Source organism: Paenalcaligenes sp. DL 463 (genome assembly GCF_057475185.1).
In genome coordinates, this window is sequence record NZ_JBYBKX010000001.1 from 1,549,451 (window position 1) to 1,607,121 (window position 57,671).

Below are 57,671 nucleotides of genomic sequence, written 5' to 3' on the forward strand. Positions count from 1 at the left end.
GTTGCGGACTTGTTTTGCGGTTTGGGTAATTTCACATTGCCGATCGCCAGAACAGCAGCGACTGTAGTGGGTGTAGAAGGTAGTGCAAGTTTATGTGATCGAGCCCGTGAAGCAGCGTTGGCGCACGGCTTGCAGGATAAGGCGAGTTTCAGTACGTTAAATTTATTTGAAGTGGATGCCGATTGGCTACGCTCGTTAGGTCATTTTGATCGTATCCTGATCGACCCACCACGAGATGGTGCTGCAGCCGTGTGTCAGGCGTTAGTGCAGTTAACGCCAGCTGAACGTCCTAAGCGCATTGTGTATGTGTCATGTAATCCGGCTAGCTTAGCTCGTGATGCAGGCTACTTGGTGACCGACGGTGGTTACAAACTGACTAGCGCAGGGGTCGTTAACATGTTTCCCCATACGGGTCATGTAGAGTCTATTGCCGTATTTGATACGCCTTGAGTGATTTCTTGCGCGGGTTGGCCTGTGCGAGTAAATCGCTGAGTTGATACCATACGCCGGAACGGTGCAGCATCACCGTTCCGGCGTTATTGATGTAATAGGTGCCTAGTTCTTGCTGTCTAATAGGCGTTGGGCTTCAATGCGCACTCGTTCAGGAGCCGTACCCCCAATGTGTTTGCGCGCGCTGACAGAACCCTCAAGCGTCAAGACATCGTAAATGTCGTCGTCTATCGCCGGATGAAAAGCTTGCAATTCGGACAGCGTAAGGCCCGCTAAGTCACAACCTTTCTCTTCGCAGCGTCTGACGGCTAAGGCTACTGTTTCATGGGCGTCGCGGAACGGCAAACCTTTCTTGACTAGGTAGTCTGCAAGGTCTGTGGCCGTAGCGAAGCCTTGTAATGCGGCCTCTCGCATGGCTTCAGCATTCACACGTATGCCCGATACCATATCGACAAAGATCGTTAACGTGTCGCGAATGGTGTCAGCGGCATCGAAAAGACCTTCCTTATCTTCTTGGTTGTCTTTGTTGTAGGCAAGAGGCTGGCCCTTCATCAACGTTAATAGAGCAATAAGATGGCCATTGACTCGGCCTGTTTTACCTCTGGCTAACTCAGGAACATCGGGATTCTTCTTTTGCGGCATGATTGAGCTACCAGTGCAAAAACGATCGGCGATGTCGATGAAGCCGATGCGAGGACTTACCCATAGCACCAGCTCTTCGGAGAGCCGTGAAATATGCGTCATAATTAATGCTGAGGCGGCGCAGAACTCGATGGCAAAGTCGCGGTCTGACACGGCATCTAACGAGTTACGGCATACTTCATCGAACTCAAGTAGCGTTGCCACTTGCTCACGATCAATGGGAAAGCTTGTGCCCGCCAGAGCGGCAGCGCCTAAAGGTAAGCGGTTCACACGTTTGCGACAGTCGACCAAACGCTCTGCGTCTCGTCCGAACATTTCGGCGTAGGCAAGCAAGTGGTGCCCGAAAGTAACAGGCTGAGCAACTTGCAGGTGAGTGAATCCCGGCATGATGGTATCGGCATGTTCAAGCGCCAACGTGGCAAGAGCACGGCGTAATTGATTCAGCAATTCAATTACATTGTCGATTTCTGCTCGTAACCAAAGGCGGATATCAGTCGCTACCTGATCATTGCGCGATCGGCCGGTGTGAAGGCGTTTGCCTGCATCACCAATGATTTCGACAAGTCGTTTCTCGATGTTAAGGTGCACATCTTCTAAGTCTAATAGCCATTCAAAGCTACCTTCTTGGATTTCGTCGGCAACTTGGGTTAGGCCTCGATGAATATCGGCGGCATCAGTATCGCTAATAACGCCTACGGTTGCCAACATGGTGGCGTGCGCTAACGATCCCTGAATGTCGAAAAGAGCAAGGCGTTTATCAAAATTGACGGAGGCGGTATATCGTTTTACCAACTCGGACACGGGTTCTGAAAAACGGGCAGACCATGCTTGCGATTTATTCGCGAATTGATCTTGGTTGGCTGTATTGGAGTTATTAGACATAAATTAGATGAGAAATGGAAAGTAGTGACATTGGGCTGCGTGCGGCGCATTCTATACGCTATATTAGACGGTTGTTTTAACGCTAATGGCAAGCACAGCCGTGTAATCGTGAATAAAATAACGATGCGGGCTACATACGATGAAGAAAATGGATAACACAACGTTATTGGGCGACTGGTTCGCTACTAAATTATTTGCACAATACTTACCTGAAATCTGGATGCAGATTGTTGCTGGGGTCGTTGTGCTGTTGTTGCTGTATCGTCTAACCAGTTGGCTGGCGTCATATGGCTTCAGCGGTATGGCCAGACGTACGTTACAAGCGAGCGGTAAAGAGCATTGGCTCGCGCCCATCAAAAAGCACAAAGTCACTCATTATATAAGCAATGCCTTACCGCTGTTTGTTATTGCAGGTAATTTGGGGCTGTTGCCTATCAGCGCCGAGTTAAGTGATGCGATCAGTCGAATTATTGCGGTTGTTGCGCTGATTTATCTGGTTTTAGCCATCAACGCTGTGATGGCGAGTTTACAAGACATTTTTGCGTTAAGTGCTAGAGGCCGAACCAAGTCGATTAAAGGCTATGTAGAAGTTGCACGCATTTGTCTGTGGGCGCTGGCTTTAGTTGTGATGATTTCGTTGGTCTTTAACCGTTCACCTTTCTTGATGCTGTCGGGGTTGGGGGCGATATCAGCGGTATTGTTGTTAGTATTTAAAGACACTCTTTTATCGATGGTTGCTAGTACGCAGATGAATAGTAATGACATGCTGCGTATCGGTGATTGGGTAGAAATGCCGCAAGCCAATGCAGATGGCTTTGTCGTTGATATTGCACTGCACACCGTAAAAATTCAGAATTTTGATAAAACGATTACTACGGTTCCGACTTATAAGCTCTTTTCAGAAAGCTATAAAAACTGGCGTCATATGTTCGAATCGGGTGGTCGACGTATTAAACGCACCCTGCGCATTGATGCGGCATCAGTACGGTTTCTGACAGGACGAGAAATTGAGCATCTACGACGCTTCGCGTTATTGCATGATTATCTGGACGAGAAGCAAGAAGAGCTGGACATTAGCAATCGAGCCTTAGGCAATCAGGCGAATGAAGTCGTCAATCAACGTCGACTGAGTAATATTGGTACCTTTAGGGCTTATGCCATACGTTACCTTAAGCAGAAGAAGGGCATCCACCAAGATATGTTGATGATGGTGCGGATGATGGAGCCTTCTAGCGAGGGCATTCCCATCGAGATTTACTGCTTCACGGATGACACCGCTTGGGTTAATTACGAACAAGTGCAAGGCGACGTTTTCGACCATTTCCTGTCGATTTTGCCTGAAATGGGTTTACGCTTGTATCAGGCCCCCTCAGGAAGCGATTTGCATGCGGCGTTTAGTCACGACGCTGTTTCCTTGCCTGCCGTACTTGAGCAGGAAGGAACAAGGTTAAATCCTAAGGCTGCCTACGTTGGCGACAGATCTGGTCAGGGGCCTCGTATTTCCTAAAACTCTTAATCACAATACCTCAATATTTTTATAGTTAAGAACGATGAAAAAAATTACTGCAATTATCAAACCTTTTAAACTCGACGAAGTGCGTGAGGTTTTAGGTGAGCTTGATGTAAACGGACTTACTGTTACCGAGGTAAAGGGCTTTGGTCGCCAAAAGGGCCACACAGAGCTTTATAGAGGGGCGGAGTACGTGGTGGATTTTCTACCCAAAATACGTGTTGATGTGGTGGTCCCTGCGGAACGATGTGATAGCGTAGTTGAAGCGATTGTGAATGCAGCGCGCACAGGAAAAATTGGAGACGGTAAGATTTTTGTCACGAATGTTGAACAGGTTGTCCGTATTCGCACGGGTGAAACTGGTCATTCGGCTTTATAAGTAAAAAGTAGCAGAGGAGATGTTATGCATGCACGCCAGTTCGTAGATTATGAGCGTCCTGTCTCAGCGGTAGGGCAAGGAACTTGGTATCTTGACGAAGCATCCGATAGAAAGCAGGTGGTTTATGCATTACAAAAAGGGATAGAAGCGGGCCTAGAGCATATTGACACGGCGGAGATGTATGGTGATGGTGAAGCGGAAAGGGTGGTAGCAGAAGCCATACAGGGACGACGATCTCAGGTTTTCTTGGTTTCTAAAGTCCTTCCCTATAACGCGAGTTATGAAGGGACGCTAGCAGCCTGTAATGCCAGCTTACGTCGCTTAGGAACCGATTACTTAGACTCGTACTTATTGCATTGGCGTGGTTCTGTCCCCTTAGCGGAAACGATTGAAGCGCTTGAGCATCTATGCCAAGTTGGAAAAATTAAAACATGGGGCCTCAGTAATTTCGACCTAAAAGACTTGCAACAGGCTTATGCCATAGCAGGGGCAAACCGTATCGCCTGCAACCAAGTGCTTTACCACTTAGAAGAGCGAACGATTGAACATGAAATACTTCCGTGGTGCATAGAGCACGATGTTAAGTTAGTCGCCTATAGCCCATTCGGACATGGTCAGTTTCCGTGGGAGGGTAGTGATGAGGGGGGCGTACTGATTGATATTGCACAGCGCCATGGGGTTTCGGCAAGACAGGTCGCGCTGGCCTTTTTATGCAGGCATCCGCAGGTGCTGGCGATCCCTAAGTCTTCTCGCGTCGAGCACACTTTAGATAACGCAGCCGCCTTAACACTACGCTTAAGTGAAGAGGACATCATGTTTATTGATGCTGCCTTTCCATTGTTAGCGCACCCTGGCTATTTACCCATGATTTAGGCTAGTAGAGAGAGCCAGCGCTTCTCTGCTGGCTAAAAAAGGGTTAACGATAAAAATGCAACTAACGGAAGTTAACGTCATATTATAAACCTATCGTCACCATCAGAAGAGGCGGGGATTTGCGTAGCTTTATTGAGACGAACGAAGCCAAGCCACAGCGATTTTCGAATGGTTTACGCTTCAGGCAGTATTTTTGCGAATTGCTGCCAAAAAGCAGGGGTAAAACACTCCATAACGACTAAGGCTTCCCCCCCTCGTAAAAACTGAGAAGCACGAACCAAATATTCTGAACTTATTGAAGGCTTAACGTTAAAAGCGGTGAGGCACAGGGTAGCCAAATGTTGGCTGTCCCGAGCATCAACATAGCAAAAATGCGACCGACTAATGCGAGGATCGGTATACAGCAAATCCGCTAAGGGGCGATTTGATAAACCACGTATGGCTTCCCACTCAGCATGAGAGGCGGTGTATTGACACAAACTACGCGCTGCGACAACAGGAATGCCATTCAGGCTCATAACAATTTCACGCACCCACAGTGGAGTCATGGTCTTGCTGCCAACCATCCACGCCTCTGACGTGTCGGAATTTACTTCGTACTCATTCAGCACAGATAACTGCAATGTTCCTAACGCCCGAAGACCATCAGTGAGTGCATTAGGCTTAGCTAGCCACCACTTTTGTACAGAATTTAGATCAACTAACGGGGTGCTAGACCAAGGGGAGTTTAAGGGGGGAATGAATTCCATAGTGTGTTGCTCAAGGAAGCCGTAAAATAACGCTTATGGATACTATACGAATTTCTAAATTGATGTCAGAACGTGGCATGTGCTCACGACGAGAAGCCGATGCCTTTATTGAACGAGGGTGGGTTCGAGTGGATGGCCAAGTCGCTACTCTAGGGCAAAAGGCAAAGCCTAGCGCAAAAATTGTACTGGATAAAGTAGCACAAAAGCGACAAACCGAACGCGTAACGATCATTCTGCATAAACCCATTGGTTATGTTTCAGGTCAAGCAGAGAAAGGCTATCGAAACGCGGCGTCGCTTATTCAAGCGTCAACTCAGTATCGAGCTGGGCTTTCAGGTCAACCACGCTTTAATCCAGCCCACTTAAGAGGGTTGGCCCCTGCGGGTCGTTTGGACATTGACTCTCAAGGTCTGCTGGTATTAACGCAAGATGGCCGCATCGCACGAAAATTAATTGGTGAAGACTCAGATCTGGATAAAGAGTATTTGGTTAGAGTAGAAGGTAATTTAGAAGATCGTGGTTTAGCCTTATTACGACATGGTCTCAGCTTAGACGGAAAAGCGTTACTTCCCGCTGAGGTTCGATGGCAAAACAATGATCAATTGCATTTTGTGCTTCGTGAAGGAAAGAAGCGTCAGATACGTCGGATGTGTGAGGCGGTAGGCCTTAAAGTCATAGGCTTAAAACGGGTGCGTATGGGAAATGTTGTGTTGGGGGATCTTCCCCAAGGTAAATGGCGTTACCTGAGGCCTGACGAGCAGTTTTGATCTTCGATAAGTAAAGCTTTTAGCCCCAAGTGTCTATCAGTGCATTTGGGGCTTTTTAGTTTTAGGGTTGGCGCTCTTTCAAACGATAGCTAGCATGGTCGTCTTGAGCTAACTGACTTTTAAGCCAAGGCATTGTCGTTTTTAGCTCGGCACTGAGCGTCCAAGGTGGATTGATAATAAACAGTGCACTCCCATGTAAACCAAAGCCATCTGCGGCAGGCTTTTTCACTTGCAGTGATACGTGAAGCCACGGAAGAGTTTGTTTTTCTAATTGTCGTTGTAGAGCCTTAATTTCTTGCCGTTGTACTAAGGGATACCAAAGGATAAAACAGCATTGAGCGAAGCGCTTCAGACTGGACTCGATGGTGTTAAGTGCTTTTTTGTAATCGGTCTTCGCTTCGTAAGAAGGGTCCATCATGACGATACCGCGTCTTGATATGGGAGGAAGCAGGCGCAAACTGTTTTGAAATCCATCCGTATTGTAGATTTTTACCCGTCTATTTGGACGTGGGAAGAGTTGCTCGATATTTTGCGTTAATGCGGGAAATTCAGTGGGGTGTAATTCAAAGCCATGAAAACTGTCTTGCGGTCTAATGGTTGTTAGGGCGAGCCATGGAGAACCGGGGTAGTAACGTGCTATGCCATCCGGGTTCAATTCCGAGACGGCCTCTAGGTAGCGTGTTATTAATGGAGGAGAACGTTCGGCAGCGATCACTAAATCTAGGCCTTGCTCACATTCACTTTTGGTTTGAGCCCATTCGCCTTCAAGGTCATATAAGCCCGCACCAGAGTGGGTGTCAATCACGGTGTAAGCGGTGTCTTTTGTGCCGTAATAATCCAAAATATGCAGGTAGACCGAATGCTTGAGTACATCGGCATGGTTTGCTGCATGAAAGGCGTGTCGATAACTGAACAAAATAACTTCCTTCTTACGTATAAGTTACTGACGAGGTGAGGTCAGGAGGGATCTCGTGAACGGCGTCTGTGATGACGCTGTTGCAACCCCAGCCTAAAAGCTCTCGAGCTCGCTCAATGGTGTTGACTGTCCAAACACAAACGGCGTAGCTGTCGCCTTGAATGCTTTGTATGTGTTCTGCTGTTACGTGCTTATCGTTTAAATTAAGGCCAATAACCTGCAGCTCGGACGCGGTATTTCGCCAGTTTGAAGGCAGTTCGTCGTCGATAAGCCAGGCCAATGGCAAGTCTGGAGCGGCTAAACGCGCTGCTTTTAATGCGGTAATCGAGAACGATGATAATAGAGGGGTTTCTGGAGCACCTTGCCAAAGCGAGGCGGCTAAGCGTGCTACAGCGGCGCCAGTTTCTGCCTCCAATCCTGCAGATGGCTTTATTTCGATGTTGCTATGTAGGTGATTAGGAAGGCAGAAACTGGCGATTCCACCCAATGTAAGTAGTGGTTCTCCGATAAATGGCGGGCTGTGCCATGAACCAAAATCCAGCTCCATCAACGAGGCAAGGCTTAAGTGTTTTGCTAGCCCGTCTCCGTTAGAGGTTCGGTTAACCGTGTCGTCATGCAGTAAAATTGGAACGCCGTCTTTGCTAAGTTTGACGTCATACTCAAACATGCGGTAGCCCGCTTTAGCCCCCTCTCTAAAGGCTGATAAGGTATTTTCAGGAGCATGCAGGCCTGCTCCGCGATGTGCGATTAAATGCGGGTATGGCCAAGTAGGGAAAACGGTGTGCATGAATGGTAATAGCGCAAAAAATGAAAGACGAGTAAAACTCCAGTAGAATTGCTTATTTTAGCTGGTTACTAGTGCTACTGTGACACACATCCTAAAGCGTGGTGTTACACTGCCTGAGATTTTAGGTCTTAATGGGTTTCGTATTGGTTATAAGCCACTCACGCCGTTTATTCTTAATTATTAACCTTTAAACCATCGAAAACACGCGAAAGTAGGTGTTTAATGTTCAATTTAATCCGCTCGCATCAACGCATTATGCAGTTGGTGCTACTTATTTTAATCTTGCCTTCTTTTGTATTAATAGGCGTAAGTAGCTATACCAACTTTAGCTCTAGTAACGACGAGTTAGTCAAAGTCGGTGATACAGCGTTAACCGAGCAAGAGTTTGATCGCGCTCGTCGCAATCAGCTTGATAGCTTGCAGCGTCAATACGGTAATTCATTTGATCCTTCCGTTGTTAATACGCCAGAAGCCCGTAAAGCCTTGATCGACTCATTAATTGATCGCTTAGTTATCATTCAAATCGCGTCTAAAGAGCAGTTCAGCGTTTCAGATAATGCTTTACGCAACCAAATCGCTGCGATGCCAGAACTACAAGATAATGGCGTTTTTTCAGCTGAACGTTATAACCAAGTGTTAACTGCGTCAGGGTTATCTGTTAAGGATTTTGAGCAGTCTCAACGTGCTGAGCTGGCCATATCACGCGTCTTAGAGCCGGTAGTCAGCACCGTTCAGCTTCCTGCTCCCGTGCTAAGCGACCTAGAACAAGCATTAACAACGACTCGCACTGTGCAGTTGCTCGACTTTAATACCGTTGAATACGCAGCAGATATTCAAATTGAGGCAGCGGATATTCAGGCTTGGTACGACGGACACCATGACGAGCTTCGTTTGCCACAATATGTGGATGTCGATTACATCGTACTCGATGAAGCCGCCGCTATCGCCAGCGTACCGACCATCGACGAGGCGCAGCTTCAGCAATATTATGATCAGAACCGGGCACGGTTCGTTGCTCCAGCGCGCGTGCAATTGCGACATATTCTTCTTGCTACTAAAGGTGGCATGTCAGAAGACGAGCGTTTGGCCATCCGTAGTAAAGCCGTAGCGCTACATAGTCAGCTACGTGATGATCCCGACAGTTTTGCTGACATTGCACAAGCAGAGTCTGATGACTTGGGTAGCTCCCGAAATGGTGGCGAGTTGGGTTGGATTACTAAGGGAACTTGGCCTGCCGTGCTTGAAGATCAAATTTTCGAGTTAAGCACCGGAGAGATATCTGAGGTAGTGGACGGGCCCGATGGTTTTCATATCTTCAAGGCCGACGAGCATGTCGCTGAAGAGGGCCCCACTTTTGCTGAAGTGAGGGATGAGGTTGAGGCCGAGGTTCGTCAACAATTAGCGGCAGAGCGTTTCGCTGATATGGCCACACAATTAACTAATTTAGTCTATGAGAACGGCGATTCACTGAATGCAGCCGCCGACACACTGGGCTTGCCGCTTCAGCATGCTAAAGGCATCTCTCGTGCAGGCGTGATGCCCAGCGAAGAAGTTAATGACGATCAAGCCGCCGCGCTGTCTGAGCATGCCACGGAATTAAATGAGGCTAGCATTAGACGGGCTTTGTTTAGCTCCCAATCTCTGGTACAACGACAGAATGCGGGTGTTATCGAGCTAGCGTCCGACAAGTTGGTTGCGATTCGTGCTGCCGAGATTCACGAGCCTAAACTTCCAGAGCTTGAGCAGGTAAGAGACCGTATCGAAGCGGTATTGGTTCGAGAGGCTGCAGTTAAGAAAGCCGAAGAGCAGGGCGAAGCCGTATTAGCCGCCCTACGTGAGGGCTCGGACGATAATCTAGAGTTCTCAGACATTCAAGCTGTGAATCGTCTTGATAGTGCCGACTTAGATAAGACTGCCATCGATCGTATTATGAATCTCGACCTAGAAGCTTTGCCTGCGTATGTCGGTTTTGAAACCGAACGTGGGTATTCTATCGCTAAGGTTGTGGGCGAGGAAAACGCGCAGTTAGATCCGGCATTAATGCAGTTTATTACGCAACAACTGCAGCAGCTTTGGGCCACCGCAGAGCAAAAGGCGACATTGCAGGCCATGCGTGATGCCCTTAAGGTTGAAGAGCTACCGGCGTTAAAACAAGTTATTGAACGAGACGATAGCGCAGAACTGTAAGTTTCACGCTTAACTCAACAAGCCTCACTTTCTGTCCTCAGGAAGTGAGGCTTTTTAAATTGCCAATAAGCTACGTAAAATACGCTTGTTTTGGCGCGTAGCCTTAGGGCTTCTTAGCTTCATTGGGCCTTTTCAACCTTAGTATGGCGGCAAGATGGCAATTCACGGTTTTTTTTATGGTTTAAAAGATAGCCTTTCCATAGCGCTTGGTTATGTCCCCGTTGCTATATCTTTTGGTCTTACTGCCGTCCATTTAGATATTCCACCTTATATTGCTATCGTATTCTCCCTACTTATTTATGCAGGCGCTAGCCAGTTTCTACTGATTGCCTTGATCGCACAGCAAACTGGGTTATTCAGTATTGTCGCTATTATTTGGTTGATCAATCTTCGGCATCTTTTTTACGGGCCGGCACTGATGAAATCGGCAGAACCCATCGATAGAAAACGGCCTCTCGCATTGTGGGCCGCTGGACTAACTGATGAGGTATTTGCTGCAGCGATAGGACGTTTTTCGCAGCAAGCTGCTCAGAACAAAGAAGGGTGGTACCTAGGGCTTCAGTTGGGTGCCTACAGTGCTTGGGTTGGTGGAACTGCAGTTGGAGCCTATTTTGGTGCTGACTGGGTAGGCCATTCCGTCGTCTTGGATAAAAGCTTAGGTTTCGTCCTTCCTGCGTTATTCTTTGCGTTGCTGCTCGATATCGCTAAAGCAGTGCCTCGGTTGATTGTTTTTGGCGCTACGGTTTCCACCGCGGTCGCTTTACTTTGGTTACCGAATTACGTTGCTATTATGGTCGGAATGCTAGCAGGTGGAGTGATTGCTGCAGGAGTAGCGAAAAAATGAGTACGTTTCAATTATTGATAATTGCAGTTTTGTCCGGCGCAGGTACATTTTTAGTTCGATTTTTACCTTTGATTTTGACGAAAAAGCAGAAATCAACGTCGACATATAGTCGTTTGTTACATCAAGCTCTTGCTGCGATTGGGCCGTCTGCGATTGTCGCCTTGCTGGTGGTTTCAGTCGCTGCTGAGTTAAGTCCAACTCAGTTTTCTGAAACCGCCACGCCAATAATATTTGGGTTGTTTGGCGTCTGGATTGGCCATAAGCTAAGCAAGGGAAACGTAGCCGTCGCTACGTTAAGCGGTGTGGGTGCGTATGCAGTGGCGACTTATATGGTGATTTCATAGCACAGATTTTGCCCAAGACAAAAAATGTGTGAACTGAGCCTGAGTGCTTTTAGCTGGTTCCCTTAATACGCACTATTTTTTGCACTTGAGGAACGTGTCGCAGTGCTCGAATAACTTTAGCCAAGTGGGTACGACTATCTACTTGCACAGTTAAATGCAGAATGCCGGTAGCTGAGACTTCGTCTGGCATGCTTAGATGAAGAATGTTTGAGTCTGCATCGTTGACGGCAGCAGCCATGCGTCCAAGTACGCCGCGCTCGTTCAACACCGTGACGTCAAGACGAGTTGATAAGTGTCTGGCCGTATTACTATCCCAAACCACAGGAATCCAGCGCTCGGGCTCTTTAGCTTGTTGTCGTTGCGCTATGGCGCATTCTGTCATGTGAACGACTAAACCATGTCCCAGACGTATACCACCTATGATGCCGTCGCCAGGTAGGGGGCCACAACAAGGGGCAAGCTGCACTGCTTGACCTTCGTTACCATGAATAACGATTGGGGCAGAGCCATTTGAGGTGAATTCGTCGACTTGGGCTGCGGTCGTTGCAAGAATGGCGTGCTCGGGAGCAAAACGTCTGGCCACGACAGCAGCTAAGCGTTTCCCTAATCCGATGTCTGCGAGAATCTCGTCTCTGGAGCTGGCCCCAGAGCTTTTGGCTAGCTTTTCCCAAACGGGGTCTGTCTCGTCAGGGAAGGGGATGTTTAAGGGCTCAAAGGCCTGCTTAAGAAGGCGGCGCCCGAAGGCAACGGACTCTTCGTACTTAACGGTGCGAAGATAGTGACGTATTTCAGATCGTGCCCGGCCAGTACGCACGTAATTAAGCCACTGTGCGCTGGGTCGTGCAGCCGGAGAGGTAACGATTTCCACCGAGTCTCCGCTTTTTAGTTCAGTGCGCAACGCGGCGAACTCGCCATTGATCTTAGCTGCTACGGCGTGATTACCAATATCTGTATGAATGGTGTAGGCGAAATCGACGGGACTTGCGCCTCGTGGTAAGGAAATGATTTTGCCACGAGGGGTGTAAACATAGACGGCGTCAGGGAATAAATCAACTTTAACGTGATCTAAAAATTCACTAGAGTCACCTGTCTGGCTTTGTATGTCTAAGAGAGACTGTAGCCAGTGGTGAGTACGTTTCTGTAGCTCATTGAGGGAAACGTTTTCGTCTTTATATAACCAATGAGAGGCAACACCTTCTTCGGCGACATGGTCCATTTCTTGAGTGCGGAACTGGAACTCGACAGGTGTGCCGTAGGGCCCGATCAACGTAGTATGCAAAGATTGATAGCCATTTATTTTAGGAATGGCGATATAGTCTTTGAACTTACCGGGGACGGGGCGATATAGCTGATGCAAGGTGCCAAGCGCTAGGTAACATTCGGGCAAGGTGTGGACGATGACTCTAAACCCGTAAATATCGAGTACGTCTGAGAACGATTTTTTTTGTTCCTGCATCTTACAGAAGATGCTGTAGAGCGATTTTTCTCTACCGCTAACATCGGCTTCAATGCCTGCGGCCGGTAGCGCAATCTTAACGGCTTCGGTGATTTTTCCTAACACCTCGCGGCGATTGCCCCGGGCAGCCATCAAGGCTTTATGTAATACGCGATAACGATTAGGGTGTATAGCTTGAAAACACCGATCTTGCAACTCGCGGAAGAGGGCGTTTAGGCCAAGACGGTGAGCGATGGGCGCGTAGATATCGAGTGTTTCTTGCGCCACTCGACGCCGTTTCTCGGGGCTAACCGCCTCGAGTGTGCGCATATTATGCAGACGGTCAGCCAGCTTAATGAGGATGACGCGCACATCACGCGACATGGCCAACAACATTTTCCTGAAGCTTTCTGCTTGCTGCTGGCTTTTTGTCTGAAACTCTAGCCGTTCTAGTTTGGATACGCCATCAACAATATCGGCAACATCCGTACCAAATTTTTCAGCGAGCTCTTGTTTCGAAACGTCTTGATCTTCAATAACGTCGTGAAGCAGGGCGGCCATGAGCGAGTCGGCATCAAGCTTCCAGCCGGCGCAAATTTCGGTGACGGCAATAGGATGAGTGATGTAGGGCTCGCCACTAGAGCGGAATTGCCCTAAGTGAGCGTTATCGGCGAGTCGATATGCTTCGCGAACTTTCTCAACGTCTTTAGGGTCAAGGTACTCACTAATGATTTTAGTCAGTGGCGCGATTGAAGCAATTGTGGCTTTAGCCGGTTCCAGCCTAGGGATGTTTATGGTTTTCTTACGACGGCCTAACCGCGAGCCTTTTTTAAGGACCGCTAATAAACCTGAAGACGCGCCACGTAAACCCGGAAAAGCCATAAACTGCCTTTATCTATTTATTAAGTTGGAACTTTACGTAGCATTTCTAGCCCAGTATCGCCACTTGCAATTTCTCGTAGTGCGGTAACGGTGGGCTTATTGCGGCTTTCGATGCGTGGTTCGTGACCTTGTGCTAATTCACGTGCACGGTAGGCAGCGGCTAAAGTAAGATTAAAACGATTTGGAATTTTATCTAAGCAGTCTTCGACAGTAATGCGTGCCATATATAGGACCTGTGGTGTAAATAAGGGGATTATTTGAGCCCAGCTGCAACAGAGGCGCTGATGCCGAGTTGAGAAAATAAATCTGCGTGTCGCAGTGCTTGTTCGCGTATACCTAAACGACTGGATTTTACGACCGAAATAAGTTCTGTAAGAGCAGTGTCAAATTCATGATTAATAATAACATATTGACATTCTGATACATGCGACATTTCGCCCCCAGCAGCCAGTAAACGCCGCGCGATGACTTGAGGGTCATCTTGGCCTCGCTTTTTAAGTCGGCTTTCCAGGGCTTCAATTGACGGCGGTAATATAAAAATTCCGATTGCTTTAGGATAGAACTCACGAACCTGACGCGCACCTTGCCAGTCAATTTCCAGTAATACGTCTTTCCCTTCCTGAAGGGCTGCGCGAATCGGTGGTGCCGGGGTACCGTAAAAGTTTCCGTGTACTTCTGCCCATTCTAATAAGTCATTACCGTCACGCAAGGTTTCAAACCCATCGTTACTAAGGAAATGGTAATGCTCGCTCTCTTTCTCACCGGGCCGCGGCTGACGGGTAGTGCATGAGATTGACAGCATAATATTGGCATCATTCTCGAGTAAGGCATTTACCAAGCTAGACTTACCGGCTCCGCTTGGAGCAACGATCATAAAAACATTACCGGGGTAGGGGGTGGTCATGATTTTTTATTAAAAATTAGTGGCATCAGAGCATACCAAAAAATAAGGGTAATCGCACGAAATCAGCGCTGGCTGACGCCAGTTAGTCTTTTATTAGTTGATTTGTTTTTTCAGACCGTCAGTACCTAAAAATTCATGCAAGACTGCGTCTTTTGATTCAATGTCATGGCACAAAAAAACAATCGTATCATCTGGGTTTGCGTTGAAAAGGGCATCATTTACTGTGCTGTTAGCGTCGTCGGCTTGTGCGACCGCCATAACATGTATGTCGCCCCCTTGTTCAAAACGTTCTTCGGGCACAATATCCGCTACCGCATCCACGTTTGGAGCACTAACAACAACGTAAGCGCGAACCGTGTGCTCATCGATATAAATATCAATTACGGCCCCGTTTTCAATAATTTCTATAAGTTGGCTGTGCGTAGTCATAGCAGGTCTCAATTAATGAGTGGCTTGAAAGCTGGAAAGGTCTAAGGTGACCGTCAGGGGCGCATGATCTGACGGTTGCTCGTTGGCTCGTGGTGTTTTGTCGATTTCGCATGCCGTCACGGTAGGCTGTAACGAATTAGAGACAAGGGCGTGGTCAATACGTAAGCCCGCGTTGCGACGAAATGCCATACGGCGGTAATCCCACCAGGTGTAAGACTTCTCGGGTTGCTCAAAAAGTCTAAACGAGTCATGAAGACCGAGGTCAATCAATTTTTGTAAGGCCGCACGCTCAGGTTCTGAGACATGGACTTCGCCTTCCCATCGTTTAGGATCATGGACGTCCGCGTCGGTGGGTGCAATATTATAGTCACCAACAATAAGAAGCTGAGGATGGTTTTTAAGCTCTTCTTGTAACCAGTCATGTAGAGCCTGAAACCACTCTAACTTATAAATATACTTATCACTGTCTAGGGCTTGGCCGTTAGGGCAATAAGCATTGATTACTCGCACTGGGCCAATACTGGTGTCGTAGGTAGCAGCGATGACACGCTGTTGATGGTCGTCGTAGTTCGGTAGATTTCGTTGTACATGGGTTGCATCGTGCCTGCTAATAAGTGCTACGCCATTATATGTTGGCTGTCCGGCCCACTCGGCTTTCCAGCCGGCTTCGATGAAAGCGTCAATAGGGAATTTGTCTTGGGCTAACTTAAGCTCTTGTAAGCATAAAACATCGACGGGGTTGGCCTCCAACCAATCTAATACTTGCGGGAGGCGTACACGTAAAGAGTTCACGTTCCAAGTGGTAAATTTCACTGTTTACACTCAATTTTAAAATTCGGTGGAAGCTCGTAAAAATAGCGCTGCTTGACGCAGGATCGCCAGCTCGAGCACAGTTCACCATCATAACCCAGCCTTACGTAGCTACACAGAGGCCCCCATTTAGATAATGATGTGCAAGGCAGTGGTGGTTAGATGGAAGTGTGGGGTGCGTGAGCTAAGCTATTGTAGATATTGACTTTTTTTGATGTGTGGTGTAGGGTAATTAAGGTGTGGGGCGCACGGGGTGCCCCGTTGTCGATGCCAGCAGGAGAATGTTGACATGGCCACTAAACGACCAACTCGTCGTAGACAGGTCCTAGAAATTGAACCTTTGAACTGGGTTGCACCAGAAACTCGCGATTCTAAATCGGAAGAAAACTCTGAAATTCACGATCAACAAGATCGAGATAAAGAAGCCGCGAAAAGTTAGGTTCTTGACCTTAGATTACTCAACGCGCAGCCTAATAGGCTGCGCGTTTTGTTTTGCCTTGCGTTTAGACCATTCAGGCAAGCCCTACTACGGCGCTAATAACGCCTTAGAAAATGGTACAGTTAACATCGACACTATCTCAAACTGCGTAACGCCGTAGGCGATGACTACTACGCGTAAGTGTTCGCTTATCCCAAAACATGACAACCGACGTTCTATGAGCCCAGAAGAATTTGAAGATGTGTCCTACGAAGCCGATGATGTAACCCTATCAGAAGAAGGCGGAATACGTTATTTACATTTCGGCACGCACTGGATACAAGGAGCCATGCGCATTGCAAAGCCGTACGACTTGGTTCTTGCGTATACCCAGCAAATGATGGCGTGGATGATGTTCTATGATGCTAAAGAATCAGATAGGCTTGCTTTTTTGGGGCTTGGGTCTGCTTCGTTATTACGTTTTTGTACTCGCCACACAGCAAGTCAACTGACGGCGGTTGAGATAAACCCACAAGTTATTTCAATGTGTCGTGCTTTCTTTAGGCTGCCAGAAAGTGAGCGCGTACAGGTAGAGCTTGATGATGCGCAGGAATGGGTACAGGATCCTTTAAATATTGCTCAGTTTCAGGTTCTAATGATTGATCTCTATGATGCACACGCACTGGGCCCTGTATGCTCATCGCTTGAGTTTTATCAGGGGTGCCATCGCTCCCTAACCGAAAACGGGATTGCTAGTATTAATCTTTTTGGTTCGCACCCTAGTTTCCAGCGTAACGTCGAAAATATCCGTACGGCTTTTAATGGCCAGGTTTTAGTCTTACCCGAAGTCGAAGAGGGCAATACCATCGTGCTGGCGTTTAAAGGGCGCGGTTTAGAGTTAACAACACAAGATTTTTTAAACAAGGCTGACGCTGTGCAGTACGCAACAAAGCTTCCTGCGAAGCGTTGGGCAAAAGCACTTTTATCCATGCGCACACAAGCAACTACGTTTACAATCCCCCAGTTATAAGTGGGAGTCCATCAAAGCTTCGGGGCTACACCGCGTTATTGAAAAATTGAACCCACTGCATATATCTCATTTGAGGAGCTTCGAATGAAGTTATCGACTACAACAAAAACAATGGCCGGTCTGTTTATTGCAGCAAGCTGTTTACTTTCCACTAACGTATCGGCACAAACCGTTTCTGTGTCATCTATTGTTGAGCACCCTGCGCTCGACTCCATTCGTGATGGCGTTAAGCACACACTTGAAGAAGCGGGATACACCGAATCCAACGGTCTGAAGTGGCAGTTTCAAACTGCCCAAGGCAACACAGCAATCGCCACACAAATTGCGCGTAAGTTTGTGGGCGACAACTCCGATGTGATTGTTGCCATCTCTACGCCTTCTGCTCAAGCTGTTCTGGCCTCTACCAAATCAATTCCCATCGTCTACTCCGCAGTAACCGATCCCGTAGCGGCGCAACTTGTCAGCTCATTCGAGGCCAGCGGCACGAATGTTACGGGTGTATCCGATGCCTTGGCACTAGAAAAACAACTGGAGCTAATTAAGCAGATCGTTCCTGACGCCAAAAACGTAGGTATGGTGTATAACCCCGGTGAGGCCAACTCTGCCGTTGTGGTTGAGCGCTTACGCGAACTGCTCTCTGCCAACGATATGAGCCTTATCGAAGCGACAGCGGCTCGTACGGTAGACGTGGGTGCAGCCGCACGCAGCTTAGTGGGTAAGGTGGATGTTATCTACACTAACACTGATAACAACGTCGTATCCGCGTACGAGTCCTTGGTTAAGGTTGGTAACGATGCAAAAATTCCTTTAGTCGCTTCGGACACTGATAGTGTAGAGCGCGGGGCTATCGCCGCATTGGGTGTCAATTACTATAATCTCGGCTTACAAACAGGCGAAATCGTTGTCCGTATTTTAAAAGGTGAACAACCTGGAGATATCGCCTCTGAAACCAGCGATAAGCTAGAGTTGTTTGTAAATCCTGCTGCAGCCGAGAAACAAGGGGTGCAGCTTAGCGAAGACTTAATTAAGTCTGCTTCCTCAGTCGTTCAATAAAAGCCCCCAGGCGATTAGCGGTGTTTACTTAACACCGCTAATATTGTTTGTATTATCACTGACACTCTATGTCTGAATATTCTATCTACGGCGCACTTGAGCTAGGTCTTATCTTCGCTTTAGTCGCGCTTGGCGTATTAATTTCATTTCGAATTTTACGCTTTCCCGATCTTACCGTTGATGGCAGCTTCCCCCTAGGAGGGGCCTGTGCTGCAGTGCTAATTAGCAATGGGGTCGATCCTTTTACCGCTACGCTTGTTGCTACAGGCGCGGGCGCCATCGCAGGAATGATTACAGGCTTACTTAATGTAAAGCTGAAAATCATGGACTTGCTGGCGAGTATCCTGATGATGATTGCGCTGTATTCCATTAATTTACGGATCATGGGTAAACCTAACGTTCCGTTAATTTCAGAGCCCACCGTTTTCTCTATCCTACAACCTGAAGGTATTGCCGATTACAAGTCTAAAGTGCTCATCATGTTTGTGGTGGTACTGTTGGCCAAGTTACTGTTGGATTGGTTTTTCTCGACAGAGAAAGGCTTAGCAATGCGAGCAACTGGTTCGAATCCACGAATGGCTCGTTCACAGGGAGTAGCTACTGGCGCCATGCTTCTGCTGGGGATGGCAATCTCTAATGCATTGGTGGCATTAGGAGGCGCTTTATATGCGCAATCAAATGGGAATGCCGATATTTCTATGGGCATTGGAACCATCGTAATTGGTTTGGCCGCTGTGATTGTTGGCGAAAGTATCTTGCCGTCGCGCCGTTTGTTCTACGCAACGTTGGCAGTCATTATTGGTGCGGTGCTGTATCGTTTCTTTATTGCACTAGCGTTAAATGCTGACTTTATCGGATTGGGTGCTCAAGATCTAAACCTAGTTACCGCCATTTTAGTAACGGTTGCACTCGTTATACCTTTACTAAAGCGTAAGTTACGCCCAAGAAAAAATAGAAGCTAACCATGTTAAATGCACAAAATTTGCAACTGACCTTTAATCCGGGAACGCCTATTGAAACGTGGGCTTTACGGGGAATGTCGTTGTCTATTCCTGAAGGGCAGTTTGTGACCGTAATCGGGTCGAATGGGGCTGGCAAGTCCACTTTTTTGAATGCAGTATCAGGCGATCAGGAAGTGGACGAAGGGACCATCATCATTGATGATAAAAACGTTACCAAGCAGTCTGTTTGGAAGCGAGCCAAACTGGTGGCTCGGGTTTTTCAAGACCCCATGGCAGGCACTTGTGAAGATCTTACGATTGAAGAGAACCTAGCCTTAGCGTCCAGTCGGGGGCAACGTAGAGTTTTACGCTCTGCTGTAAAATCTTCGATGCGAGACGAGTTTAAAGCGCGTTTAGAAATACTTGGGCTAGGCCTAGAGAACCGATTGACCGATCGCATTGGCTTGCTATCGGGGGGCCAGCGTCAGGCCGTTAGTTTATTGATGGCAGCAATGAGGCCTTCACGCATTCTATTGCTGGACGAGCACACAGCTGCACTGGATCCCCGCACAGCCGACTTTGTATTGAAGTTAACGGCCCGTATTGTCGAAGAAAGTCGTTTAACCACGATGATGGTGACGCACAGCATGCGCCAAGCATTGGACGTGGGGGATCGCACCGTGATGCTGCACCAAGGGCAGGTGGTTTTGGATGTCAGTGGTGATAAGCGCAGGGGAATGGATGTGACCGATTTGTTACACATGTTTGAGAAGGTCAGAGGTGAAAAAATATCTGACGATGCGCTGCTATTAAGTTGAAGTTAGGTCATCAAGGATAAATAAAACTACAGTAGTTTCTTTATTTATTGCATCAAACTGTTTATAATTTATAACTTTTAGCCGTACGGTACGGTTCAATATTACAATTCTGGCTATTGCTGGCTACAGAAACATTAGGAGCTTTTCATGCTTACTTCCCGCCCAAAGGCGTGGCATCCGCTACGAGTTGCGCTATTAACAAGTGTGGTTTTACTTGCGGCATGCGGCGACAAGTCTGCACCCCAGCAAGGCCAGGCTCCGAGCTTTCCCGTAAGTGTCGTTACCGTACAGTCAGAACCAACGGTTGTATTTGCAGAACTACCAGGCCGAGTCGAAGCCATCAAAGAAGCTCAGATACGCGCTCGAGTTACCGGTATTGTTGATGCCATCAATTTTGAGCAGGGTAGTGATGTTGAAGAAGGGGAGCTACTTTTTAGCATTGACCCTGACACGTATCAGGCGCAGCGCGATCAATTTGCAGCACAGCTTCAAAATGCTATTGCAGACGCTAAGGTCTCAGCGTCGCTTGCAAACCGCTACACGCGATTAATCGAAGAAAATGCAGTAAGCCGGCAAGAGTATGAAAATGCCATGGCCCGTAACGCTCAAGCAGAAGCGGCGATTGCCGCAGCACGCGCCAACCTTAAAGCTGCTGAAATTAACTTAAGCTATACCGAAGTGACGTCGCCGATTGATGGCCGTATTGGCCGCTCAGAAATTACGGAAGGCGCCTTGGTGAACGCAACGGAAGGCACGCATTTGGCTACGGTTCAACAGCTGGACCGAGTTTATGTTGACGTGACGCGTCCCGCCAGTGAGTTACACAGTTTGCGTAAAGCGGTTGCCGAAGGACGAATTAAACAAGACGAAAATGGTGCTAAAGTCGTCGCTAGATTAGATGACGGCTCTATTTACGACGAAGCGGGCCGATTATTGTTTTCGGGCGTGGCTGTCGACCCAGGTACCGGGCAAATTAGCTTGCGTGCCGAGTTTCCTAATCCCGACCACTTGTTACTGCCTGGTATGTTTGTGCGGGTACGCATTGATCAAGGTGTAGACGAGAACGCGTTACTGGTGCCGGCTCAAGCTGTGCAGTACGCAAGCTCTGGAGCAACTTCGGTCATGACAGTGACCGACGGCGTAGTTGCAGCCGTACCGGTTCGAGTGGGTGGGACCTATGGTGATAGGGTCATGATCTACGAAGGTTTAGAACCAGGGGCCCAAATTATCGTTGAAGGCTTCCAGAAAATCGGGCCAGGCGCTACCGTTCAACCCATACCCTGGAAGTCAGAACAACCCGCTTCAGATGCAGGTGGAAACATGGAAGACGGGCAAGCTGCCGCAGCTCCAGATAGCGAGTCAGACAATCAACCCGCATCGAACTCCGATAACACCTCTACTGCTCCTGTAAGCGAGTAACGCCATGCCACAGTTTTTTATTGAACGCCCCATTTTTGCATGGGTGGTTGCGCTGGGTATTACGCTTCTTGGAATATTGTCATTACAGACGATGCCCGTTGCGCAATACCCCGAGGTAGCGCCACCGACCATCACGATTAATGCGACGTACCCAGGTGCATCGGCAGATGACGTGGCAAGTACGGTTGCCAGCGTTATTGAAAACGAGCTTAATGGCGCTAAAGGTCTGCTTTACTACGAATCCGTGAGTGACTCGTATGGTGGCACGCAAATTACGGCCACCTTTGATTTGGGCACTGATCCTGATATGGCTCAGGTTGATGTGCAAAACCGTGTCGCTAACGTGCAAGCCACGTTACCGACTGCGGTTGTACAACAAGGTTTGAAAATTGAGCAAGCCAATACCGGTTTCTTACTGGTTGTGGCCTTGTCCTCTGATGATGGGGCGCGAGATCAAGTCGAACTAGCTGACTACATCAAACGGAATATTCAGAACACCATTTCTCGGGTACCTGGCGTAGGTAAGTTCCAGTTGTTTGCCGCTGGGCGGGCCATGCGCATCTGGGTAGACCCTGAGAAACTGGTTAGCTATAAAATCAGCATGGCGGAAGTGAACGCAGCCATTGCCAACCAAAACGTACTCATTTCGGGCGGTATTCTAGGCTCACCCCCTAACCCAGGAGGTCAGCGTGTTGCGGCGCCTATCGTCGTTAACGGTCAGCTACAAAGTGCTGACGAGTTTGAAAATATCATTCTACGCTCTAATCCGGACGGTTCTTCTGTCCGCGTCGCTGACGTAGCAAAAGTCGAAGTCGGCGCTGATAACTACCAGTTCGGTGCTCGTTTAAATGGTAATCCCACGGCTGCATTTGCAATTTCCTTAGCGCCTGACGCTAACGCGTTGTCGACAGCAGAAGGCATTAAAGAGCGCATGGATGAGCTTCAAGAGTTCTTCCCGTCTGGTGTTAGCTACTCGATTCCTTACGATACGTCTCCGTACATCGAAACGTCCATTAATCAAGTAATCGTAACGTTGCTTGAAGCGATGGTGCTGGTGTTTATTGTGATGTATGTGTTCTTGCAGAACTTGCGCTATACCGTCATCCCAGCCTTGGTCGTCCCAGTGGCAATTTTAGGGGCTCTGGGCGTTATGAACGCGTTGGGCTTCTCTATTAACGTTTTGACGATGTTCGCGATGGTGCTGGCAATCGGTATCTTGGTGGATGACGCGATTGTGGTGGTGGAAAACGTCGAGCGTATCATGGCAGAAGAAGGGTTGCCGCCTAAAGAAGCGACTCGTAAAGCCATGCCGCAGATTACCGGTGCTATTGTAGGTATTACGCTGGTGCTGACCGTGGTGTTCCTACCGTTGGCCTTTATGTCCGGTTCCGTCGGTGTTATTTATCGCCAGTTCTCGGTTGCGATGGCGATATCTATCGGCTTTTCCGCATTTTTAGCGCTCAGTTTTACCCCTGCACTGTGCGCCACCTTCTTAAAACCGATCTCTAAAGATGCTCATAACTCAGAGCGCCGTGGATTCTTCGGCTGGTTTAACCGAGTGTTCGGCCGTATTACATCGGGCTATGAAAACTGGATAACAAAAAGCCTACGGGCTACCGGCCGCATGATGCTGGTTTATGCCTTAATGATTGTGGTACTTGGCTTCTTGTACGTACGGATGCCTACCTCTTTCCTTCCTGACGAGGATCAAGGCTTTGCCTTGGCTAACATTGAGTTGCCTGCCGGATCAACTGCTAATCGTACGATTGAAGTGATTGAAGAGGTTGAAAGCTACTTTGGCGCCTTGCCACAAGTGCGAGATATGGTTGCTGTGCAGGGCTTTAGTTTTAATGGTAATGGTCTGAACTCGGCGATTGCTTTCGTTACCTTGAAGGACTTTAAAGAGCGTCCCGGTATTGAAAACTCAGCTCTAACGATTTCCGCCAAAGCCAGTCAGGACTTATTCTTTGGCTTGCCTGATGCGATGGTGTTTTCTATCGTACCTCCTGCGATATCGTCCTTGGGTAATGCCTCCGGTTTCGATATGCGTTTAGAAGATCGCAGTGAAAACGGCCAAGAGGCGTTAGCCGCTGCCACGCAGCAGTTGTTGCAAATGGCAAATGAAAGCGAAATTCTCACGCAAACTCGGGTGACAGGTCTAGGGCCTGGTCGTCAGTGGAATCTAACCATCGACCGAGAGAAAGCGGCGATTCAAGGTCTGGATTTTGCTGAGGTAGCACAGTTAATCAGTACCTCATTGGGTTCTGCTTATATTGGCAAATACACCAATAATGGTTGGGTTGAAAACATCTGGGTGCAGGCGGAAGATAAATACCGCATGAACATTGAAGATGTGATGAAGCTGAATGCGAAAAACCGCATGGGGGAAATGGTACCGCTTTCAACGGTGGTAACTGCAGAGCCTGTGCAAGCGCCGGTACAAGTCGTTCGCTACAACAGCTATGAGTCGGTGCGTATTGGTGGTGAAGCAGCCCCGGGATACACAACGGGTGAAGCCATGGCCGAAATGGAGCGCTTAGTAGGCGAGTTACCAAGTGGTTTTGGTTATGAGTGGACCGGATTGTCTTACCAGGAAATTCAAGCGGCTGGCCAAAGCACGATACTTATCGCACTTTCAGTATTAATTGTATTTATGGTTCTTGCTGCCTTATACGAAAGTTGGGCCATACCGTTATCGGTAATGTTGGCGGTACCGCTTGGTGTTTTAGGGTCGGTATTGCTGACGACGATGATGGGAATGCCAAATGACGTGTATTTCCAAGTAGGTATCGTGACGATTATTGGGCTCTCGGCTAAGAATGCGATCTTGATTGTAGAGTTTGCTAAAGACGCTTACGCTCAGGGTGAAGACCTGTATACCGCAACGATTAACGCCGCACGCATGCGATTCCGTCCTATTTTGATGACCTCATTTGCCTTTATTTTAGGTGTGCTTCCTTTGGCCATTTCTACTGGTGCAGGTGCGGCTAGTCAGAATGCAGTTGGTATCGGGGTGATCGGAGGCATGTTAGCCGCAACGCCGTTAGCGGTGCTGTTCGTGCCGACGTTCTTTGTGGTGGTGTTGAAGTTGTTTAAAACCAAACCCAAACTGCTAGGCGCTCAAGCCGAGGCTACAACATCGTCTGAGGCGAAATAATGGTAAATGGAACTATGAAGCTTAAACTTTCCAGCCTAAGCGCGGCAGTGTTGCTAAGTGCATGCTCACTAGCGCCCACGTATGAGCGTCCCGCTTCACCCGTTTCGTCTACATTCCCAACTTACGCCGGGGGTGTGGTTAGCGAAACTGGTGGTGCGGTTGAAGAGTTAGGTTGGTCTGAGTTTTTTAAGGATGTACGCCTTCAGGCTATTATTGCGCTCGCTCTTGATAACAATCGTGATATGCGTATCGCCGTAGATCGTGTTCAAGAGGCAAGGGCGCAGTACGGCGTTGCGCGTAGTGATCGCTTTCCTTCTATCGGCGTAGGGGCAACGGGACAGGCTACTCGCTATCCCGAAGACTTACGTGTCGGTGGGCCTGATTCACCTTCGGTCAGTAGAAACTATCAGGCAGGAATCGGCTTAACCGCATTTGAAATCGATTTATTCGGTCGGGTCCGTAATTTAAGTGCTGCAGCATTAGAGCAATATTTAGCCACGGAATCGGCACAACGCGCCGTTCGCATCAATGTAGTGTCTCAAGTTGCCGAAGCTTATTTCCGTCTGCGTGCCGCGCAGGAAATGCAAACCTTGATGCTGAACACGGAAAAAAGTCGGGCCGAGACCTTGCGTTTAGTGCAGCTTATGTACGACGTGGGTACAGCATCTTCCTTAGAGCTAGATCAAGCCACCTTGCAGTTACAAACCGTACGAGCCGATTTAGAACAAGCAAGACGTAATGAGTTACGGGCACTAAACGCACTGACGATGCTTGTGGGGACGGATTTACCTGAAGATTTGCCAGTCGCGCAGCCGTTTGGTCCAGATCAATTGGTCAATGATATTCCCGTGGGTTTGCCGTCTGACTTGTTGCAACGCCGTCCGGATCTGATTGCCGCCGAGCATTTTTTACGTGCAAGTAATGCCAATATCGGTGCTGCCCGCGCTGCGTTTTTCCCTTCTATTTCCATTACCGGCTTACTGGGTTTTGCTAGTCCTTCGCTCGATAACCTATTTGGGTCTTCCCACCGATTCTGGCAGTACTCTCCACAGATTACGATGCCGTTATTCTCAGGTGGAGGCATACGAGCTAATTTAGACATTGCCGAGGCTCGTAACAACATTGCTATAGCTCAATACGAGCAAAGCATCCAAAATGCGTTCAGAGAAGTCGCTGACGCATTAGCCGGAGAAGCCACGTATACGCAACAGCTTGATGCAATACGTGCCATGTTGCAGTCAGCAGATGGTAGTTTGCGCACTGCGAATTTGCGCTACGAAACCGGAATCGATAGCTTCTTGCAAGTGCAAACTGCTGAAGTGAACTTATACAGCGCTCAGCAGGTAGGGGTGCAAATAGGTTTAGAGTCGTTATTGAATCGCATTGAGCTATATAAAGCGCTTGGCGGAGGTTGGGCCTTGCCAGAAACGGCAGCCGAAGTGCAGCAGGCGTCGGCGGTGCAAGAATAAATGCGATAATGGCCCTTTGGTGAATTTTACTAAGGGGCATGAAGGAATGATTGAGTTAGGCGTTAATATTGATCACGTTGCCACGTTACGTCAGCAGAGGTTAACCACTTATCCTGACCCACTCGTGGCAGCGCAACGAGCCGAAGAGGCCGGCGCTGATTTGATTACGCTACATTTGCGCGAAGATCGGCGTCACATTCAAGATGCCGATGTTTTCGCAATGCGTCCGCTACTGCGTACTCGTATGAATTTAGAGTGCGCCATTACTCATGAAATGCTGGATATCGCATGTCAGGTTAAACCAAGCGACGTATGCTTGGTGCCCGAGAAACGTCATGAGTTAACGACAGAGGGCGGTTTAGATGTTCTCGGTCATTTTGATCAAGTTAAGCAGGCCGTTTCACAACTGCAACAGGCAGGAATCCGTGTTTCGCTATTTATTGATGCTGATCTTGCTCAAATCGAGGCAGCGCATCAAGGGGGCGCCACTGTCATTGAGTTGCATACGGGTGTTTATGCCGATGCGGAAACACCCGATCAAGCTCAATCCTCCTTAGCACGTATCGTAGAGGGCACGGCGGCCGGCGTTGCTTTGGGTTTACGCGTGAATGCAGGGCACGGGCTGCATTACGGTAATGTTCAAGCTGTCGCTTCTGTACCTGGTATTGCCGAATTGAATATAGGGCACGCTATCGTCGCACAAGCTGTGTTCGACGGTTGGGAGAAGGCGGTTCGTGATATGAAAGCACTCATCGTCACTGCGGCAAAGCAACGCGTTTAAAACTAGCGCCGTCCCAAAAACTACTACGTGTTTTACTTCTTACATTAAGGGTTTATATGTCTGTTGTTTCCACTTTACTGAGTCGTAACTCTGTAAAATTTGTACAAGCGCCAGCGCCAGCGCAAGCTGATCTCGAACAAATTTTACAAACGGCGATGGTCGCTCCGGACCATGGCCGACTACGTCCATGGCGTTTTAAGCTTATTCGTGACGAGGCAGTGCAAGCCATTGGAGAGCTAGCCATTGCTACAGCACAGGCAGAGGGCGCCCCGCTGACAGAGCAAAAAGCGGCCTCGATTCGCATGTGGCTGAAAAACGTGCCCTTGTTGGTGGCTGTCGCTTGCCAAATCGATCATAGCAACGAGAAAATACCTGAAACGGAGCGTATTCTGGCGACTGGGGCTGGTGTAATGAATATTCTGAACGCTGCTCATTCGCTAGGCTACGGAGCCTACTGGAGCACGGGTTTAGGTACTTATACACAAAACGTTCCAGAGCAACTGGGCTTTGACGAGCTTGATTACCATTTTATGGGGTTTGTCGCATTAGGGACTCTGCCTGATCGAGTGCCAACTAAAGAGCGTCCATCGTTTGAAGACTATGTGTCCGAATGGAAGCCACAAAGCTAACTGTTAGTACGTTGATTCGCCAAATTAAAGCCGTTCTTATAGACGGCTTTTTTTAAGCCTATACTGTTAGAAGAGTAATGGCCTGCATTGCGAGAGGCTTGACCCGCCTTCTTTTTAATATCGCGAGATGTAGGCATGTTTTTATCATTTATTGAGGTGGATGGTATGACGTATGAGTTTATTGTTCCTAATATGACTTGCGGACATTGTGTGAAAGTCATCACAGATGCAATTCATAAAGTGTCACCTAACGCTCGTATTAGTGCCGATCCGGCCACACACTGGCTTACCGTAGAAAATGCTGAAGATGGTCAGTCAACCATGATGGCGATCCAAGGAGCCGGATATTCGCCTCGCTGGGTTTAATATTAGGTATCCTGTCTACTTGTTAATTCGTTAATTGCTGCGATGCGTGGTTATTATTTTTGAGGCTGTTATGCAAGAATTACATGTTGATGTTGCTATTATCGGCGCGGGCACAGCGGGTTTATCTGCCTACCGATCTGTCAAACGAGCTGGAAAAACCGCAGTAATTATCGAGGATGGGCCTTACGGGACGACGTGTGCACGAGTAGGGTGTATGCCGTCAAAGCTTCTTATTGCGGCCGCCGATGCAGCGCATCATGCGCAAACCATGAACGAGTTTGGTGTACATATCTCAATACCTGTACAGGTAATGGGAAAGCAGGTGATGCAACGCGTCAGGGATGAGAGAGACCGCTTCGTGGGCTTTGTATTGGACGATGTTGAAAAGATAAGTTCGAATGATCGTTTACGTGGAACGGCTAGTTTCATCGATGACTCTCATTTGAACGTAGGCGGCCACACGCGTGTGGAAGCAAACTCAGTGGTGATTGCTACCGGATCATCGGCCATTGTACCTAAAGAACTTGTTCCGCTTGGAGACCGAGCCATTATTAATGATGATGTTTTTAATTGGCTTGATTTGCCTAAAAGCGTCATCGTGTTGGGTGCGGGGGTCATTGGTCTAGAGTTAGGGCAGGCCTTATCTCGTTTAGGTGTAGAGGTCACTATCGTGAATCGTAGTGAAAGCCTTGCAGGTATCAGTGATCCCGAAGTGAAAGGTAGCGCGCGACAAACTTTCGAACAAGAGCTAACGATGCATTTCTCAACCACGGTTGAATCAGCGACTCTTTTAGAAGACGGTGTAGAGGTGACGCTTAAGGATGCAGAAGGGGCTTCGTTTAGTGTCCGAGCTGAAAAAGTATTATGTGCAGCAGGCAGACAACCTAATATTGCTGCACTAGCATTAGAGAACACTTCTGCCGTGTTAGATGAGCGTGGCCAACCTGAGTTTAATAAAAAAACATTGCAAATTAAGACGGATGCAACTGACACCGCGTTATTTTTCGCGGGTGACGTGAATGCGGTAGCGCCTATTTTGCACGAAGCAGCCGATGATGGCCGCATATCGGGCAGTAACGCCGCCCGGTGGCCAGAACAGACACCCCAAGTGCACGAGCGACGTGCAGCCATGGGTATTGTGTTTACTGACCCACAAATCATGATGGCAGGTAAACGATTTAAGCAGTTACCTGAGAAGGTATTAATCGGGGAGGTGGATTTTTCCAATCAGGGACGATCGCGCATCATGCTTAAGAATAAAGGCAAACTGCGTGTATACGCTGACCCAGATACCGAAATCTTTTTAGGTGCTGAAATGGCTGGGCCAGCAGCCGAACATATTGCTCATTTGCTGGCATGGTGTGTTCAACAGCAACTCACGATTAGTCAGATGTTATCGATGCCGTTTTATCATCCGGTTATCGAAGAGGGCGTTCGAACAGCTTTACGTGGCGCTCGAAAACCAAAGCCCTAATGTTTTACCGCTAAGGTTTAAAGTATGTCTCGTACAGCGTCGGTTAGGGTGTCGATAGATTCTGAGTCTGAGGCCAATATACGGGCTTTGCCTCGCGCATCAAAAATATAAATCCCTCGACTATGCGAAACATCATAATGCTCAGTGTTGGTGGTCTTCGGCTTTTCAATTTGATAGGCAACACGGTAGCGACGAGCAATATTAGCAATATTTCTCTCGCTACCTGTTAGGCCAATTGCATTGGTGTCAAAGGCTTCCACATACGATTGCAAGATTTCAGGCGTATCGCGGTGAGGGTCGACACTAACAAATAGAACGCTTACCTTGTCACCATCATCGCCAAGTCGATGAACCACTTCGGATAGCTGAGCCATTGTCGTTGGGCAGATGTCCGGACAACTGGCGTAGCCAAAAAACATTAACACCACTTGGCCGTCAAAATCATCCTGAGTGACCGTCCGATTCTCAGCAGTGATCAGCTCAAAACGTAAGTCAGGCAAGAAGCCTCGAACAGTGTGTAAAGTCGAGTTGGCCATTACACTGAGGGACCACAACGCAGAGATAACGAGTAGCCCAAAGACCGTAATAAGCTTATTCCAACCTTTGCGTTGTTTGTACATGATGAAGTCCTAGTTAACTCGTCTGCATACCGCTATGGCGAAGTAACGGTTCGATAGACGGTTCGCGCCCTCGAAAAGCAACAAATGATTCAGCGGCAGGGCGCTCGCCACCTATCGCCAGAATTTCAGTTAAGAAGCGTTGTCCTGTAGCCGAAACCAAGGTATCACGCGTACCGTTGTCGTCATGCGTTGCGGTCTCTTCAAAGGCTTCATAAGCATCTGATGAGAGAACCTCCGCCCACTTGTAACTGTAATAACCTGCGCCATAACCACCGGCAAATAAGTGCGAAAAGGCATGGGGGAATCGATGCCAGCTGGGCGGAATTACCACTGCGACCTCTTTGCGTACCTCATCTAAGGTGTTCAGCACCTTGTCTATTGATAAGCCTTGTTCTTCGTGGTGAACAAGCATATCAAACAAGGAGAATTCGATCTGACGGACCATTTGCATGCCGCTTTGGAAATTCTTTGCTGCGAGAAGTTTCGTGTACAGCGCTTCAGGTAAAGGCTCGCCAGTACTGACGTGACTTGAAAGCTGTTGTACGACCGGCCACTCCCAGCAAAAGTTTTCCATAAACTGGGAAGGAAGCTCGATGGCATCCCACTCGACCGCGGAGAAAGCCGATACGGAGGGTTCGTCGACCGTAGAAAGTAAGGCATGCAACGCATGGCCACTTTCGTGAAAAAGTGTGATCACGTCATCGTGAGTGAGTAAGGCTGGATTGCCTCCTTGTGGTGCGCTGAAGTTACACACCAAGTACACCACAGGTAGCACCACACCTTCGGGGCTTAAACGACGGCTGCGTTCGCCATTGACCCAAGCACCACCTTGCTTACCTTTACGGGCGTACAAATCAATGTATAAATGCCCAAGTGTTTCGCCCGATGCGCTCTTGACATCGTAGGCCGTCACATCAGGGTGCCAAACTGAAGCAGTAGTTGGCTCGAAGCTGACACCGAATAGACGGTTTACGACGTAAAAGAGGCCATTAATAACCTGTGGCTCGGTAAAGTACTGCTTTACCTCGTCCTCAGAGTAGGCGTAACGCTCTTGACGAATGCGTTCGGCAACAAAAGCCATATCCCAGGGCTGCAACGCATCGAGACCTAGGTTTTGCTGAGCAAAATCACGCAATTGTTTTAAATCGGTTTGAGCAAAATTGGCGGCTTTAGAGGCTAAGGTACGCAGAAAATCTAACACTTGTTCAGGAGTGTCCGCCATACGCGTCTCAAGTCGCATATGTGCGAAGCTTGGGTAACCAAGTAATTGGGCCTCTTGGGCTCGCAACGTTAATAGCTTTTCTATGGATTCTGAGTTATCAAGCTCTGGCTTATCGGCTTGATCGGAAGCGATAGTTGCGTAGGCTTTGTAGAGAGTGGCGCGTAACTCGCTGCTTTCAGCATACTGCATGACAGGTAGATAGCAGGGCATTTTCAAAGTCAACAACCAACCGGTTTGCTTTGCTTCTTCGGCAGCATCTTTTGCTGCTTTTAACACATCGTCGGGAATGCCTGTTAGTTGGGTTTGGTCTTCAACTAGCAACGACCATCCATCGATACTATCTAATACGTTCTCTGAAAAGCGTTGAGAGGCGGCTGCTTGCTGTTCAGAAATTTCGGCGTAACGGGCCCGTTTTGCACCCTCAAGCTCGACACCACTTAGGCGGAAATCACGCAGTGCTAGATTGAGAACACGTTGTTGTACTGGCGTAAGCGTCTCGTATTCTGGGCTGGCTACAAGGGCCTTGTAGTGGCGATAGAGAGACTCGTTTAGGCCCAGCCAAGTCGAAAACTCGGTGACTTTAGGAAGGCAGGCATTATAAGCATCTCGCAACTCTGGTGAGTTAATGACTGAATTTAAATGCCCAACAATTGTCCAGGCACGCCAAAGTTGCTCTGTGGCGTCATCCAATGGCGCAACAATCGTATTCCATGTGCTTTTTGGTTGACTAGCGATATGCTCAACAGCGTTTTTCGCTTCTTCTAAAAGCTGCTCTATTGCGGGGACAACATGTTCAGCCTTGATGTCCGCATAGGTTACCAATTGGTTAATGGGGGTCAGTAGAGGGTTGCTCATGGCTTTTTAAGGGTGTTTTTAGTTGCTCTGCGTTCTGCAGCTTCAAGGGTGTTGACCAGTAGCATAGCGATAGTCATTGGTCCCACACCACCCGGCACAGGGGTAATCCCGCCGGCTACGTGTATGGCTTCATCGAAATTGACATCGCCTACCAACTTGCCGTTATCGAGTCGGTTAATACCGACATCAATGATGATGGCGCCGGGTTTAATCATGTCTGCACTGATCATGTTGGGTCGGCCGACAGCTACAACGAGGATATCTGCTCGTTTAGTGTGTGAGGCCAAGTCACGCGTTTTTGAATTGCAAAGTGTGACGGTGGCACCCGCTGCCAGCAGCAGCATAGACATCGGTTTGCCGACGATGTTGCTTGCGCCGACAATAACGGCCTCAGCTCCACGTATAGTAACATTCTCGGACTCAAGGACTTTCATCACCCCGTAAGGGGTGCAGGGACGAAAAAGTGGACGTCCTGTCATAAGTAAGCCCACGTTGCTGATATGAAAGCCATCAACGTCTTTGTGCGGGGAAATTGTTTCGATGACCTTGTATTCATCCAAATGGGCGGGCAGTGGTAGTTGCACCAATATCCCGTCAACGGAATCGTCATCGTTTAGTTGTTGAATTAGCGTCAACAACTCATCTTCTGATACGTCAGCATTCAGACGTATGACATCGGATTTAATCCCCGCTTTTTCACATGCTATCGCTTTGTTTTTCACATAAACGTGCGAGGCAGGATCATCGCCTACCAATACTACTGTTAAACCAGGGCGAATATTACGCGACGAAAGCGACTGTACACGTTGGGCGACATCGTCACGTACTTGTTGGGCCAGTGTTTTACCTGAAATGATCCTGGCGCTCGTACTGCTCATAATTAAACTTCTCCGGATTTGGTCAGCGCGATTTTCATGAGATCGGCGACGGTAGTAACTTCGAGTTTTTCCATGATGTTGGCTCGATGAGCCTCCACCGTTTTTATACTGATATTCAGGTCACCTGCGATTTGCTTATTAAGTCGTCCCGCAACAATACGCTCAAGCACTTGTTGTTCTCGAGCAGTAAGACGAGCAAGCACTTCGTCGTGGTTACGCTGGGCTTGGGCTTGACTTGCGCGCTCGGTGGCTTGTTCCATCATTCGAGCAACTATGGCACGTAGGTCTGCCTCGTTAAATGGCTTCTCTAGGAAATCAATAGCGCCTTTTTTCATGGTGTTTACGGCCATGGGTACATCACCGTGGCCCGTAATAAAGACGATAGGGATAGGGGCTTTGCGGGTAATCAATGCCTCTTGGAGCTCTAAGCCGCTCATGCCTGGCATTCGAACATCAACAATTAACACGCCAACCTGACTAGGATCATAAGCACTTAAAAACTCTTCCGCCGCAGGAAAGCACTTTACACGGTATCCGTTTGCTTCAAGTAGCCAACGCAACGAATCTCGTACGGCCTCATCGTCATCAACGATAAAAATTGTGCAGGAAGTTTGGGTACTACTCATGCTTGTATCTCCTTGGGTTCATTATTAGTGGTTGGCGTTTGTGGCGCTGCACACGGTAGAGTGAAACGAAATATCGTACCGCCATCGGGGTTCTCGTTCGCCCAAAGGCGACCGTGATGCGATTCGATAATAGTCCTACAAATATTTAAACCCATTCCTAAGCCTTCCGATTTGGTGCTGTAGAAAGGCTCGAATAATCGTTCTGGGTATTTCAAACCATAACCTCGATCAATCACTGCAAGTTCTAACATCTCATCATTGATGGAAATATTTACATGCAATATATGATAATCACTTCCTTCCATGGCTTCTACGCCATTTTTTAATAAATTCAATAATACCTGTTCAATTAAGATGGGATCAGCCATGACCTCGGGGAGATCATCTGGTAAGTGCACCTGAATATCGATCTGGCGCTTACGCGCATCAATCTCAGCAAAGCTAACCGCGTTGTCGATAATTTGTAGAATGCTAACAGATTGGCGACGAGGCTCACTTCGTTTCACGAATTCGCGAATACGGCTAATAATTTTACCCGCGCGCTCGGCCTGACTAGACGCTTTTTCAAGCGCTTCAATCAACTGCTCGGGCTTAGCCTTACCACTGCGCACCATGGCAACCGCACCCATGCTGTAGTTACTGATGGCCGTCAAGGGTTGATTCAACTCATGGGCCAAAGAAGATGCCATTTCCCCCATCGTTGTTAAACGACTGGTTAACTGTACTTTCTCTTGCTGTACACGAGAGGCCTCTTCGTGCTTGCGTCGCTCGGTAATATCACGCGCTACTTGCAAGCGTACTCGTCGCCCATCGGTCCAAGCCAACATACGGTGGTGAACTTCGAACCATCGCTGTGCAGAATTAGAGAAGGTTTCTACGGTTTCATCCGTAAACCGGCCCATTCGGCCACCAAGAAGCTCAGCATGCCCATTAGATTGCGCACCAAAAAATCGTCTATAGGTACGGTTCGCGAATAAGAGCTCAAGACCCTCAGGCGTGTCTGCCACAACAGAAATGGCATCGTCTAACCCCTCTAGCACCGTCATGAAACGTTCGTGAGCGGCGGTCAGGGCCTCTCGGATACGCTTGGGCTCAGTGATGTCTGTCATTGACGTCATCCAGCCAATTTGTTCTCCGTTAGGATCTCGCAAAGGCGATACGTACATTCGAGCAGTGAAGCGTGAACCATCACGGCGTTGTGCCTCGACCTCAAGCCCGCTACCTGGCGTACGTCCTGACATCAAAAGATCTAGAATTTCTTGATGATGTGGATGACGCCCTGGCAACCAGTAAGGAAAGGGGGCTGTACGTCCAATTAAATCGGCCTCGTTCCATCCTATCATGCGGCAAAAAGCGGGATTCACATAAGCGATTCGACCATGCATGTCGAAAACTCGCATACCCGTCGACATTGAGTTTTCCATGGCCCGACGAAAACCGGTTTCGGCAATCAGCGCCGCTTCTGCCCGTGTTCTGAAACGCGTGTATCGCCATAGGGCTAATAAGCTTAGGACAATCACAAAAGACAAGGCGACAATCACCATCGTCAATTGTTGTTGGCGAATTTCTTGATCAATGGTTACAAACATAACGCTATCACTACGTAAACGTTGTAACCAGATAAATACCCCCATCACGCAAAGGTACAAGAACAGTACGATAACCGGAGTTAACCAGTACAAGCCTCGACGATTCTGCTGTGCCTGATCGTAAAAGGTATTGGGAATGAGTGACTTTTTAGTAGGGTTTGCCATGGCATCATCATTAGGATCTGCAGGCATTGTAAGCGCTAACGCCTGCTTCTATTTTTCACATTATAAAAACTATTACCATAAAATGAAATTTTGCTTGAGTGCTCAACAGTAATTTCCTAGAATGGGTCGAGTGATAGGCAAGACCTGCCTGAACCGTTTGCGGTCCGACTACATTGACAACGACTTATAAAAAGCCACAGCGCTGTCAGAGCGGACTCATATCTTAATAAATGGAGACGATACATGTCCTCTCATGACCAAGTCAGTAATGCGGCAAATGTCGACAACGACGCTGCTCTTGAAACCAAAGAATGGCTCGAGGCGCTAGAAGCGGTACTCGATCGTGAGGGCCCAGATCGGGCCCATGAATTGATTGAGCGTCTTACTGACCTAGCGCGACGTTCTGGATCAAACATTCCATACAGTCCTAATACCGCTTATTTAAACACTATTCCTGCGGGTTTAGAGCCAGCACACCCCGGTGATCTAGCGCTAGAAGAACGTATTCGTTCATACATACGCTGGAATGCGATGGCAATGGTTGTTAAGGCCAACGAACATACCCCAGAAGATGGTGGCGGACTTGGCGGACACATTGCTTCTTTTGCGTCATTGGCGACCATGATCGGTTGCGGACAAAACCATTTCTGGCACGCAGAAAGCGAAAATCATGGCGGAGACCTTGTTTACTTCCAAGGGCACACTTCCCCTGGTATGTACGCGCGTGCTTTCCTAGAAAATCGTCTTAGCGAAGAGCAGCTCAATAATTTCCGTCAAGAAGTTGATGGCAAAGGGCTACCGTCTTACCCGCATCCCAAGTTGATGCCCGATTTCTGGCAGTTCCCGACAGTATCGATGGGCTTGGGCCCGCTGATGGGCATTTATCAGGCTCGTTTTCTAAAGTATCTACATGCTCGCGGTATTCAAGACACGACTGGCCGCAAAGTATGGGTGTTCTTAGGTGACGGCGAAATGGATGAGCCCGAGTCCTTAGGTGCTATCGGTGTTGCCGCGCGTGAAGGGCTGGATAACCTTATTTTTGTTGTGAACTGCAACCTACAGCGACTAGATGGTCCTGTTCGTGGTAACAGCAAAATCATTCAAGAATTAGAAGGTACATTCCGCGGTGCAGGTTGGAATGTGCTTAAGCTTATTTGGGGTGGCTACTGGGATCCCCTCTTGGCTCGCGATAAAGAAGGTATTCTTCGTAAAGTCATGGAAGAAACCATCGATGGTGAGTACCAAGCGTATAAAGCAAACGATGGCGCTTATGTGCGTGAAAAGTTCTTTGGTAAACATCCAAAACTGCTAGAAATGGTAAGCCGCATGAGCGACCAAGAAATCTGGCGTTTGAACCGTGGTGGTCATGATCCACACAAGGTGTATGCCGCATTTGACGCAGCTGTTAAACACGAAGGGCAGCCTACCGTTATTTTGGCTAAGACTATTAAAGGGTACGGCATGGGTCATGTTGGCCAAGCTAAAAACCCAAGTCACCAACAGAAAAGCTTGGATGTCGAAGCCATCCGCGAGTTCCGCGACCGCTTCAATATCCCTGTGCCCGACGACAAGTTAGGCGACTTGCCTTACTTTAAGCCGGCAGAAGACTCTCCGGAAATGAAGTACCTGCACGAGCGTCGTCAGGCGTTGGGGGGTTACTTACCTAAGCGTCGCGTTAAAGCAGACGAAACATTAGCAACACCGGCGCTGGATGTGTTCAAAGCAGTGCTTGAGCCCACGGCAGAAGGTCGCGAGATCTCAACAACTCAGGCTTTTGTCCGCGTATTGAATCAGCTGTTAAGAGACAAAGCTCTTGGTCCACGCGTTGTGCCGATTCTTGCTGACGAATCACGCACTTTCGGTATGGAAGGCCTGTTCCGTCAAATTGGTATCTACTCCCCAGTAGGGCAAAAGTACACACCCGTCGATAAAGATCAGGTGATGTACTACCGCGAAGACAAAAAAGGTCAGTTATTACAAGAAGGTATTAATGAGCTAGGTGCCTTTAGCTCATGGATCGCCGCTGCTACGTCATACTCCAGCAGCAATAAGATCATGATTCCTTTCTTCATCTACTACTCAATGTTTGGTTTCCAGCGTTTTGGCGACTTGGCGTGGGCTGCAGGTGATATGCAGGCTCGAGGCTTTGTGCTAGGTGGTACCGCAGGCCGTACAACATTGAATGGCGAAGGGCTGCAGCACGAAGATGGACACAGTCATATTCAGTCTTCGCTCATTCCTAACTGCATCTCCTACGATCCAACCTTTGCACACGAAGTTGCCATTATTATTCGTGATGGCTTACGTCGCATGGTTGAAAACCAAGAAGATGTGTACTACTACATTACTCTGATGAACGAAAACTACGCTCAGCCTGGCTTAAAGGCAGGTGACGAAGAGGGCGTTTTACGGGGTATGTACAAGTTCAAGTCGGTAGGAAAAGGCGATCTACGCGTACAACTATTGGGCTCTGGTACTATTTTACGTGAGGTCATCGCAGCGCAAGACCTTCTGGAAAAAGACTGGGGTATTGGTTCTGATGTATGGAGCGTTACCAGCTTTACTGAGTTACGTCGTGATGGTTTAGATTGCGAGCGTCATTCGCTATTGAATCCAGAAGACAAAAAGGCGCCTGTGCCTTACGTGACTCAACAGTTGAAAGACACTAGCGGTCCGATTGTGGCTTCCACTGATTACGTTAAAGCTTTCGCTGATCAAATTCGTTTGTTTGTTCCTAAAGATCGCACCTATCGTGTTCTTGGTACAGATGGCTACGGTCGTTCTGACTACCGTTACAAGCTACGAGAGCACTTCGAAGTTGATCGTCATTTTGTCGTGTTGAGCGCTCTGCGTGCTTTAGCTGATGAGGGCAAGTTGCCGCTAAGCAAAGTGACTGAAGCCATTAAGAAGTATGGCATCAACACAAACAAAGCCAACCCGCACCACGCTTGAGGGCTAGATAAATGAGTAATACTATTGAAGTTGTCGTTCCTGATATTGGCGATGATGGTGAAGTCGACGTCATTGAGCTTTTGGTTGCCGCAGGTGACACCGTAGAGGTAGATCAAAGTCTAATTACGGTCGAATCTGATAAAGCGTCGATGGAAATTCCTTCTTCACACGCCGGTGTCATCAAGGCACTAAAAGTTAATATTGGCGATAAAGTGAAGCAAGGGTCGTTGATTCTTGAGCTTGAGGCTGCCGAGGCCGAACAACCAGCTGAAGCTAAAGCTGCCGACGAGTCTAAGGCTGAGAAGCCTGCTGCCGCGCCAGTAGAAGAGGCAGCAGCAGCGGCACCAGCAGCAAGCACTTCATCCCAAGAAGTCATTACCGTTGAAGTGCCTGATATTGGTGATGAGTCGGATGTGGATGTGATCGAAGTGCTGGTTGCAGCCGGCGATACCATTGAGGCGGATCAAAGCTTGATTACGCTAGAAACCGATAAAGCATCGATGGAAGTGCCTTCATCGCATGCGGGTGAAGTGGTAGAGATTCAAGTTAACGTGGGTGATAAAGTCAGCAAAGGCTCTGCAATTTTACAGTTGCGTGTAGCTGGTGCTGCAGCGCCAGCCGCTACAGAAAAAGCGGCAACACCCACTGAGCCTAAGAAAGAAAAATCCGCACCAGCTGTTGTCGGTTCGGCTGCGGGTGTTTTGGCTTCTGAATCGCCAGTGCGTCAATCTCCAACGTCCGCTTTTGCAGAAACCGAGGTGTCATTACGCAACTTGCCACACGCGTCTCCTTCAGTTAGACGATTTGCACGCGAATTAGGCGTTAACCTAAGTTTGGTTAAAGGATCGGGATCGAAAGGGCGAATTAAGCCTGAGGATGTACGTGGGTATGTCAAATCGGCCCTAGCCAACCAAGGCTCCAGCACAGCAGCAGCGCCTGCGGGTAGCGGCGGGGGGCTAGATGTACTGGCATGGCCTAAAGTCGATTTCAGCCGCTTTGGTGAGTTCGATACGCAGCCACTTTCGCGCATCAAGAAAATATCGGGTGCCAACCTTCATCGTAACTGGGTCATGATTCCTCATGTCACCAATAACGAGCAAGCGGATATTACGAGCCTAGAGGCTTTCCGTAAGCAGTTGAATGAAGAAGGTAAAAAAGCAGGCACACGCGTAACGATGCTGGCTTTCTTAATTAAAGGTGTGGTTGCCGCACTGAAGAAATTTCCAGAATTCAACGCTTCGCTTGATGGCGATAATTTGATTCTGAAAAAATACTACAACATCGGCTTCGCCGCTGATACCCCTAATGGCTTGGTAGTACCAGTTATCCGTGATGCGGATGAAAAAGGAATCATCGAAATCGGCCAAGAAATGGGCGAATTAGCGACGCTTGCTCGAGAAGGTAAATTGGCAGCGGCACAGATGCAGGGCGGGTGTTTCACCATTTCGTCCTTGGGTGGTATCGGTGGTACCGATTTTACGCCTATCATCAATGCGCCTGAAGTCGCCATTATGGGTGTCTCTCGCTCGTCGATTCAACCTGTTTGGAACGGCAAAGAATTTGAGCCACGTTTAATGCTGCCGCTATCGCTATCCTATGATCATCGCGTTATCGATGGCGCAGCGGCGGCTCGCTTCAATACCTTCTTGGCAGACCTGCTGGCCGATTACCGTCGCATCGTGCTTTAAGGAGCAAACATGAGCGTAGTAGATCTTAACGTCCCAGATATTGGTGACTCAGGAGACGTCACGGTCATTGAGCTATTGGTTGATGTCGGTGACACCATCGAGGTCGAACAAAGTTTAATTACCGTAGAGTCCGATAAAGCCTCAATGGAAATCCCTGCCGAGCAGGCAGGGGTGGTTAAAGAGCTTCTCGTCAAGCTAGGCGATAAGGTGTCGGAAGGCACGCCAATCGTCCGCATCGAGGCCCAACAATCCTCAGCAGAGTTAGCCGAAGAGCCCGCTGCGGCAACAGCAGCGGTAGCAAGCACGACAGCCGATTCGGCAAAGCCTGAATCCAAGGCGCCTGAGGCTGCTAGCCATAGTGGTCAAGCAGACTCTGAGTACGACGTCATTGTGTTGGGATCAGGTCCTGGTGGATATTCAGCGGCGTTCCGTGCTGCTGATTTGGGTTTAAATGTCGCACTGATCGAGCGTTACTCCACATTGGGTGGGGTGTGTTTGAATGTAGGCTGCATTCCATCCAAAGCGTTGTTACACACAGTGGGGGTGTACGAAGCCGCCAAAGCCATGGCTAATCAAGGGATCAGTTTCGGCGAGGCCGAAATCGATATCGATGTCATGCGCACCTACAAAGAGAAGGTCATTGGTAAGCTGACAACGGGGCTGGCGGGAATGGCACGTGCTCGTAAAGTCACGACTGTGACTGGAGTCGGCCGATTCCTAGACCCTTATCATATGGCTGTCAAAGCAGATGATGGAAAAGAGCAAACGCTTAAATTCAAATCTGCAATTATTGCCGCAGGTAGTGAGTCGGTTAAGCTTCCATTTTTACCGGATGACCCTCGTGTTATTGACTCGACGGGTGCTCTCGAGTTAGCGGGCATTCCCGCTAAAATGTTGATCATCGGTGGTGGCATCATTGGCCTTGAAATGGGTACCGTTTACTCAGCGCTGGGAACTCGCCTTGATGTCGTGGAAATGCAATCGGGGCTGATGCAAGGTGCTGATCGCGAAGCCGTTAAAGTCTGGGACAAAATGAACGCCCATCGCTTTGACAACGTTATGCTCAATACGCGTACCGTATCGGCTGAAGCCAAAGAAGATGGTATTTGGGTAAGCTTCGAAGGTGATAAAGCTCCTAAAGAACCACAGCGTTACGACATCGTTTTGCAAGCGGTAGGGCGCTCACCGAACGGTAACAAGATCGATGCTGACAAGGCAGGGGTTGCCGTAAGTGACCGTGGCTTTATCAACGTAGATAAGCAACAGCGCACGAATGTTCCGCACATTTACGCGATTGGCGATATCGTTGGCCAACCTATGCTCGCACACAAGGCGGTGCATGAGGCCCACGTAGCGGCTGAGGTTATCGCTGGCGAGAAGAGTTTCTTCGATGCACGCGTGATCCCATCGGTGGCGTATGTTGACCCAGAAATTGCCTGGGTTGGCATTACCGAAGAAGAGGCAAAAGCCGAGGGTATCGCTGTAGAGAAAGGCTTCTTTCCTTGGCAAGCTTCAGGTCGCGCCATCGCTAATGCTCGTGACGAGGGTTTCACCAAGTTGTTGTTTGATGCAGAAACCAAGCGCATACTTGGCGGCTCCATCGTAGGAACCGGTGCGGGCGATTTGATCAGCGAAGTGGCGTTAGCCATTGAAATGGGTTCTGATTCGGTGGATATTGCTAAAACCATCCACCCACACCCAACGCTTGGAGAGTCAGTGGGAATGGCTGCAGCGGCCTCGTTAGGTGCTTGCACAGATATTCCACCTGCTCGCCGGAAATAAAGCGTGATGTGATTACGTTTCTCTAACGTAATTGAATGGCAGGTGCTATTATCAGCACCTGCCGTTTTTTATTTGATGTCTAGAATATGTCCAGCCTACACTTAAATGCCTCAAGTCCACTAGATCAGTGGCTTCAGTACCTAGAAACCTTACACCCAACCGAAATTGAGCTGGGGCTGGCACGCATTAAGCAAGTCGCTGAGAGATTGAGTTTGCAGATACCGTATATCAAAATCACGGTGGGTGGAACGAATGGAAAAGGCTCCACATGCGCCATATTAGAAGCCATCTTACAGGCCGCCGGTTATAAAACCGGAGTCTATGCCTCACCTCATTTAGTTCACTATAACGAGCGTATCCGTCTAAATGGCTCTATGGCGACGGATGCGCAAATTGTTGAACAATTTTTCCGTATCGAGCAAGCGCGGGCAGAGATCAGCTTGAGCTACTTCGAGTTTGCCACCTTAAGCGCCTTGTTACTGTTCGAACAAGAGCGGGTGGATGTGGCCATCTTGGAAGTGGGTCTAGGCGGTAGACTGGATGCGGTAAATATGGTGGATACCGACTGTGCCGTGATTACCAGTGTTGATATTGATCACATTGCTTTTCTCGGTGACACCCGAGAGCAGGTAGGCTTTGAGAAAGCGCACATTTTTAGACCGAACACCCCTGCGATTTGCGCCGACCCGGTACCGCCGGAAGCCATAAAGGCGCATGCTGATCGTGTGGGTGCAGATTTATGGCAATTTGGTAAAGACTTCAACTACTCGGGTGATGCTCAGCAATGGGCCTTTGGTGGACGTGAACAGCGTCGAGCCGGATTGGCTTATCCCTCACTTCGTGGCATCAACCAATTATTGAATGCCTCCTCGGCGCTAGCGGCGTTAGAGGCTTTACGTTATAAGCTGGTGGTCCCAGCGCAGGCTGTCAGAGAGGGGTTGCATAGGGCAACCATCGCTGGACGTTTGCAAATTCTTCCCGGTGAGCCCACTACTATTTTAGACGTTGCGCATAACCCTCATGCCGCCGGTGCATTAGCGCAAAACTTAGATCAAATGCCTTCTACCGGCCGTACTTTGGCGGTTATTGGTATGTACAATGATAAGGATGCTGCCGGCGTACTAGGGCTATTAATAGACAGGGTAGATGCTTGGTATTGCGCCTCAATTGAAGGGGATCGTGGCTTAAAAGGTCAAGAATTGTCAGCATTGGTTAATGCGGTTAAGAAATTAGGCCCAGCCCACGACGCTTCCCACCGTCAGACCATAACTGATAAACCGGCCAAACCCAGCGTGAAACCTGCCTCTGGGCGCCGTGTTAACTACGTTAATAGTCCGATTAGCGTGTTTGATAACCCCATAGCGGCGTATGAGGGCGCTCGAAAAGAAGCCCAACCCAATGATAGAATTTTAATCTTTGGATCCTTCTCTACGGTTGGACCAGTGCTAGAATATTTAGGACGAAATCCCAAGTGATTTTGCTTCTACCCTGTAAGGGTGCTTCATTTTTTAATGGATTTTAGTTAAATGGGTCTGTTCTCAACAAAAAGCTCGTCTGGAGCAACCCGTCGCACTTCAAGTGACGCTCAAATACGCGAGATGCGAAGTCGTGCGAGACGACGCTTGATAGGCGCTTTGGTTTTGGTGCTAGCGGCGATATTAATTGTGCCTTTTCTCACCTCCAACGAACCTGAGCCTGAACAGAGCCAACTCTTAGCGGTGATTCCTACACCTATACAGCCAAACGAGTTCGCTACCGGTACTGATCAGTTAGCACAAGCCCCTGTACCAGCCGAGCCACTGACCGATCAATCAGAAGGCACAACTAACTCCGGCTCGACACTTAACGATGACTTCGCTGCTCTGATTGAGCCAGAGCCAGAGCCGCCTGTCGTGGTGGATCCTACGCCAGCCGAACCCGTGGCTGAGCCCAAACCTACGACCACCGCTCCCCCAGTCGTTAAACAGCCAGAGCCTAAACCTAAACCTGAACCAAAGCCAACTCCTAGTAAACCGGAGCCTAGCTCTGAACGTACCGATGATGGATCGGTAGCGCTAGCATTATTGGAAGGGCGTACACCACCAACAACCAATCGTCCGGCCACTGCCGCACCACAAGGTAATTTCATTCTGCAAATTGTGGCCTATTCTGCCGAAACCGAGGCGCAGTCTCGCCGCAATCAATTAGTGTCTGCGGGCGTTACGAATGCCTATGTCGAAACCGCTAACTCCGCAGGCAAAACAACCTATCGATTACGTGTAGGCCCATTCCCTACTCGCGAGGCCGCTCAGGCAGCACAAACGCGTTTACGCTCCTTGGGTTACGAAAATAGTTTTATCTCAACTAAGTGACGAGTTTCGATTATTTATTCTTAGCCATTCTTGGTGCATCAACCATAATAGGGCTGGTGCGTGGTCTGCTTAAAGAGTTGCTTTCGTTAATTGCGTATGTGGTTGCTTTCATGGCCGCGATTTGGTGGGGGCCCACAGCATCAGGTTGGTTAACGTCGATTATAGAAAATGCCTTATTGCGTACGGCGGTGTCGTACGGTGCCGTATTCATTATTGCGCTCTTGCTTTTCGGCTTATTAAACATGACGCTGTCAGCGCTCATTGAGCACTCAGGCTTGGGCGTTGCCGATCATGGTTTTGGCGCCATTTTTGGATTATTACGAGGCATCGTTTTCTCGTTATTGCTTGTCATTTTGGCTGGCTATACCGAGCTGCCCAAAGAGCCTTGGTGGCAAGAAGCTCGATTGTCAGGAGCAGCCGTTCAAGGCGTTCAAAATTTAAAGCAATACATACCCTCGTCATTAGCTGCGTGGTTACCTTATTAAGTACAAAGTACGGGAAAACATTATGTGTGGAATCGTCGGGGTCGCTGGCCGTGGTCCTGTTAATCAATTGATTTATGATAGTTTGCTGCTATTGCAACACCGCGGTCAGGATGCTGCAGGTATTAGTACCTTTAACGACAGTTTTTTTCATACGCATCGCGGACAAGGTTTAGTTCGGGATGTGTTTAGAACGCGGAACATGCGTGACTTAAAGGGTAATAGCGGATTAGGCCATGTGCGTTATCCCACCGTAAACGAAGCGGATAATATCGAAGAAGCTCAGCCATTTTATGTCAATGCCCCCTTTGGGATTAGCTTTGTTCATAACGGCAATCTCACCAATTGGCGAGGTCTACGACAAGAGCTTTTCAGCGTAGATCGCCGTCACATTAATACAAACTCTGATTCCGAGGTGTTATTAAATGTCTTTGCTCACGAGTTGCAGTTAGCCGCTGGGCAGGCTGACTTAACAGATGATAGGGTTTTTGCTGCGGTAAAATCAGTGCATACCCGAGCAAAGGGGGCTTACGCTGTCATCGCGCAAATTGCTAACTTCGGTATGGTTGCCTTTAGAGACCCTAATGGTATCCGCCCCTTATGCTTAGGAAAGCGCCATACAGAGTTAGGTGTTGAGTGGATGGTCGCATCTGAATCTGTTGCGCTGACAGGGTGTGAGTTTGACTTAGTCCGCGATATCGAGCCTGGAGAGGCTGTTTTTATCGATGCCAATGGAAATTTAAGTTCACGCCAATGCGCAGAGCGCCCGTGCTTAGTCCCCTGCGTTTTTGAGTATGTCTATTTTGCGCGCCCAGACTCGACCGTAGATGGCATCTCCATTTACGATGCCCGTTTGAATATGGGTAAGTATTTGGGTGATAAGGTAGCAAAAACATTAAGGTTGGCAGATATCGATGTGGTAATGCCCATACCTGACTCATCACGCCCTTCGGCGATGCAATTAGCCTCAAGCTTGAATCTTAACTACCGTGAAGGCTTTATCAAGAACCGCTATATAGGCCGCACTTTTATTATGCCCGGTCAAGCGGTGCGTAAGAAATCGGTAAGACAGAAGTTAAGCGCCATCCCCATGGAGTTTAAAGGGAAAAATGTTCTGTTGGTTGATGATTCAATCGTGCGCGGTACCACTAGCCGTGAGATTGTAGAGATGGCCCGTTCGGCAGGGGCGAATAAAGTCTTTTTTGCGTCGGCGGCTCCGCCCGTGCGTTTTCCTAACGTTTATGGCATTAATATGCCGACTCACCGCGAACTTATTGCCTCGGGACGAGAGAACGACGCCATTGCTAAAGAAATCGGAGTGGACGGACTTGTTTACCAAGAGCTTTCTGATCTGGAAAGCTCGTTACGTGAACTTAATCCCAAAATCTCCAAGTTCGAATCGTCGTGTTTCAATGGTGAGTATATTACCGGTGATATTGATGATGCTTATTTGGAGATGCTGTTAAATGAGCAGGAAGCAGCTTCGCTACAAAAGCAAAATGCGTTAGACGACTAATGGTCAGCTAATGTCTACGCTGTCATCAGGCGCTATGAGTTTCGTAGCGCCTTTTGTTTGGTCTGCTTGATGTTTGCCCAAACTATTAATGCGATGGTCAGCACAAACGTTACCATGCCCCATAGTGCATATTCAATTCCAAAGAGGTCGACACGGGCATCCATACACGTCGCATAAATACCAAATAGAAAGGGCATGCCTGACTCGAGTCCCGATTGAGTCATGACGGTATCAGCAAAGCTTAAGTCACATGAAAAGCTATTAGAGGCTACCGTGTACTGATACCATGCCGCCACAATGCCACCGATAGCAGTGATGGCCGCAATAATAGAGAAAATGCGTGATAACAAAGGGCTTCGCTTAGGCGAGCTAAAGAAGGCAGCCACTAAACTACTCAGCCCTACCACCACAAGCATCAGCCGTTGAAACACGCACCATGCACAAGGACGCATGCCAAAAGCATGTTGAGATATCAGGGCAACGATAAGAGCTGCTGTACACAGCATAAAGACGGAAATATAAAGAAAGCGTGGATTAGCAAACATAAATAGTCTTATTAAAGTAGAAGCGTGGCTAAGTCGCGGCTTATACGAAGTGATCTCACGTCGCGCTGGCTTGATCAGCTTGGAGCAATAATTCCAAAATGAGTTCCTGAAGTCCAGTCCAAACAATTTGAACACCTAAACAGAGCAGTATGAAAGCGGAAAGACGCATTACCACTGCGGTGCCATTTGTGCCCAGTTTGTAGAGAAATTGCGATGCAAATCGTAAGCACAGATACACAACAAATGACGCTACAGCAATTCCAGGTAGCGCTCCAGCTAACTTGGTTGCGCTAATAGCAGGCGAGCTATCATGCAACGTTACGCCCACTGTTAACGCCGCTGAAAGGGATCCTGGGCCGCAAAGCATTGGAAAGGTAAGTGGGTAGAACGCCTTAGAGCGCACTTGCTCCCATGAATAGCCTTCGGCCATGCCCTGTGCATGGGAGGCATCAAAGTCAGTGGCACTGACTAAGCGCCAAGCCGTTGCAATTACCAGCAGCCCACCGCCTACTCGAATAATAGGCAGCGATATTCCGAAGAAATCCAAGACGACGTTACCCGCTACGGTGGCCACCGCGAGCATAATAAATATATTGATGGAAACCTGTTGAGCCAATCGGGTTCTCGCCGAAATGGTAGCTCCTTCCGTCAGAGTCAAAAAAATCGGAGCCGCCGCCGGCGGGTTTAGCATGGGCAATAAGGTAGCGATTGCAAATAAAAAGCTTCGACCGAAATCGAACAATAAACCTGAGCTTTGCATGAAAAAATTAAAAGGCTTAAGTATTAAATAACGTCAGCAATGTCGCGTTTGAATTCACGCATCACCGACACATCTTGCAAGCTCTCGCTGTGCAGTAAAAAACTATCTTCGACGCGCTCACCTAAGGTCATAATCTTCGCGGATTTCAAATCGATCTGATGTTTAACAAAAACGCGCGCCAAATTAAACAAAAGGCCTTTTTGATCAGCAGTAACAATACTCAAGCGCCAAATATGGCCGTCTTGGTAAGGGGTTACCGTAAAGGTAGGCGTGACGGGGAAGGTGCGGGCTCGAATGGAATTACCCGCCACATACTGCTTTGCCTCAGGTAATGCGCTGGAGCCTGAGCATGACAAATGTTGTTCAAGCTCCAGCTTTAAGCCTGCGTCGAAATTGGCTCTACCGCACACAGCCTCAGGTGCCAGCACAACAAAATTATCCAGCGCCCAACCGTGAGTTGTGGTGTAGATTCGTGCATCTTGGATACTCAACGAGTATTGATCAAAAAAGGCGCAAATCTCCATAAATAATTCGGGCCGATCTAAGGTGTATACCAAGACTTGACGTGTTTCTCCTCGTCCTAAGGGGCGAGAGTAAGCCACTGCAGTGGGGTTTAATAGTGCCCCGTATAAGGATTGGGTATGCCAAATAATATCGTCGCTGTCATGGCGTAAAAAATAATCCAATCCAAGCACGGACCAAAAATTAACGATATCGCTTTCTGGCACACCTTTTCGTAAGAGCGTGGTCATCGCCACACTTTTACGCTGAGCAAGCACCGTGCTGGTTTCAAAATTATCTTCGCCCAAAGCGCGACGACTGAGTAAATACAAGTCGTTCAGTAATTTGGCTTTCCATGAGTTCCAGATAGTAGGACTGGTTCCGCAGATGTCCGCAACGGTGAGAAGGTATAAGGCAGTTAAATTGCGGGTGTTTTTTATATTGCTCGCGAACTCCGTCACCACGGCGGGGTTGCTAATGTCACGCTTTTGAGCAACCAAAGACATACTTAAGTGCTCGCTGACTAAACTAACAATTAACGCGGTGTCGTCCACATCAATTCCGTGAGCTTGGCAGAATTTTTCAGCTTCGACTGCCCCCAGCTCTGAATGATTGCCTCCGCGACCTTTTGCAATATCGTGGAAGAGGGCAGCAATATACAGTAGCCAATATTTAGTGAAGTCTGTCGCTAACTGCGCTGCTAACGGGTGATCATGGGCAGACTCTGGGGTGGTAAAACGCGTTAGGTTTTGGATGACCTTTAACGTGTGCTGATCCACGGTATAGGTATGGAATAAATCGTGCTGCATTTGTCCCACAATGCGTCTAAACACGGGTAGGTATCGCGGCAGTATATTCAGCATTGTCATGAGGCGTAGTGCTTGCATGACCCCTCTAGGGGCTTGAAAAACCTGAATAAAAGCAGCTCGGTTTTCTGGGCACTGCCGGAAATCGTCGTCAATTAAACGACGCCCGTGCCAAATTGCACGTAAGGTTCTTGCGCTCATGCCCTGTAGCTGGGGGTATCGCTGCAAGTGCAAGAATGCGGTAAAGATCAGCTTGGGCTTTTTTTGAATAGCGTCTGTAGTGAGTAGATCCAGCCGATTATTTACGATGTTGAAATCGTCGTCGACAGAAACATAGGAATGTGGCGTGCTAGAAAATAAACGCTCTTCCAAGCCCTGCATTAATATGGTGTTAAGTTGGGAGACAACTCGTGCGGCCCAGTAATACCGCTGCATCAACAACTCGCTAGCCAGCCTCTCTGAGGTCGTTTCAAAACCGTAAATGCTTGCTAGCTTTGGCTGCAAGTCAAATAGCAGCCTATCTTCTGCACGACCGCAAAGTAAATGTAACTCGGTGCGCACCCGCATAAACGCTAAGCTGACGCGCTTTAAAGCCCGTAATTCAGACTCGGTAAGCAGTCCGCTCGCTGCAATTTCACTCCACGTGCGTCCTACGCCTGCCGCCTGAGCAAGCCACTGTAAAAGCTGCAGATCACGCAACCCACCAGGAGACTCTTTGCAATTGGGCTCTAATGCATAAGGCGTATCGTGATACTGCTGATGACGTTGTCGCATTTCGGCTCTTTTTGCTAGGAAAAAAGCTTGTGGATCCAACGTTTTCTCGACCCGTTTGGACAGGGCTAGCGCGGTATCCTTACGCCCGGCAATGCACCGTAGCTCTAGCAATGACGTTTGAGTTGCAATATCGGCAGCAGCCTCTTCAAGGCACTGTTCCAGCGTTCGTACAGCATGCGCTGGCTTAAGGCCTACGTCCCACATCGCAGCGATAAAATTTTCAATGTGTTTGGTATCGCTAGCATCAGGGACGGCATTAAGAAGAATCAGGATATCAATATCAGACTCAGGGTACAGCTCTTGTCGTCCGTAACCCCCTACAGCGCATAAAGCGGCTATGTTAGGCAAGGGGTAACTGGATAATAACGCACGCAAACAACGATCTACGCCATGACTTAAGCGTCGCAATAGCAGGTCAGGGCGTCGCGTTTGCTCATACCGCGCGATTGTGCGCTGACGATGCTTAAGATAATTGTTTTTGTGCGTTTCGATTGAGCGCATTGCCTAGCCTTTTTGGCTATAACCTTTTACGAAAGAGGGCGGCTCGGGCATATTAGGCGAAACCGTGAGCACTTCATAGCCAGTATCTGTGACCAATATAGAATGTTCCCACTGAGCAGAAAGGCTACGATCTCGCGTTACAACTGTCCACTGATCGGGCAATGTCCGAATGTCGCGGCGACCCGCATTGATCATAGGTTCTATAGTGAAAATCATGCCGGGTTCTAAAAGCACCCCAGTGCCCGCTTTACCGTAATGTAAAACCTGCGGGTCTTGGTGGAACTGTTGTCCAATGCCATGGCCGCAATACTCTCGTACCACAGAATAGTTTTTACCCTCTGCATGTTTCTGGATGACGTGTGCAACGTCTCCTAAGCGAGCGCCAGGCTTCACTTGCTCAATACCCAGCCACATGCATTCATAGGTGGTTTCTACGAGTCTACGAGCCAAAATAGATGGCTCTCCTATGTAATACATACGGCTCGTGTCGCCGAACCAACCGTCTTTAATAACCGTGACATCAATGTTTAATATGTCACCATTCTTCAGTACCTTGTCGCTCGGCATACCGTGACAAATGACATGATTCACTGACGTGCAGATTGAGCCAGGGAAAGGAGGGTATCCCGGTGGCGCATAACCCACTGTCGCTGATTTTACATTTAGGGTGTTGGTGATGAAGTCCATGCATAGCTTGTCAAGCTCTGCTGTAGTAACCCCAGCTTTAACGTGCTCCCCAAGGAAGTCTAGCGTTGCTGCGGCGGCCTGACATGCAGCGCGCATTTTGTCTAAATCTGTGGGGTCTGTAACGATTGTGCTCATAGTGACTTGAATAGATGGGTTAAAGAATAGTAGAATTATAGGCTTTCCAAAATTCTAGCTGTAGGCTTTGTCAAAAAGCCCACCGTTTTGAGCGAAGAAAGGAAAGCGCGTTAAATGGCTTATTTGTGTTGTGCGGTGGTTTCGTCGCTACCAGAAAACGCAAATAACGTTGTTTAATGCAAGCTTATATCGATAAGCTCAGGGTGCTTTTAGTGTAAACCTTGCGCTTGTCTTTAGATACTACGGTATCAAAATTGTAAGGCAGTTAGCATTTGCCCGCTTTGACTCATCGTCTATAGCCTACGTCGTGTTGACCGCCTCATATCTTTATTTTTGTAGTAAATCGCGCGCCTGTTCGTCTCGGGGTGTCTGGGAACATACACAAGGTGTAAGGTCCTTACCGGATACAGAGTGGGTGCAAGAAAAAACCCTTGGAGAAAACCATGTCGTTAATGCGTGAAATGTTGGAAGCCGGTGTCCACTTTGGCCACCAAACCCGTTTTTGGAACCCAAAGATGGGACAGTACATCTTTGGTCAACGTAATCGTATCCATATTATTAACCTTGAAAAAACAGTAGTTAATTACTTGGATGCTCAAAAGTTCATCAGCCAAATTGCTGGCCGTGGTGGCAATGTACTCTTTGTTGGTACAAAGCGCGCTGCTCGTGAACTCGTGGCTGCTGAAGCCGAGCGTTGCGGTATGCCTTACGTAGATAGCCGCTGGTTGGGCGGTATGATGACCAACTTCAAAACAGTGAAAACTTCCATTAAACGTCTTAAAGACATGGAAGTTCAGCTGGCTGAAGGTGCTCTCGAGCGCATGACCAAAAAAGAAGGTCTACTGTTTGAACGCGAAATGGAAAAACTGAACAAATCCATTGGCGGTATTAAAAACATGGGCAAATTGCCTGACGCTCTGTTCGTGATCGACGTTGGCTATCATAAAATCGCTATCGCTGAAGCCCGTACTTTGGGTATTCCAGTGGTTGCTGTGGTTGATACGAATCACTCGCCAGATGGCTTGGCTAAAGTTATCCCTGGTAACGATGACTCGGCTAAGGCTATTGCTTTGTACGCACGCGGTATGGCTGACGCCGTGCTCGAAGGTCGTAACAAAGCGCTTAGCGGTTTAGTAGAAGAAATTCGCGAAGGCGAAGAAGAGTTTGTTGAAGTTGACTCCAGTGCTAACGCTGAAGCTCAACAAGACGAAGCAAACAGCAACGAAGAGTAATTCGTTTAAAACCCTGCTTTGAGCAGGTGGTGGCTGTCGTTGTCATATTCGTTACGCAGCCATCGCTTAAGATTTCGCATCAGCCCCGGTTTAGCCGGGGCGCGTTTTACAGAATTGGAGAATATCGTGGCCCAAATCACAGCATCGTTGGTTAAAGAATTGCGCGAGAAAACTGACGCGCCCATGATGGAATGCAAAAAAGCTCTCGTTGAAACAGACGGTGATCTTGCTAAAGCAGAAGAGCTTCTACGCGTAAAACTAGGAAGCAAAGCCAGTAAAGCGGCATCACGTATTACCGCCGAAGGTTTGGTAGGGGTTTACATTTCAGACGATAACAAAATTGGCGCTATCGTTGAAATCAACTGCGAAACAGACTTTGTTGCAAAAAACGAAGAGTTCATTAACTTTGTTGATCAAATCGCGAAACTTGTTGCAGAGTCCAATCCTACTGACGTCGCCGACTTAGGGCAGAAATCCTTCGGTGAAGGCACTGTAGAAAGCGTACGCACAGAGCTAGTAGGGCGCATCGGTGAAAACATGAGCATCCGTCGTTTCCAGCGCTTTGAAACAAGTGATCAGTTGGCACAGTACGTGCACGGTGGCCGTATCGCATCGTTGGTTGACTTTGCGGGTTCAGCCGAAGTGGGTAAAGACTTGGCAATGCACATTGCCGCTACACGTCCTAAAGCGTTAGATGCAAGTGGCGTTAACCCCGCTGACATCGAAGCCGAGCGCTCAGTTGCTGCACAAAAAGCAGCTGAATCAGGAAAGCCTGAAGAAATCGTTAAGAAAATGGTAGAGGGTTCCGTCGCCAAGTTCTTAAAAGAAGTAACGTTGCTGTCTCAGCCTTTTGTTAAGAACGACAAACTTAGCGTTGAGCAAATGCTGAAAGAGCAATCCGCAAAAATCTCTGGCTACGCACTTTATGTCGTAGGTGAAGGTATTGAGCGTCGTACTGAAGATTTTGCTGCTGAGGTTGCTGCTGCACAATCCGGCAACTAAATGTAGTCTTATCTGGTTTTAGCGTGGCAGGTGTCTTAACATGGCACCTGCCACTGCGCATGACTGTCTTATTCTTCTTCAGTACCTCTATTTTTCGGAACCTCTGCCATGAATACCCCACTTTATAAGCGCGTTTTGCTTAAACTGTCCGGCGAAGCCCTAATGGGTGAAGACGCTTTTGGTATTAATCGTGCGACGATAATGCGCATGACTGAAGAAATATCAGAGGTCGCTGCGTTAGGCGTTCAAGTGGCGATCGTAATCGGTGGTGGTAATATTTTCCGTGGCATTGCTGCCGGAGCTCAGGGTATGGATCGCGCTACCGCCGATTATATGGGTATGATGGCCACCGTCATGAATGCCTTAGCCCTACAAGATGCTCTAAAAAACCGTGGTTTAGATGCACGAGTACAATCGGCCCTCAATATCGAGCAAGTTGTAGAACCATACATTCGACCTAAAGCCCTTCGTTATTTAGAAGAGGGGAAGGTGGTCATTTTTGCAGCAGGTACAGGAAATCCGTTTTTTACAACCGACACGGCTTCGGCGTTACGCGGAGCTGAAGTAGGGGCTGAAATCGTACTGAAAGCAACTAAGGTTGACGGTATTTATAGCGCAGACCCTAACAAAGACCCCGGTGCAACACGATACTCACGCATCAGCTTTGACGAGGCCATTGTGCGTCGCTTAGAAGTGATGGATGCTACGGCGTTTGCTCTTTGTCGCGATCAGAAGTTGCCGATTAAAGTATTCTCAATCAACAAACTCGGCGCATTGAAACGAGCGGTGTGCGGCGAGGACGAAGGTACTTTAGTACACGTTTGATACAGGAAAAAAACATGAGTCTGTCAGAAATTCGTACATCGGCTGAAGGCCGCATGAAGCGTTCTATTGAATCATTAGAAGTCAGCTTATCAAAGATTCGCACGGGTCGTGCCAATGCTGGTTTGCTCGATCACGTTATGGTCGATTATTACGGCTCTCTGGTCCCTGTTGGGCAGGTGGCCAACGTTAGCGTTGTGGATGCCCGTACACTTAGCCTACAAGTCTGGGAAAAACAAATGGCGCCTGTCGTAGACAAAGCCATTCGGGAATCAGACCTCGGTTTAAATCCAATCGCATTGGGTGAGACCATACGTGTGCCTTTACCCGCTCTCACGGAAGAGCGTCGCCGCGATCTTACTCGCTTGGTTCGTTCCGAGGGTGAAGATGCGAAAGTGGCAATACGCAATCTCCGCCGGGATGCAAATGACGGGGCTAAACGCCTTCTTAAAGATAAAGAAATCTCTGAAGATGATGACCGTCGTTTTCAAGAAGAAATCCAGCGTTTAACTGACAAGTTCGTCACCGAGGTGGATAAAACCATCGCAGCCAAAGAAGCTGAGGTCATGACGGTTTGACACCGTTCTTACAGGTGGGCGCGATGTCTCTTAGCTCAACACAAGCCATTCCAGAAAGCAGCAGTATTCCGCGCCACCTCGCCATTATCATGGATGGTAATGGCCGCTGGGCAACGCGTAGAATGTTGCCGCGCACTGCGGGTCACGCCAAAGGCGTACAGGCGGTACGACGGGTGGTCGAGGCCTGTGGTCGTCAAGGCGTAGAGTACTTAACGCTGTTTGCCTTTAGCTCTGAAAACTGGCGTCGCCCCAAAGACGAAGTGTCTTTGCTTATGCGCTTATTCGTTCAAACCCTTGAAAAAGAGGTAGAGAAACTGAACGATCAAGGGGTACGTCTTCGTGTGGTCGGCGACTTAACGGCTTTTGAGCCGCGTCTTTGTGATCTAATTAAATCCGCCGAAGAACGCACAGAACACAATTCCACATTGCATTTAACCATCGCCGCTAACTATGGTGGCCGTTGGGATATCTTGCAAGCGATGCAACAACTATTGAAAGAGCAGCCTAATCTGATAGGCCAGCCTCAGTTGTTGGACGAGAAATCCCTGTCTCCCTATCTATCAATGGCTTACGCTCCCGAGCCCGATCTTTTTATACGCACCGGTGGCGAGCAGCGCATTTCTAATTTTTTGATTTGGCAGTTGGCCTACACTGAGCTCTATTTCACAGAGAAGTATTGGCCAGACATTAATGCTAAAGACCTACAAGCAGCTTTTCAATGGTATGCAAACCGCGAGCGGCGCTTTGGGCGTACTAGCGACCAACTAGCCTCTCAATCTTAACGAGACTCTTATGCTCGCACAGCGCATTATCACAGCTATTGTTTTAATTGCTATTCTGCTGGTAGCAATGCTCATCCCCTCGATATGGCCCATGACCGTCGTATTGGCTTTAGCAGCCTGCTGTGCGGTTTGGGAGTGGCTACGCTTAACATGGCCCAGCTCAGCAACGGTTATTGGCCCTAGTCTCTCAGCCTTGTTGTTCGCGGCCATACTTTGTTTAGCCTACGGTTGGCAGCCGACCTTAACGATGGCTGTCTGGGCGAAAGAGGCTCGTGCTCACGTATTCTTAGTGTTTTTACCCCTCGTCGTTCTGTACTGGGCGATAGGTGTAAGCTTGATGCTGGCATTTGCTCAAACCGAGAAACCGGCCTCTAAGGTCGCACTCAGTGTTTTTGGCTTATTTGCGGTTTTTATCGCGTGGGCAGCGTTAAATGAAATGCTGATGTATCGCGGCGCGCTCTACCTGCTATCCATGATGGCCATTGTCTGGGTGGCGGACATCGCTGCTTACTTTGCTGGACGCGCGTTCGGGAAGAAAAAGTTAGCGCCACGCATTAGTCCGGGAAAAACGTGGGCTGGTTTTTTTGGCGGTATAGTAGGCGTAATTGTTTATGTGTTTGCTAGTGCGCAACTCCAAGGCAGTTATGCTCATGCGTTGACAGAACGTTGGCCTTGGTTTGGTGTTGTTGCCATTGGGGCTGGCTTAGCTGCCTTGTCGGTAATGGGGGACCTTTTTGAGTCTCTTCTCAAAAGACGCGCTGGAGTTAAAGACTCCAGTAACCTGCTGCCTGGTCACGGCGGAGTATTCGACAGAATTGATGCACTAATACCAGTAGCTCCCGTTGCATTAGTATTGGGCGGCCCTTTCCTCGAAATGCTCAGTGTTGCACCTAATTGAATGCAATACTAACGATGCTGATGCCGTTCGGTTTTCCTTAAAGAAGTGTATCAATGAGTTTTCAACGCGTATGTATATTGGGCTCGACCGGATCTATCGGTTGTAGCACTCTGGATGTCATAGCCCGCCACCCTGAAACCATGGCGGTTTACGCACTATCGGCTTTTAGTCGGATGAAAGAGCTCGCTGAACAAGCCTTAACGCATCACGCTAAGGTTGTTGTTGTTCCTGATGATAAAGCGGCCAAACAGTTTATCGCCGCTTACGATAACGCCATAGCACTACCCGAAATACGCATCGGAGAACTCGGATTAATTGAAACCGCGTCAGACGACCAAGTTGATACCGTCATGGCGGCCATTGTGGGCGCTGCATGCTTAGCTCCTGTATTAGCTGCGGCCAAGACGGCAAAACGCATTCTTTTGGCAAACAAAGAAGCCTTGGTGACGGCAGGCTCGCTGTTTATGGATGCAGTAAAACAAGGAAAGGCCACTCTAATCCCCATTGATAGCGAGCACAACGCGATTTTTCAGTGCCTACCGGAATCTTCTCGTCAACAGTTACAGACAGAGGCTCCGGCTAGCATACGCCGCTTGCTACTTACTGCATCGGGGGGGCCTTTTCGCACTACCAGCCTTAACGCATTGCCTTCTGTCACACCCGAGCAAGCCTGCGCGCATCCTAATTGGAGCATGGGCAGGAAAATCTCTGTTGACTCTGCCACGATGCTAAATAAAGGTTTGGAAGTTATTGAGGCTCACTGGCTTTTTTCCATGCCTGCCGACCAGATCGATGTTGTGATCCATCCTCAAAGCTTAATTCATTCGATGGTTGAATACGTCGATGGGTCCGTGTTGGCCCAACTTGGCCAGCCCGATATGCGGACATCCATCGCTTACGGTTTAGGGTTTCCTGAGCGTATCGAAAGCGGGGTAGGGCTTTTAGGATTAACCGCTCTAGGCCGTCTGGACTTTGAAGAGCCAAACCTAGATCGATTCCCATGCCTGAAACTGTCTTACGACGCGTTGCGTACCTCACACGCAGCTTGTATCACATTAAATGCGGCCAATGAAATTGCGGTCGACCAGTTTTTACAGCGTAAAATAACCTACTTAGACATTCCACGAATTATCGCTCATAGCATTGATAAAATAGTGGGCATGAATACACCAATACTGGATTCGCTCGAGTCAGTGTTGAGTGTTGATCATCAATCCCGTCTTATTGCTCGGGGACTTTGTCATTCTGCAGCTTGACTTACTTAGGGCATAGTCCATGTTATTCACCTTGCTAGCCTTTGCCATCGCCATTGGCTTATTAGTCACCATACACGAGCTAGGGCACTATTGGGTTGCGCGGCGTTGTGGCGTGCATATCGAACGTTTTTCTTTCGGTTTTGGCAAAGTATTAGCACGGTACAGAGACAAACGGGGTTGCGAGTGGGCCTTTTCGGCCCTACCGTTAGGCGGCTACGTTATGATGCAAAATCAGCCGCCGCCCAATGCAACCCAAGCAGAAATCGATTCATCTTTTGATAATAAAACGGTAGGGCAACGTGCGGCGATTACGGCGGCAGG

54 protein-coding genes (2 of these 54 running past the window's edge) are annotated in these 57,671 nt (G+C 48.5%); 35 read left to right on the forward strand and 19 right to left on the reverse strand.

Annotated elements, in window-relative coordinates; genetic code table 11:
- On the forward strand, positions 1-450 hold the final stretch of the coding sequence (rlmD, locus tag AC2UZI_RS07235) for a 23S rRNA (uracil(1939)-C(5))-methyltransferase RlmD (protein ID WP_486943136.1). It extends 864 nt beyond the left edge of the window; the window shows 450 of its 1,314 coding nt (coding positions 865-1,314); its start codon lies beyond the left edge, outside the window; it ends in the stop codon at positions 448-450.
- Between the two features lie 105 nt (positions 451-555).
- On the opposite strand, the gene argH is transcribed toward rlmD, so the two are convergent.
- Positions 556-1,974 (reverse strand): argininosuccinate lyase, encoded by a 1,419-nt coding sequence (gene argH / locus AC2UZI_RS07240; protein ID WP_486943137.1) that lies wholly within the window; start codon positions 1,972-1,974, stop codon positions 556-558.
- A 148-nt stretch (positions 1,975-2,122) separates the two neighbouring features.
- On the opposite strand from argH, the gene AC2UZI_RS07245 reads away from it, so the two are divergent.
- The 3 genes from AC2UZI_RS07245 to AC2UZI_RS07255 are packed head-to-tail and all read left to right on the forward strand — an operon-like array spanning position 2,123 to position 4,736.
- On the forward strand, positions 2,123-3,481 hold the full coding sequence (locus AC2UZI_RS07245) for a mechanosensitive ion channel family protein (RefSeq protein WP_486943138.1): 1,359 nt from the start codon (positions 2,123-2,125) through the stop codon (positions 3,479-3,481).
- A gap of 43 nt (positions 3,482-3,524) precedes the next feature.
- Entirely contained in the window at positions 3,525-3,863 is a 339-nt protein-coding gene (locus AC2UZI_RS07250; RefSeq protein WP_486943139.1) for a P-II family nitrogen regulator, read from the forward strand.
- 24 nt (positions 3,864-3,887) lie between these two features.
- Entirely contained in the window at positions 3,888-4,736 is an 849-nt protein-coding gene (locus AC2UZI_RS07255) for an aldo/keto reductase (RefSeq protein WP_486943140.1), read from the forward strand.
- 173 nt (positions 4,737-4,909) lie between these two features.
- On the opposite strand, the gene AC2UZI_RS07260 is transcribed toward AC2UZI_RS07255, so the two are convergent.
- Complete coding sequence (locus AC2UZI_RS07260; protein ID WP_486943141.1) at positions 4,910-5,485, reverse strand: chorismate--pyruvate lyase family protein; 576 nt, start codon at positions 5,483-5,485, stop codon at positions 4,910-4,912.
- Positions 5,486-5,520: 35 nt separating this feature from the next.
- Between AC2UZI_RS07260 and AC2UZI_RS07265 the strand changes: the two genes are divergently transcribed.
- Entirely contained in the window at positions 5,521-6,252 is a 732-nt protein-coding gene (locus tag AC2UZI_RS07265) for a pseudouridine synthase (protein WP_486943142.1), read from the forward strand.
- 61 nt (positions 6,253-6,313) lie between these two features.
- Here AC2UZI_RS07265 and AC2UZI_RS07270 read toward each other — a convergent pair whose 3' ends face one another.
- Complete coding sequence (locus AC2UZI_RS07270; protein ID WP_486943143.1) at positions 6,314-7,168, reverse strand: 23S rRNA (adenine(2030)-N(6))-methyltransferase RlmJ; 855 nt, start codon at positions 7,166-7,168, stop codon at positions 6,314-6,316.
- Between the two features lie 13 nt (positions 7,169-7,181).
- Positions 7,182-7,955, reverse strand: a complete 774-nt coding sequence (ugpQ, locus tag AC2UZI_RS07275) for a glycerophosphodiester phosphodiesterase (RefSeq protein WP_486943144.1) — start codon at positions 7,953-7,955, stop codon at positions 7,182-7,184.
- Between the two features lie 222 nt (positions 7,956-8,177).
- On the opposite strand from ugpQ, the gene AC2UZI_RS07280 reads away from it, so the two are divergent.
- The 3 genes from AC2UZI_RS07280 (at position 8,178) to AC2UZI_RS07290 (ending at position 11,330) form a co-directional block, all read left to right on the forward strand.
- Positions 8,178-10,142, forward strand: a complete 1,965-nt coding sequence (locus tag AC2UZI_RS07280; RefSeq protein ID WP_486943145.1) for a SurA N-terminal domain-containing protein — start codon at positions 8,178-8,180, stop codon at positions 10,140-10,142.
- Between the two features lie 154 nt (positions 10,143-10,296).
- The gene (locus AC2UZI_RS07285; RefSeq protein ID WP_486943146.1) at positions 10,297-10,986 is read left to right on the forward strand and encodes an AzlC family ABC transporter permease; all 690 of its coding nucleotides are present in this window, start codon (positions 10,297-10,299) and stop codon (positions 10,984-10,986) included.
- Positions 10,983-11,330 (forward strand): AzlD domain-containing protein, encoded by a 348-nt coding sequence (locus tag AC2UZI_RS07290; protein ID WP_486943147.1) that lies wholly within the window; start codon positions 10,983-10,985, stop codon positions 11,328-11,330. The genes AC2UZI_RS07285 and AC2UZI_RS07290 overlap by 4 nt, the downstream gene beginning before the upstream one ends.
- Positions 11,331-11,379: 49 nt before the next feature.
- On the opposite strand, the gene AC2UZI_RS07295 is transcribed toward AC2UZI_RS07290, so the two are convergent.
- The 5 genes from AC2UZI_RS07295 to xth form a co-directional block, all read right to left on the reverse strand.
- Positions 11,380-13,647, reverse strand: coding sequence for a RelA/SpoT family protein (locus AC2UZI_RS07295; RefSeq protein WP_486943148.1), 2,268 nt, complete (start codon positions 13,645-13,647; stop codon positions 11,380-11,382).
- Positions 13,648-13,667: 20 nt separating this feature from the next.
- Complete coding sequence (gene rpoZ, locus AC2UZI_RS07300) at positions 13,668-13,871, reverse strand: DNA-directed RNA polymerase subunit omega (protein WP_486943149.1); 204 nt, start codon at positions 13,869-13,871, stop codon at positions 13,668-13,670.
- Between the two features lie 29 nt (positions 13,872-13,900).
- Positions 13,901-14,551, reverse strand: a complete 651-nt coding sequence (gene gmk / locus AC2UZI_RS07305) for a guanylate kinase (RefSeq protein ID WP_486943150.1) — start codon at positions 14,549-14,551, stop codon at positions 13,901-13,903.
- 93 nt (positions 14,552-14,644) lie between these two features.
- On the reverse strand, positions 14,645-14,980 hold the full coding sequence (locus AC2UZI_RS07310) for a hypothetical protein (RefSeq protein ID WP_486943151.1): 336 nt from the start codon (positions 14,978-14,980) through the stop codon (positions 14,645-14,647).
- Between the two features lie 12 nt (positions 14,981-14,992).
- Complete coding sequence (gene xth / locus AC2UZI_RS07315) at positions 14,993-15,793, reverse strand: exodeoxyribonuclease III (RefSeq protein ID WP_486943152.1); 801 nt, start codon at positions 15,791-15,793, stop codon at positions 14,993-14,995.
- 286 nt (positions 15,794-16,079) lie between these two features.
- On the opposite strand from xth, the gene AC2UZI_RS07320 reads away from it, so the two are divergent.
- The 10 genes from AC2UZI_RS07320 to AC2UZI_RS07365 all read left to right on the forward strand — a co-directional run bounded on the left by AC2UZI_RS07320 (position 16,080) and on the right by AC2UZI_RS07365 (position 27,505).
- The gene (locus tag AC2UZI_RS07320; RefSeq protein WP_486943153.1) at positions 16,080-16,229 is read left to right on the forward strand and encodes a hypothetical protein; all 150 of its coding nucleotides are present in this window, start codon (positions 16,080-16,082) and stop codon (positions 16,227-16,229) included.
- Positions 16,230-16,446: 217 nt separating this feature from the next.
- Positions 16,447-17,238: a spermine/spermidine synthase domain-containing protein gene (locus tag AC2UZI_RS07325; protein ID WP_486943154.1), complete on the forward strand. Its 792-nt coding sequence runs from the start codon at positions 16,447-16,449 to the stop codon at positions 17,236-17,238.
- 84 nt (positions 17,239-17,322) lie between these two features.
- Positions 17,323-18,291: an ABC transporter substrate-binding protein gene (locus tag AC2UZI_RS07330; RefSeq protein WP_486943155.1), complete on the forward strand. Its 969-nt coding sequence runs from the start codon at positions 17,323-17,325 to the stop codon at positions 18,289-18,291.
- Between the two features lie 68 nt (positions 18,292-18,359).
- Positions 18,360-19,253 (forward strand): ABC transporter permease, encoded by an 894-nt coding sequence (locus tag AC2UZI_RS07335; RefSeq protein WP_486943156.1) that lies wholly within the window; start codon positions 18,360-18,362, stop codon positions 19,251-19,253.
- Between the two features lie 2 nt (positions 19,254-19,255).
- Positions 19,256-20,050: an ABC transporter ATP-binding protein gene (locus tag AC2UZI_RS07340; RefSeq protein ID WP_486943157.1), complete on the forward strand. Its 795-nt coding sequence runs from the start codon at positions 19,256-19,258 to the stop codon at positions 20,048-20,050.
- A 147-nt stretch (positions 20,051-20,197) separates the two neighbouring features.
- The gene (locus tag AC2UZI_RS07345) at positions 20,198-21,469 is read left to right on the forward strand and encodes an efflux RND transporter periplasmic adaptor subunit (protein ID WP_486943158.1); all 1,272 of its coding nucleotides are present in this window, start codon (positions 20,198-20,200) and stop codon (positions 21,467-21,469) included.
- Positions 21,470-21,473: 4 nt separating this feature from the next.
- Positions 21,474-24,626, forward strand: coding sequence for a multidrug efflux RND transporter permease subunit (locus AC2UZI_RS07350; RefSeq protein WP_486943159.1), 3,153 nt, complete (start codon positions 21,474-21,476; stop codon positions 24,624-24,626).
- 14 nt (positions 24,627-24,640) lie between these two features.
- Entirely contained in the window at positions 24,641-26,095 is a 1,455-nt protein-coding gene (locus AC2UZI_RS07355) for an efflux transporter outer membrane subunit (protein ID WP_486943160.1), read from the forward strand.
- A 46-nt stretch (positions 26,096-26,141) separates the two neighbouring features.
- Positions 26,142-26,876: a pyridoxine 5'-phosphate synthase gene (locus AC2UZI_RS07360; protein WP_486943735.1), complete on the forward strand. Its 735-nt coding sequence runs from the start codon at positions 26,142-26,144 to the stop codon at positions 26,874-26,876.
- Between the two features lie 56 nt (positions 26,877-26,932).
- Positions 26,933-27,505, forward strand: coding sequence for a nitroreductase family protein (locus tag AC2UZI_RS07365; protein ID WP_486943161.1), 573 nt, complete (start codon positions 26,933-26,935; stop codon positions 27,503-27,505).
- On the opposite strand, the gene AC2UZI_RS07370 is transcribed toward AC2UZI_RS07365, so the two are convergent.
- Positions 27,502-27,642 (reverse strand): hypothetical protein, encoded by a 141-nt coding sequence (locus AC2UZI_RS07370; RefSeq protein ID WP_486943162.1) that lies wholly within the window; start codon positions 27,640-27,642, stop codon positions 27,502-27,504. The genes AC2UZI_RS07365 and AC2UZI_RS07370 overlap by 4 nt on opposite strands.
- Before the next feature lie 28 nt (positions 27,643-27,670).
- On the opposite strand from AC2UZI_RS07370, the gene AC2UZI_RS07375 reads away from it, so the two are divergent.
- The gene (locus AC2UZI_RS07375) at positions 27,671-27,871 is read left to right on the forward strand and encodes a heavy-metal-associated domain-containing protein (RefSeq protein WP_486943163.1); all 201 of its coding nucleotides are present in this window, start codon (positions 27,671-27,673) and stop codon (positions 27,869-27,871) included.
- 70 nt (positions 27,872-27,941) lie between these two features.
- A complete protein-coding gene (locus AC2UZI_RS07380; RefSeq protein ID WP_486943164.1) occupies positions 27,942-29,345 on the forward strand; it encodes a dihydrolipoyl dehydrogenase in 1,404 nt (467 codons plus the stop codon).
- 17 nt (positions 29,346-29,362) lie between these two features.
- On the opposite strand, the gene AC2UZI_RS07385 is transcribed toward AC2UZI_RS07380, so the two are convergent.
- The 5 genes from AC2UZI_RS07385 to AC2UZI_RS07405 are packed head-to-tail and all read right to left on the reverse strand — an operon-like array spanning position 29,363 to position 35,300.
- Positions 29,363-29,965 (reverse strand): SCO family protein, encoded by a 603-nt coding sequence (locus AC2UZI_RS07385; RefSeq protein WP_486943165.1) that lies wholly within the window; start codon positions 29,963-29,965, stop codon positions 29,363-29,365.
- Between the two features lie 13 nt (positions 29,966-29,978).
- Positions 29,979-32,042 carry a M3 family metallopeptidase gene (locus tag AC2UZI_RS07390; RefSeq protein WP_486943166.1) on the reverse strand — a complete coding sequence of 688 codons (2,064 nt, stop codon included), beginning with the start codon at positions 32,040-32,042 and terminating at the stop codon, positions 29,979-29,981.
- Positions 32,039-32,920 carry a bifunctional methylenetetrahydrofolate dehydrogenase/methenyltetrahydrofolate cyclohydrolase FolD gene (gene folD / locus AC2UZI_RS07395; RefSeq protein WP_486943167.1) on the reverse strand — a complete coding sequence of 294 codons (882 nt, stop codon included), beginning with the start codon at positions 32,918-32,920 and terminating at the stop codon, positions 32,039-32,041. The genes AC2UZI_RS07390 and folD overlap by 4 nt, the downstream gene beginning before the upstream one ends.
- Before the next feature lie 2 nt (positions 32,921-32,922).
- Complete coding sequence (locus AC2UZI_RS07400) at positions 32,923-33,546, reverse strand: response regulator transcription factor (RefSeq protein WP_486943168.1); 624 nt, start codon at positions 33,544-33,546, stop codon at positions 32,923-32,925.
- The gene (locus tag AC2UZI_RS07405; protein WP_486943736.1) at positions 33,543-35,300 is read right to left on the reverse strand and encodes a PAS domain-containing sensor histidine kinase; all 1,758 of its coding nucleotides are present in this window, start codon (positions 35,298-35,300) and stop codon (positions 33,543-33,545) included. Before AC2UZI_RS07405 ends, AC2UZI_RS07400 begins: the two co-directional genes overlap by 4 nt.
- A gap of 243 nt (positions 35,301-35,543) precedes the next feature.
- On the opposite strand from AC2UZI_RS07405, the gene aceE reads away from it, so the two are divergent.
- From aceE to purF, 7 genes are all read left to right on the forward strand, one after another.
- Positions 35,544-38,252, forward strand: coding sequence for a pyruvate dehydrogenase (acetyl-transferring), homodimeric type (gene aceE / locus AC2UZI_RS07410; RefSeq protein WP_486943169.1), 2,709 nt, complete (start codon positions 35,544-35,546; stop codon positions 38,250-38,252).
- An 11-nt stretch (positions 38,253-38,263) separates the two neighbouring features.
- Positions 38,264-39,940: a dihydrolipoyllysine-residue acetyltransferase gene (aceF, locus tag AC2UZI_RS07415; RefSeq protein ID WP_486943170.1), complete on the forward strand. Its 1,677-nt coding sequence runs from the start codon at positions 38,264-38,266 to the stop codon at positions 39,938-39,940.
- Positions 39,941-39,949: 9 nt separating this feature from the next.
- Positions 39,950-41,722 (forward strand): dihydrolipoyl dehydrogenase, encoded by a 1,773-nt coding sequence (gene lpdA / locus AC2UZI_RS07420; protein WP_486943171.1) that lies wholly within the window; start codon positions 39,950-39,952, stop codon positions 41,720-41,722.
- An 86-nt stretch (positions 41,723-41,808) separates the two neighbouring features.
- Positions 41,809-43,197: a bifunctional tetrahydrofolate synthase/dihydrofolate synthase gene (gene folC / locus AC2UZI_RS07425; protein ID WP_486943172.1), complete on the forward strand. Its 1,389-nt coding sequence runs from the start codon at positions 41,809-41,811 to the stop codon at positions 43,195-43,197.
- A gap of 51 nt (positions 43,198-43,248) precedes the next feature.
- The gene (locus AC2UZI_RS07430) at positions 43,249-44,073 is read left to right on the forward strand and encodes an SPOR domain-containing protein (protein ID WP_486943173.1); all 825 of its coding nucleotides are present in this window, start codon (positions 43,249-43,251) and stop codon (positions 44,071-44,073) included.
- Positions 44,070-44,558: a CvpA family protein gene (locus AC2UZI_RS07435; protein WP_486943174.1), complete on the forward strand. Its 489-nt coding sequence runs from the start codon at positions 44,070-44,072 to the stop codon at positions 44,556-44,558. The genes AC2UZI_RS07430 and AC2UZI_RS07435 overlap by 4 nt, the downstream gene beginning before the upstream one ends.
- 22 nt (positions 44,559-44,580) lie before the next feature.
- Positions 44,581-46,071 (forward strand): amidophosphoribosyltransferase, encoded by a 1,491-nt coding sequence (purF, locus tag AC2UZI_RS07440; protein ID WP_486943175.1) that lies wholly within the window; start codon positions 44,581-44,583, stop codon positions 46,069-46,071.
- Between the two features lie 32 nt (positions 46,072-46,103).
- On the opposite strand, the gene AC2UZI_RS07445 is transcribed toward purF, so the two are convergent.
- From AC2UZI_RS07445 to map, 4 genes are read right to left on the reverse strand one after another with little or no spacing between them, the layout of a single operon-like run.
- On the reverse strand, positions 46,104-46,616 hold the full coding sequence (locus AC2UZI_RS07445; protein WP_486943176.1) for a disulfide bond formation protein B: 513 nt from the start codon (positions 46,614-46,616) through the stop codon (positions 46,104-46,106).
- Positions 46,617-46,671: 55 nt separating this feature from the next.
- Positions 46,672-47,376 (reverse strand): MarC family protein, encoded by a 705-nt coding sequence (locus AC2UZI_RS07450; RefSeq protein ID WP_486943177.1) that lies wholly within the window; start codon positions 47,374-47,376, stop codon positions 46,672-46,674.
- Between the two features lie 23 nt (positions 47,377-47,399).
- A complete protein-coding gene (locus AC2UZI_RS07455) occupies positions 47,400-49,958 on the reverse strand; it encodes a [protein-PII] uridylyltransferase (RefSeq protein ID WP_486943178.1) in 2,559 nt (852 codons plus the stop codon).
- Between the two features lie 3 nt (positions 49,959-49,961).
- Positions 49,962-50,780: a type I methionyl aminopeptidase gene (gene map / locus AC2UZI_RS07460; protein ID WP_486943179.1), complete on the reverse strand. Its 819-nt coding sequence runs from the start codon at positions 50,778-50,780 to the stop codon at positions 49,962-49,964.
- Positions 50,781-51,223: 443 nt separating this feature from the next.
- Here map and rpsB point away from each other — a divergent pair, with 443 nt between their 5' ends.
- The 8 genes from rpsB to rseP all read left to right on the forward strand — a co-directional run.
- The gene (gene rpsB, locus AC2UZI_RS07465; protein ID WP_486943180.1) at positions 51,224-52,012 is read left to right on the forward strand and encodes a 30S ribosomal protein S2; all 789 of its coding nucleotides are present in this window, start codon (positions 51,224-51,226) and stop codon (positions 52,010-52,012) included.
- A gap of 126 nt (positions 52,013-52,138) precedes the next feature.
- On the forward strand, positions 52,139-53,014 hold the full coding sequence (gene tsf / locus AC2UZI_RS07470) for a translation elongation factor Ts (protein WP_486943181.1): 876 nt from the start codon (positions 52,139-52,141) through the stop codon (positions 53,012-53,014).
- Between the two features lie 108 nt (positions 53,015-53,122).
- Positions 53,123-53,839: a UMP kinase gene (gene pyrH, locus AC2UZI_RS07475; RefSeq protein WP_486943182.1), complete on the forward strand. Its 717-nt coding sequence runs from the start codon at positions 53,123-53,125 to the stop codon at positions 53,837-53,839.
- A 14-nt stretch (positions 53,840-53,853) separates the two neighbouring features.
- Positions 53,854-54,414 (forward strand): ribosome recycling factor, encoded by a 561-nt coding sequence (gene frr, locus AC2UZI_RS07480; RefSeq protein ID WP_486943183.1) that lies wholly within the window; start codon positions 53,854-53,856, stop codon positions 54,412-54,414.
- A gap of 23 nt (positions 54,415-54,437) precedes the next feature.
- Positions 54,438-55,196, forward strand: coding sequence for a polyprenyl diphosphate synthase (gene uppS / locus AC2UZI_RS07485; RefSeq protein ID WP_486943184.1), 759 nt, complete (start codon positions 54,438-54,440; stop codon positions 55,194-55,196).
- Positions 55,197-55,206: 10 nt separating this feature from the next.
- Positions 55,207-56,094, forward strand: a complete 888-nt coding sequence (locus AC2UZI_RS07490; protein ID WP_486943185.1) for a phosphatidate cytidylyltransferase — start codon at positions 55,207-55,209, stop codon at positions 56,092-56,094.
- A 53-nt stretch (positions 56,095-56,147) separates the two neighbouring features.
- Entirely contained in the window at positions 56,148-57,350 is a 1,203-nt protein-coding gene (locus AC2UZI_RS07495; protein ID WP_486943186.1) for a 1-deoxy-D-xylulose-5-phosphate reductoisomerase, read from the forward strand.
- Positions 57,351-57,369: 19 nt separating this feature from the next.
- On the forward strand, positions 57,370-57,671 hold the beginning of the coding sequence (gene rseP / locus AC2UZI_RS07500; RefSeq protein ID WP_486943187.1) for an RIP metalloprotease RseP. The gene runs 1,033 nt beyond the window's last position; 302 of the gene's 1,335 nt are visible here — the first part of the coding sequence; the start codon lies at positions 57,370-57,372; its stop codon lies off the right edge, out of view.

Excerpts from the sequence above, each read along its gene's own strand:
- AC2UZI_RS07345 (WP_486943158.1), top strand. The coding sequence starts at position 20,198 with ATGCTTACTTCCCGCCCAAAGGCGTGGCATCCGCTACGAGTTGCGCTA.
- frr (WP_486943183.1), top strand. The coding sequence starts at position 53,854 with ATGAGTCTGTCAGAAATTCGTACATCGGCTGAAGGCCGCATGAAGCGT.
- AC2UZI_RS07405 (WP_486943736.1), bottom strand. The coding sequence starts at position 35,300 with ATGGCAAACCCTACTAAAAAGTCACTCATTCCCAATACCTTTTACGAT.
- rpsB (WP_486943180.1), top strand. The coding sequence starts at position 51,224 with ATGTCGTTAATGCGTGAAATGTTGGAAGCCGGTGTCCACTTTGGCCAC.
- AC2UZI_RS07260 (WP_486943141.1), bottom strand. The coding sequence starts at position 5,485 with ATGGAATTCATTCCCCCCTTAAACTCCCCTTGGTCTAGCACCCCGTTA.
- AC2UZI_RS07310 (WP_486943151.1), bottom strand. The coding sequence starts at position 14,980 with ATGACTACGCACAGCCAACTTATAGAAATTATTGAAAACGGGGCCGTA.
- pyrH (WP_486943182.1), top strand. The coding sequence starts at position 53,123 with ATGAATACCCCACTTTATAAGCGCGTTTTGCTTAAACTGTCCGGCGAA.
- AC2UZI_RS07280 (WP_486943145.1), top strand. The coding sequence starts at position 8,178 with ATGTTCAATTTAATCCGCTCGCATCAACGCATTATGCAGTTGGTGCTA.
- purF (WP_486943175.1), top strand. The coding sequence starts at position 44,581 with ATGTGTGGAATCGTCGGGGTCGCTGGCCGTGGTCCTGTTAATCAATTG.
- AC2UZI_RS07285 (WP_486943146.1), top strand. The coding sequence starts at position 10,297 with ATGGCAATTCACGGTTTTTTTTATGGTTTAAAAGATAGCCTTTCCATA.
- AC2UZI_RS07320 (WP_486943153.1), top strand. The coding sequence starts at position 16,080 with ATGGCCACTAAACGACCAACTCGTCGTAGACAGGTCCTAGAAATTGAA.
- aceE (WP_486943169.1), top strand. The coding sequence starts at position 35,544 with ATGTCCTCTCATGACCAAGTCAGTAATGCGGCAAATGTCGACAACGAC.
- AC2UZI_RS07290 (WP_486943147.1), top strand. The coding sequence starts at position 10,983 with ATGAGTACGTTTCAATTATTGATAATTGCAGTTTTGTCCGGCGCAGGT.
- AC2UZI_RS07450 (WP_486943177.1), bottom strand. The coding sequence starts at position 47,376 with ATGCAAAGCTCAGGTTTATTGTTCGATTTCGGTCGAAGCTTTTTATTT.
- AC2UZI_RS07390 (WP_486943166.1), bottom strand. The coding sequence starts at position 32,042 with ATGAGCAACCCTCTACTGACCCCCATTAACCAATTGGTAACCTATGCG.
- folC (WP_486943172.1), top strand. The coding sequence starts at position 41,809 with ATGTCCAGCCTACACTTAAATGCCTCAAGTCCACTAGATCAGTGGCTT.
- AC2UZI_RS07360 (WP_486943735.1), top strand. The coding sequence starts at position 26,142 with ATGATTGAGTTAGGCGTTAATATTGATCACGTTGCCACGTTACGTCAG.
- map (WP_486943179.1), bottom strand. The coding sequence starts at position 50,780 with ATGAGCACAATCGTTACAGACCCCACAGATTTAGACAAAATGCGCGCT.
- AC2UZI_RS07255 (WP_486943140.1), top strand. The coding sequence starts at position 3,888 with ATGCATGCACGCCAGTTCGTAGATTATGAGCGTCCTGTCTCAGCGGTA.
- aceF (WP_486943170.1), top strand. The coding sequence starts at position 38,264 with ATGAGTAATACTATTGAAGTTGTCGTTCCTGATATTGGCGATGATGGT.
- AC2UZI_RS07495 (WP_486943186.1), top strand. The coding sequence starts at position 56,148 with ATGAGTTTTCAACGCGTATGTATATTGGGCTCGACCGGATCTATCGGT.
- AC2UZI_RS07385 (WP_486943165.1), bottom strand. The coding sequence starts at position 29,965 with ATGTACAAACAACGCAAAGGTTGGAATAAGCTTATTACGGTCTTTGGG.
- AC2UZI_RS07250 (WP_486943139.1), top strand. The coding sequence starts at position 3,525 with ATGAAAAAAATTACTGCAATTATCAAACCTTTTAAACTCGACGAAGTG.
- lpdA (WP_486943171.1), top strand. The coding sequence starts at position 39,950 with ATGAGCGTAGTAGATCTTAACGTCCCAGATATTGGTGACTCAGGAGAC.
- AC2UZI_RS07430 (WP_486943173.1), top strand. The coding sequence starts at position 43,249 with ATGGGTCTGTTCTCAACAAAAAGCTCGTCTGGAGCAACCCGTCGCACT.
- AC2UZI_RS07340 (WP_486943157.1), top strand. The coding sequence starts at position 19,256 with ATGTTAAATGCACAAAATTTGCAACTGACCTTTAATCCGGGAACGCCT.
- AC2UZI_RS07295 (WP_486943148.1), bottom strand. The coding sequence starts at position 13,647 with ATGGCTTTTCCGGGTTTACGTGGCGCGTCTTCAGGTTTATTAGCGGTC.
- AC2UZI_RS07490 (WP_486943185.1), top strand. The coding sequence starts at position 55,207 with ATGCTCGCACAGCGCATTATCACAGCTATTGTTTTAATTGCTATTCTG.
- AC2UZI_RS07455 (WP_486943178.1), bottom strand. The coding sequence starts at position 49,958 with ATGCGCTCAATCGAAACGCACAAAAACAATTATCTTAAGCATCGTCAG.
- AC2UZI_RS07400 (WP_486943168.1), bottom strand. The coding sequence starts at position 33,546 with ATGAGTAGTACCCAAACTTCCTGCACAATTTTTATCGTTGATGACGAT.
- AC2UZI_RS07265 (WP_486943142.1), top strand. The coding sequence starts at position 5,521 with ATGGATACTATACGAATTTCTAAATTGATGTCAGAACGTGGCATGTGC.
- AC2UZI_RS07330 (WP_486943155.1), top strand. The coding sequence starts at position 17,323 with ATGAAGTTATCGACTACAACAAAAACAATGGCCGGTCTGTTTATTGCA.
- uppS (WP_486943184.1), top strand. The coding sequence starts at position 54,438 with ATGTCTCTTAGCTCAACACAAGCCATTCCAGAAAGCAGCAGTATTCCG.
- AC2UZI_RS07445 (WP_486943176.1), bottom strand. The coding sequence starts at position 46,616 with ATGTTTGCTAATCCACGCTTTCTTTATATTTCCGTCTTTATGCTGTGT.
- ugpQ (WP_486943144.1), bottom strand. The coding sequence starts at position 7,955 with ATGCACACCGTTTTCCCTACTTGGCCATACCCGCATTTAATCGCACAT.
- AC2UZI_RS07375 (WP_486943163.1), top strand. The coding sequence starts at position 27,671 with ATGACGTATGAGTTTATTGTTCCTAATATGACTTGCGGACATTGTGTG.
- AC2UZI_RS07335 (WP_486943156.1), top strand. The coding sequence starts at position 18,360 with ATGTCTGAATATTCTATCTACGGCGCACTTGAGCTAGGTCTTATCTTC.
- AC2UZI_RS07245 (WP_486943138.1), top strand. The coding sequence starts at position 2,123 with ATGGATAACACAACGTTATTGGGCGACTGGTTCGCTACTAAATTATTT.
- argH (WP_486943137.1), bottom strand. The coding sequence starts at position 1,974 with ATGTCTAATAACTCCAATACAGCCAACCAAGATCAATTCGCGAATAAA.
- AC2UZI_RS07380 (WP_486943164.1), top strand. The coding sequence starts at position 27,942 with ATGCAAGAATTACATGTTGATGTTGCTATTATCGGCGCGGGCACAGCG.
- AC2UZI_RS07350 (WP_486943159.1), top strand. The coding sequence starts at position 21,474 with ATGCCACAGTTTTTTATTGAACGCCCCATTTTTGCATGGGTGGTTGCG.
- AC2UZI_RS07355 (WP_486943160.1), top strand. The coding sequence starts at position 24,641 with ATGAAGCTTAAACTTTCCAGCCTAAGCGCGGCAGTGTTGCTAAGTGCA.
- rpoZ (WP_486943149.1), bottom strand. The coding sequence starts at position 13,871 with ATGGCACGCATTACTGTCGAAGACTGCTTAGATAAAATTCCAAATCGT.
- gmk (WP_486943150.1), bottom strand. The coding sequence starts at position 14,551 with ATGACCACCCCCTACCCCGGTAATGTTTTTATGATCGTTGCTCCAAGC.
- AC2UZI_RS07365 (WP_486943161.1), top strand. The coding sequence starts at position 26,933 with ATGTCTGTTGTTTCCACTTTACTGAGTCGTAACTCTGTAAAATTTGTA.
- AC2UZI_RS07325 (WP_486943154.1), top strand. The coding sequence starts at position 16,447 with ATGAGCCCAGAAGAATTTGAAGATGTGTCCTACGAAGCCGATGATGTA.
- AC2UZI_RS07370 (WP_486943162.1), bottom strand. The coding sequence starts at position 27,642 with ATGCCTACATCTCGCGATATTAAAAAGAAGGCGGGTCAAGCCTCTCGC.
- folD (WP_486943167.1), bottom strand. The coding sequence starts at position 32,920 with ATGAGCAGTACGAGCGCCAGGATCATTTCAGGTAAAACACTGGCCCAA.